Source organism: Actinomadura gamaensis, from assembly GCF_042652125.1.
Lineage (GTDB): Bacteria > Actinomycetota > Actinomycetes > Streptosporangiales > Streptosporangiaceae > Spirillospora > Spirillospora gamaensis.
The window spans coordinates 1-56047 of the sequence record NZ_JBHSIT010000019.1; the positions used below are offsets into that span (position 1 = coordinate 1).

Consider the following 56047-nt stretch of genomic DNA (forward strand, 5'->3'; position numbering starts at 1 on the left):
GGATGATCGAGGCGGTGATGTAGGGCATGATGCCCAGCGCGAACACCGACAGCTTCAGCAACGCCCCACCGGAGAACAGGTCCACCAGCCCGTACAGCTGGTTGGACTTCTTCGCCGCGTCGGCGGTCTGCTTGAGCACCTCCACGTTCACGTTCGGGGTCGGCAGGTTCTGGCCGATCCGGAACACCACGATCATCAGAAGCGTGAACAGCAGCTTCTTACGCAGATCGGGCGTACGGAAGGCCCGAGCGAACGCGGTCAGCACCATTCCTCCTGCGGAACTTGCGAAAAATCAGCCCTTGGGCAACGACGGCGGGGCCGGGCTGAGGCGCGAAACGCCGACCCGCCACGCCGGGAGACTCTAACAGCAGACGAGACCGGGGCCGGTCCCCACGCGGCGGACCCACCGGCCCGCACACGTGGTGGACTCCGACCCCGGTCTCACGGGTGTCGTTCTCAGAGCTGCTCGGCGCTGCCGCCGGCGGCCGTGATCTTCTCCTTCGCCGCGCCGGAGAAGGCGTGCGCCTTCACCTGGACGGCGACGGAGATCTCACCGGTGCCGAGGATCTTCACCGGACGGCCGGAGCGCACCGCGCCCTTGGCCGCCAGGTCCTCGGCGGTCACCTCGCCGCCCTCGGGGTAGAGGGTGGCGAGCTTGTCCAGGTTGACGACCTGGAACTCGACCCGGTTGGGGTTCTTGAAGCCCTTGAGCTTCGGCACCCGGCGGATCAGGGGCATCTGGCCGCCCTCGAACCCGACCGGAACGGTGTTGCGGGCCTTGGTGCCCTTGGTGCCGCGTCCCGCCGTCTTGCCCTTGGACGCCTCGCCGCGGCCCTTGCGGGTCTTCGCGCGGTTGGCGCCGGGGGCCGGACGCAGGTCGTGCACCTTGAGCGGAGTGCCCTCGGTGGCGTCGGCCATGTCAGTCGACCTCCTCGACGGCGACCAGGTGGGCCACCGTCCGGATCATGCCGCGAACCTGCTGGGAGTCCTCCCGGACGACCGACTGGCCGATCTTCTTGAGGCCCAGCGTCCGCAGCGTGTCACGCTGGTTCTGCTTCTCGCTGATCACAGACTTGGTCTGCGTGATCTTCAGCTGGCTCATGACGCGGCGGCCTCCGTCCGGGCCTCGGACCCGGCGGCCCGCGCGCGCAGCATGGCGGCCGGAGCGACGTCCTCGATCGGCAGGCCGCGCTTGGCCGCGATCTCCTCCGGACGCTTCAGCTGCTTCAGCCCGTCCACGGTGGCGTGGACGATGTTGATCGCGTTGTCGGTGCCGAGCGACTTGCTCAGCACGTCGTGGATGCCGGCGCACTCCAGCACCGCGCGCACCGGGCCACCCGCGATCACACCGGTACCCGGCGAGGCCGGGCGCAGCAGGACGACGCCGGCGGCGGCCTCACCCTGGACGGTGTGCGGGATGGTGCCCTGGATCCGCGGCACCTTGAAGAAGTGCTTCTTGGCCTCCTCGACGCCCTTGGCGATCGCCGCGGGCACCTCCTTGGCCTTGCCGTAGCCGACGCCGACGGTGCCGTTGCCGTCACCGACGATCACCAGGGCGGTGAAGCTGAAGCGACGGCCACCCTTGACGACCTTGGCGACGCGGTTGATCGCCACGACCTTCTCGATGTACGACTGGCCCTTGTCGGCGCCACCGCGGCGGTCGTCGCGGCGGCCGTCGCGACGGTCGCCACCCTGACCGCCACCACGCCTCTGCGCTGCCATCAGTGGTTCCTCTTCTCGTTGGTCGTGAGAGCCATCAGAGCTTCAGGCCCCCCTCACGAGCGCCGTCCGCGACGGCGGCGACGCGACCGTGGTACTTGTTGCCGCCACGGTCGAAGACCACAGCGGTCACGCCGGCGGCCTGCGCGCGCTCGGCGACGAGCTCGCCGACCTTGCGGGACTTCGCCGTCTTGTCGCCGTCGGAGGCGCGCAGCTCGGCCTCCATCGTCGACGCCCACGCCACGGTGTGGCCCTTGGCGTCGTCGATGACCTGGACGAACATGTGCTGGTTGGAGCGCGTCACGACAAGGCGGGGACGCTCGGCGGTGCCGACGACCTTCTTGCGGACCCGCAGGTGCCGCCGCTTGCGGGCCAGCGCACGCTTCGACGTGGCCTTGCCGGCCAGGTGCTTCGTGCCTGCCATGACTACTTACCAGCCTTTCCGACCTTGCGGCGGATCTGCTCGCCCTCGTAACGCACGCCCTTGCCCTTGTACGGGTCGGGCTTGCGCAGCTTCCGGATGTTGGCGGCGACCTCGCCGACCTTCTGCTTGTCGATGCCCTCGACGACCAGCTGGGTCGGCTTCTCCACCGTGAAGGTGATGCCCTCCGGCGGCTCGACCGTGATCGGGTGGCTGTAGCCGAGCGAGAACTCCAGGTTCTTGCCCTTGGCCACCACGCGGTAACCGACGCCCTGGATGACCAGGGTCTTCTTGTACCCCTCGGTGACGCCGACCACCATGTTGCTGATCAGCGACCGGGTCAGGCCGTGCAGCGCGCGGACCGTGTTCACGTCGTTCGGCCGGGACACGGTGACCTGACCGTCCTCCAGCTGAACCTCGATCGGCTCCGCGACGGTCATCGCCAGGGTGCCCTTCGGCCCCTTCACCGACACGTCACGGCCGTCGATCTTCACCTCGACGCCGCTGGGAACGGCGATGGGGAGACGTCCAATGCGAGACATTTTTCGAATCCTCCCCTCTACCAGACGTAGGCGAGGACTTCGCCGCCCACGCCGCGCTTGCCGGCCTGCCGGTCCGTCATCAGGCCGGAGGACGTCGAGATGATCGCGACGCCCAGTCCGCCGAGGACCTTGGGCAGGTTGTCCTTCTTCGCGTACACCCGGAGACCGGGCTTCGAGACGCGCTTGATGCCGGCGATCGAACGCTCCCGGGTGGGACCGAACTTGAGCTCGATCACGAGCTTCTTGCCCACCTCGGCGTCCTCGACGCTCCAGCCCGAGATGTAGCCCTCCTGCTGGAGGATCTCGGCGATGTGCGCCTTGATCTTGGAGTACGGCATCGACACCGAGTCGTGGTACGCCGAGTTAGCGTTCCGCAGACGCGTCAGCATGTCTGCGATCGGGTCGGTCATCGTCATGGCCTACAGGCCCTCCCTCGCCACGGTTTCCATCCGCCCGGCCCGGCCGGCGGGCGGGGCGGATGGACCTTTGGCGCGGTCATGGGCACCTTCACCAGGTGCCCGGTGGTTATTACAGGCTGGGCTGGTTACCAGCTCGACTTCGTGATGCCCGGCAGCTCGCCCCGGTGCGCCATCTCGCGGAAGCACACGCGGCACAGGCCGAACTTGCGGTACACGGAGCGCGGACGGCCGCAGCGCGAGCAACGAGTGTACGCGCGCACGCCGAACTTGGGCTTCCGGGCCGCCTTGGCGATCAGGCTCTTCTTCGCCATGTCAGTTCTCCTTGAACGGGAAGCCCAGGAGCTTCAGGAGCGCCCGGCCCTCGTCGTCGGTCTTGGCGGTGGTCACCACGGTGATGTCCATGCCCCGGACGCGGTCGATCTTGTCCGGGTCGACCTCGTGGAACATGACCTGCTCGGTCAGACCGAACGTGTAGTTCCCGTTGCCGTCGAACTGCTTCGGCGACAGGCCGCGGAAGTCACGGATGCGGGGCAGCGCGGTGGCGAGCAGCCGGTCGAGGAACTCCCACATGCGGTCGCCGCGCAGCGTCACGTGCGCGCCGATCGGCATGCCCTCGCGCAGCTTGAACTGCGCGATGGACTTCTTCGCCCGGTTGACGGCCGGCTTCTGACCGGTGATGGCGGTCAGGTCGCGGACGGCGCCCTCGATCAGCTTGGCGTCCTTGGCCGCGTCGCCGACGCCCATGTTCACGACGATCTTCGTGAGGCCCGGCACCAGCATGATGTTGCCGTAGCCGAACTGCTCCTGCATGGCCTTGACGATCTCGTCGCGGTAGCGGAGCTTCAGGCGCGGCTGCGGCACGGGGCGCTCGGTAACGGTCTCGGTCATCTCAGATCTCCTTGCCGGTACGGCGCGAGATCCGGACCTTGGAGCCGTCCTCGTTGACGCGGTAGCCCACCCGGACGGGCTTGCCGTCCTCGGCGAGGGCCACGTTGCTGACGTGGAGGGGCGCCTCGACGGTCACGCGGCCGCTCTCCTTGCCGGCTCGCTGCGCGTCGGCCTTGATGTTCTTCGTGATGAGGTTCACGCCCTCGACGACGACGCGCTCCTCGCGCGGGAGAACGCGCAGGACCTTGCCGGTCGCGCCCTTGTCCTTGCCCGCGATGACGACGACCTCGTCGCCCTTCTTGATCTTCATCACAGCACCTCCGGCGCGAGCGAGATGATGCGCATGAACTTCTTCTCGCGCAGTTCGCGGCCCACCGGGCCGAAGATACGGGTGCCGCGCGGGTCCCCGCCGTCCTTGATCAGGACGGCCGCGTTCTCGTCGAAGCGGATGTAGGAGCCGTCCGGGCGCCGGCGCTCCTTGCGGGTGCGCACGACGACCGCCTTGACGACGTCACCCTTCTTCACGCCCGCGCCGGGAAGGGCGTCCTTCACCGTCGCGACAATGACGTCGCCGACTCCCGCGTAGCGCCGACCCGAGCCGCCGAGAACGCGGATGCAAAGGATCTCCTTCGCACCCGTGTTGTCGGCAACCTTGAGTCGCGACTCCTGCTGGATCACGTCAACTCCATTTCGTCACACCGGTTCTCCGTGGCGCTCGCGCCGCGGAGCCTGGCGGAACCTTCACTGGTCTCCCCCCGAACGCGGGCCCTCTCGAAGGAGGGCCCGCCCACGGGAAGTCTGTCGGGAGGCGTCCCTGACGGGACGGAGCTCCCTGGTTACTTGGCCTTCTCGAGGATCTCCACCACGCGCCAGCGCTTGGTCGCCGACAGCGGGCGGGTCTCCATCAGCCGGACGCGGTCGCCGATGCCACACTCGTTGGCCTCGTCGTGCGCCTTGTAGTTCTTCGTGCGGCGGATGACCTTGTGGTACTTCGCGTGCTTGACGCGGTCCTCGACGGACACGACGACGGTCTTGTCCATCTTGTCGGAGACCACGAGGCCCTCCAGCACCTTGCGGGCGCTGCGCGCTTCGGTCTGCTCTGCCATTACTTCTCGCCCTCCGCGGCGTCCTCGGCGACTGAAACGATGCCGAGCTCACGCTCGCGCATGACGGTGTAGATGCGGGCGATCTCGCGCTTCACCGTGCGCAGGCGCCCGTGGCTCTCAAGCTGCCCGGTCGCGGCCTGGAAGCGGAGGTTGAACAGCTCCTCCTTGGCTTCCTTCAGCTTGGTGACCAGGACGTCCTCAGGCTCGGTCCGCAGGTCGTCGGCGGTAAGACCCTTGGCCATCAGGACTCACCCACCTCTCGCTTCACGATCTTGCACTTCATCGGCAGCTTGTGGATCGCGCGGGTGAGCGCCTCCCGAGCGATCTGCTCGTTCGGGTAGGAGATCTCGAACATCACGCGGCCCGGCTTCACGTTGGCCACCCACCACTCGACCGAGCCCTTACCGGAACCCATGCGGGTCTCGGCGGGCTTCTTGGTCAGCGGGCGGTCCGGGAAGATGTTGATCCAGACCTTGCCGCCACGCTTGATGTGGCGGGTCATGGCGATACGCGCGGCCTCGATCTGCCGGTTGGTCACGTACGCGGCCTCGACGGCCTGGATGCCGTACTCACCGAAGGTAACCTTCGTGCCGCCCTTGGCCATTCCCGAGCGCTTCGGGTGGTGCTGCTTGCGGTGCTTGACCTTACGAGGGATCAGCATCGGGTTCAGCTCCCCTCACCAGACGGAGCAGCCTCAGTGGCGGGCGCCTGCTGCTCGGTGTTCTGCTGCTGCTGACGGGGCGCGCGGTCGCCGCCGCCCTGACCGCCGCGGCCGCCACGGCCGCCGCGGCCACCGCCGCCGCCACCACGACGCTCACGACGGTCGCCACGGCCACCGCCGCCGCCCGCGGCGCGCTGCTGCGCGGCCTGGGCCTCGCGCTCGGCGCGGGTCTGGGCGGCCTCGCCCTTGTAGATCCACACCTTGACGCCGATGCGGCCGAAGGTCGTCCGGGCCTCGTAGAAGCCGTAGTCGATGTCGGCGCGCAGGGTGTGCAGCGGCACCTGGCCCTCGCGGTAGAACTCCGACCGCGACATCTCCGCGCCGCCGAGGCGGCCGGAGCACTGCACCTTGATGCCCTTGGCGCCGGACTTCATGGCCGACTGGATCGCCTTGCGCATCGCGCGGCGGAACGCCACGCGGGAGCTGAGCTGCTCCGCCACGCCCTGGGCGACGAGCTGGGCGTCGATCTCGGGGTTCTTGACCTCGAGGATGTTCAGCCGGACCTGCTTGCCCGTCAGCTTCTCCAGGTCGCCGCGCAGCCGCTCGGCCTCGGCGCCGCGCCGGCCGATCACGATGCCCGGACGCGCGGTGTGGATGTTCACCTCGACGCGGTCACGGGTGCGCTCGATCTCGACCTTGGAGATGCCCGCCCGGTCCATGCCCTTGGAGAGCATGCGCCGGATCTGGACGTCCTCCTTGACGTAGTCCTTGTAGAGCTTGTCGGCGAACCACACGGACTTGTGGTCGGTGGTGATGCCGAGCCGGAACCCGTGCGGGTTGATCTTCTGACCCACTACCGGGCCCTCCTCGTCTTCTTACCGCCGGCCGCAACGACCTCGTCGCGCGGGGCGACGACCACGGTGATGTGGCTCGTGCGCTTGTTGATGCGGTAAGCCCGACCCTGGGCGCGGGGGCGGAAACGCTTCAGCGTCGGCCCCTCGTCCACGTACGCGTGGCTCACGACCAGCGTCTCGGTGTCGAGCTTGAAGTTGTGCTCGGCGTTGGCGATGGCACTCGCGAGCACCTTGCCCACGGGCTCACTCGCCGCCTGAGGGGCGAACCGCAGCACCTGCTGCGCCTCCGCGGCAGGCAGGCCGCGGATGAGGTCCACCACGCGCCGAGCCTTCATGGGCGTGACGCGGACGAACCGCGCCTGGGCCCTGGCTTCCATCGCTGTTCCCTCTCTCCTACAGATTCCTGCCCGTGTCAGCCGCGACGGCTGCGACGGTCTTCCTTGACGTGGCTGCGGAACGTGCGCGTCGGCGCGAACTCGCCGAGCTTGTGCCCCACCATGGCGTCGGTGATGAACACCGGGACGTGCTTGCGGCCGTCGTGCACGGCGATCGTGTGACCGATCATGTCCGGCACGATCATGGAGCGCCGCGACCACGTCTTGATGACGTTCTTCGTCCCCTTCTCGTTCTGGGCGTCCACCTTCTTGATCAGGTGGTCGTCCACGAAGGGGCCCTTCTTAAGGCTACGTGGCATTGCGAGCGACTCCTACCGCTTCTTCTTGCTGCGACGACGGACGATGAGACGGTCGCTGGACTTGTTCGCCTTGCGAGTCCGGCCTTCCTTCTTACCGTTCGGGTTGACCGGGTGGCGGCCGCCGGAGGTCTTGCCCTCACCACCACCGTGCGGGTGGTCGATCGGGTTCATGGCCACACCGCGGACGGTCGGGCGCTTGCCCTTCCAGCGCATGCGGCCGGCCTTGCCCCAGTTGATGTTGGACTGCTCGGCGTTGCCGACCTCGCCCACCGTGGCGCGGCACCGGACGTCCACCATGCGCATCTCGCCGGACGGCATGCGCAGCGTGGCGTACTTGCCCTCCTTGGCGAGCAGCTGGACGCCGGCGCCCGCCGACCGGGCGATCTTCGCGCCGCCACCGGGCCGCAGCTCGATGGCGTGGATGACCGTACCGGTCGGGATGTTGCGCAGCGGCAGGCAGTTGCCCGGCTTGATGTCCGACCCGGGGCCGTTCTCGACCCGGTCGCCCTGCTTGAGCCCCTGCGGCGCGAGGATGTACCGCTTCTCACCGTCGGCGTAGTGCAGCAGCGCGATGCGGGCGGTGCGGTTCGGGTCGTACTCGATGTGAGCGACCTTCGCCGGAACGCCGTCCTTGTCGTGCCGGCGGAAGTCGATCAGCCGGTACGCGCGCTTGTGCCCGCCGCCCTGGTGGCGCGTGGTGATGCGGCCGTGGTTGTTGCGGCCGCCCTTCTTCGGGAGAGGACGCAGCAGCGACTTCTCCGGCTCGGTGCGCGTGATCTCGACGAAGTCGGCCACGCTGGAGCCGCGACGACCCGGGGTCGTCGGCTTGTATTTACGGATGCCCATCTTTTTCGTGCAATCCCTTAGTTCACGCTTCGGGGCTCGGACCTCGTCAGGAGGTCTGTCCGCCGAAGATGTCGATCGGCTGCTCGCCCTCGGCCAGGCTCACGATCGCGCGCTTGGTGCTCTTACGCTGACCGAAGCCGTAACGGGTCCGCTTGCGCTTGCCCGGACGGTTGATCGTGTTGACGCCGGCCACCTTGCGGTCGAAGATCGCCTCGACGGCCTGCTTGATCTGCGTCTTGTTGGCGTCCGGCCGGACGATGAAGGTGTACTTGCCCTCGTCCAGCAGCCCGTAGCTCTTCTCCGAGACGACCGGCGCGATGATGATGTCGCGGGGGTCAGAGATCTTGTTCACGTCTGCCCTCGTTACTTCTTCGCGCGCGCGACGAACGACTCGTAGGCCTTCTGGGTGAAGACCACGTCGTCGTTCACGAGCACGTCGTAGGTGTTGAGCTGGTCGTCGACGATGACGTGCACGCTCGGCTCGTTGCGCAGCGACTTCCAGGTGAGCTCGTCCTCGCGGTCGAGCACCAGGAGCACGCGCTTGGCCTCGGTGACGCCGCGCAGGGCGGCCAGCGCCGTCTTCGTCTTCGGGACGTCGCCCTCGATGAGGCTGTCGACCACGTGGACCCGGCCGTAGCGGGCGCGGTCGGACAGGGCGCCGCGCAGGGCGGCGGCCTTCATCTTCTTGGGCGTCTTCTGCGAGTAGTCGCGCGGCTGCGGGCCGTGGACGGTGCCACCACCGGCGAACTGCGGCGCGCGGGTCGAACCCTGGCGCGCGCGGCCGGTGCCCTTCTGCCGGTACGGCTTCTTGCCACCGCCGGAGACGTCGCCCCGGGTCTTGGTGGCGTGCGTGCCCTGCCGGGCCGCCGCGAGCTGGGCGACGACGACCTGGTGGATCAGCGGAACGCTGGTCTTGGCGTCGAAGAGCTCGGCGGGCAGGTCGATGTCGAGCTTGGAGGTCACTTGCCCGTCCCCTTCACTGCGTCGCGGACCAGGACCACGCCGCCGTTCGGGCCGGGGACCGCACCCTTGATGAGGAGCAGACCCTTCTCCGCGTCGATCGCGTGGACGGTCAGGTTCTGGACGGTGGTACGGGCGTTCCCGTGCCGTCCCGCCATGCGGAGGCCCTTGAAGACGCGACCCGGGGTCGCGCAGCCGCCGATCGAACCCGGCGAGCGGTGCTTGCGCTGGGTGCCGTGCGAGGCGCCGAGGCCGCGGAAGCCGTGGCGCTTCATGACACCCGCGGTGCCCTTGCCCTTGCTGGTGCCGGTCACGTCGATCTTCTGGCCGGCCTCGAAGACGCTGGCGGTGATCTCCTGGCCGAGTTCGTACTCGGCGGCGTCGTCCACCCGCAGCTCGACCAGGTAGCGGCGCGGCGTGACGCCGGCCTTCTCGAAGTGGCCCGTGCGCGGCTTGTTCACCTTGCGCGGGTCGATCTGGCCGAAGCCGATCTGAACGGCGGTGTAGCCGTCCTTCTCCTGGTTCTTGAGCTGCGTGACGACACAGGGCCCGGCCTGGACGACGGTCACCGGGACGATCCGGCCCTCATCGTCGAAGACCTGGGTCATGCCGAGCTTCTCGCCCAGGACGCCCTTCCTCTGCGTACTCATTGTCGGTGCGTCCCTCAGAGCTTGATCTCGATGTCAACGCCGGCCGGAAGGTCGAGCCGCATCAGCGAGTCGACCGTCTTGGGCGTCGGGTCGATGATGTCGATCAACCGCTTGTGCGTGCGCATCTCGAAGTGCTCGCGGCTGTCCTTGTACTTGTGCGGCGAGCGGATGACGCAGTACACGTTCTTCTCGGTCGGCAGCGGCACCGGGCCCGCGACCTTGGCGCCCGTCCGCGTCACCGTCTCAACGATCTTCTTCGCGGAGGTGTCGATGACCTCGTGGTCGTAGGCCTTGAGCCGGATGCGGATCTTCTGTCCCGCCATGGTGGCCTCGGTGTCCTTTGCTGGTAGTGCCGCTGTTGCTTCTTCGGTCGTGGAACGGCGGGCCGACATGGCGTTCCAGGCCAGTGGTCGGCCCGCCGAACTACGAGAGTGTTACTTGAGGACCTTGGTGACGCGACCCGCGCCGACCGTCCGGCCACCCTCGCGGATGGCGAACTTCAGGCCCTCCTCCATGGCGACGGGCTGGATCAGCTCGACGCGCATCTCGGTGTTGTCGCCCGGCATGACCATCTCGGTGCCCTCGGGGAGGTTCACCACACCGGTCACGTCCGTGGTCCGGAAGTAGAACTGCGGGCGGTAGTTGTTGAAGAACGGCGTGTGGCGGCCGCCCTCGTCCTTGGACAGGATGTAGACCTGCGCCTCGAACTCGGTGTGCGGGGTGTTGGTGCCCGGCTTGATGACACACTGGCCGCGCTCGACGTCCTCGCGCTTGATGCCGCGCAGCAGCAGGCCGACGTTGTCGCCCGCCTGGCCCTGGTCGAGCAGCTTGCGGAACATCTCGACACCGGTGACGGTCGTCTTGGACGACTCGTCCTTGATGCCGATGATCTCGACTTCCTCGTTGACGTTGACGACACCGCGCTCGATGCGGCCGGTGACGACGGTGCCGCGGCCGGTGATCGAGAAGACGTCCTCGATCGGCATCAGGAACGGCTTGTCGGTGTCACGCTGCGGCTCGGGGACGTTCTCGTCCACCGCGGTCATGAGCTCGATGATCGACTCGGCCCACTTCTCGTCGCCCTGCAGCGCCTGGAAGGCGGAGACGCGGACCACCGGGACGTCGTCGCCCGGGAACTCGTACTCCGACAGCAGCTCGCGGACCTCGAGCTCGACGAGCTCCAGGATCTCCTCGTCGTCCACCATGTCGCACTTGTTCAGCGCGACGACGATGTAGGGGACGCCGACCTGGCGGGCCAGGAGCACGTGCTCCTTGGTCTGCGGCATCGGGCCGTCGGTGGCGGCGACCACCAGGATGGCGCCGTCCATCTGCGCCGCACCGGTGATCATGTTCTTGATGTAGTCGGCGTGACCCGGGCAGTCGACGTGCGCGTAGTGCCGCGACTCGGTCTGGTACTCGACGTGCGCGATCGAGATCGTGATGCCGCGCTCGCGCTCCTCCGGCGCCTTGTCGATGTCCTCGAACGGCGTGAAGGGGTTGATGTCCGGGTACTTGTCGTGGAGCACCTTGGTGATCGCCGCGGTAAGCGTGGTCTTACCGTGGTCGATGTGCCCAATGGTGCCGATGTTCACGTGCGGCTTGGTCCGCTCGAACTTGGCCTTCGCCACTGGTTGCTCCTTGTTGCGATCCTCGGCCTGCAGGAGGCCGCTTCGTGTGCTGGCTGGGTGACTGTGCTGGCTCGACGACCCTCGCGTCGCCGCGGTGCTACTCGCCCCGGGACTTGGCGATGATCTCCTCCGCGACGTTCCGCGGAACCTCGGCGTAGGAGTCGAACAGCATGGTGAACACAGCCCGGCCCTGGGTCTTGCTGCGCAGATCACCCACGTAGCCGAACATCTCCGAGAGGGGCACGAGCGCCTTGACGACCCGCATCCCCGCGCGCTCGTCCATCGACTGGACCTGGCCGCGCCGGGAGTTGATGTCGCCGATGACGTCGCCCATGTTCTCCTCGGGCGTGGTGACCTCGACGGCCATCAGCGGCTCGAGGATGGTCGCCCCGGCCTTGCGGGCGGCCTCCTTGAACGCCATGGAACCGGCGATCTTGAACGCCATCTCCGAGGAGTCCACCTCGTGGTAGGCACCGTCGAGAAGGGTGACCTTCACGCCCACCATGGGGTAGCCGGCGAGAACGCCGAACTCGGCGGCCTCCTGGCAGCCCGCGTCGACCGACGGGATGTACTCCCGCGGGATGCGGCCACCGGTGACCTTGTTCTCGAACTCGTAGCCGTCGTTGCCCTCGCCCAGCGGCTCCAGGTTGATGATCACGCGACCGAACTGACCGGAACCACCGGTCTGCTTCTTGTGCGTGTACTCGACCTTCTCGACCTTCCGCGTGATGGTCTCGCGGTAGGCGACCAGGGGCTTGCCGACGTTGGCGTCGACCTTGAACTCCCGCCGCATGCGGTCGACCAGGATCTCCAGGTGGAGCTCGCCCATGCCGTAGATGACCGTCTGACCGGTCTCCTCGTCCGTGCGGACCTGGAAGGAGGGGTCCTCCTCCGCGAGCCGCTGGATGGCGGTGCCGAGCTTCTGCTGGTCGCCCTTGGTCTTGGGCTCGATCGCCACGTGGATGACCGGCGCCGGGAAGTTCATCGACTCGAGGACGATGGGGTCCTTCTCGTCGCAGAGGGTCTCGCCCGTGGTGGTCTGCTTCAGACCCATGACGGCGACGATGTCGCCGGCGCCCACCTGGCTGATCTCCTCGCGCTTGTTCGCGTGCATCCGGTAGATCTTGCCGATCCGCTCCTTGCGCTCCTTGACGGAGTTCAGGACCTGGGAACCGGCCTCCAGCACGCCCGAGTAGACGCGGATGAAGGTCAGCTTGCCCAGGTGCGGGTCGGACGCGATCTTGAACGCCAGGGCGGAGAAGGGCTCGTCCTCCGAGGCGTCCCGGTGGATCGTCTTCTCCTCGTCGCGCACCGCGTGGCCGTCCACGCCGCCGTCGTCCAGCGGCGAGGGCAGGTAGCGCACGATGGCGTCGAGCAGCGGCTGCACGCCCTTGTTCTTGAAGGCGGTACCGGTCAGGACCGGGAACAGGTTGCCCGCGATGGTGGCGCGGCGGACGCCGGCGTAGATCTGCTCCACGGTGGGCTCGACGCCCTCCAGGTAGAGCTCCATGATCTCGTCGTCGCCCTCGGCCAGCGTCTCGACCAGCTTGTCGTGCCACTCCTGGGCGGCCTCGACGTGCGTGTCGGGGATGTCGACGATGTCGTACATCTCGCCGAGCTTGGCGTCCTCGTTCCAGACCAGGGCCTTCATCGTGACCAGGTCGACGACGCCCTTGAAGTCCGCCTCGGCGCCGATCGGGAGCTGCATGACCAGCGGGGTCGCGTTGAGGCGGTCCCGGATCATGTCGACGCAGCGGTGGAACTCCGCGCCGACCCGGTCGAGCTTGTTGACGAAGCAGATGCGCGGGACGCCGTAGCGGTCCGCCTGGCGCCACACGGTCTCGGACTGGGGCTCGACACCGGCGACACCGTCGAACACCGCGACGGCACCGTCCAGGACGCGCAGCGACCGCTCCACCTCGATGGTGAAGTCGACGTGGCCCGGAGTGTCGATGATGTTGATGGTGTGCTTGACGTCCTCGACCGGCCAGGTGCAGGTGGTGGCCGCGGAGGTGATGGTGATGCCCCGCTCCTGCTCCTGCTCCATCCAGTCCATCGTGGCCGCGCCGTCGTGGACCTCACCGATCTTGTAGCTGATGCCCGTGTAGTACAGGATCCGCTCGGTGGTGGTGGTCTTGCCGGCGTCGATGTGGGCCATGATGCCGATGTTGCGGACCTTGGAGAGGTCTACACCGGTTTTGGTAGCCACTTTCGTCCTCGCTGCGTGTCGTCGTAAGTCAGGATCCGCCGGATTACCAGCGGTAGTGGGCGAAGGCCTTGTTGGACTCCGCCATCTTGTGCGTGTCCTCGCGCTTCTTGACGGACGCGCCGAGGCCGTTGGAGGCGTCGAGCAGCTCGTTCATCAGGCGCTCGGTCATGGTCTTCTCGCGACGCTGCCGCGCGTACAGCACCAGCCAGCGCAGCGCGAGGGTCGTGGAGCGGGCCGGCCGGACCTCGACCGGGACCTGGTAGGTCGCGCCGCCGACGCGGCGGGAGCGGACCTCCAGGGTCGGCTTCACGTTGTCCAGCGCGCGCTTCAGGGTGACGACCGGGTCGTTGCCGGTCTTCTCGCGCGCGCCCTCCAGGGCGTCGTAGACGATGCTCTGCGCAATGGAGCGCTTGCCGTCCAGCAGAACCTTGTTGATCAGCGCGGTGACCAGCGGCGAGTTGTACACCGGGTCGGCGATGAGCTGGCGCTTGCCAGCAGGGCCCTTGCGCGGCATTAGCTCTTCTCCTTCTTGGCGCCGTAGCGGCTGCGCGCCTGCTTGCGGTTGCGGACGCCCTGAGTGTCCAGCGAACCGCGAATGATCTTGTACCGAACGCCCGGGAGGTCCTTCACTCGGCCGCCGCGCACGAGCACGATCGAGTGCTCCTGCAGGTTGTGGCCGACGCCGGGGATGTAGGCCGTGACCTCAATCCCGCTGGTCAGCCGGACACGGGCGACCTTGCGAAGCGCGGAGTTCGGCTTCTTGGGCGTCGTCGTGTAGACGCGCGTGCAGACACCCCGGCGCTGGGGGCTGCCCTTCAGCGCCGGCGTCTTGTTCTTGGTCACCTTGTCCTGGCGGCCCTTTCGGACCAGCTGCTGGATCGTGGGCACCGCGTCTCCGTCTTCCTCGTACCGAGCCGGTAAGTCTTGTTCTGCCTGGGCCCCTCCGGTGTGGGGCCCGTCATCACCACCTCGTTTGAGGCTGTGACCTGCCGGTTTCCCGACCTCTCCGACCCACGCGGTCGGGCGTGTCGCATCCTGCACATCCAAGGATGGTCGTGATCCGACACGAGACCGCCCGGCCCACGTGATGGGCCGAAACAAGCCGGGGAGTTTGCTGCGGCGCTGGGCCGCCCTGTCAAATCGCAGGGACCTGCCGGCGCGCACGCAGATTGGCCCGCACACAGCGGGCACAAGCAGAGAGGTTACCGACCACTACGCGAAAGGTCAAAGCGAACGGTCCACTATCGCGAGGGGACCCTCCGGCGCAAGCTCGCGACGCCCCTGCGGGCCATCTTCCCGTAGTCACAACGGCCGAACGCCGACGGGTTGTTCCCGACGTGTGACACAAATCCCGTCGGTGCTCCGTCCACCGTCCCGGACGACCCGCCCCCGGGTCAAGGAACCCTGCCCGGCATTTTGCGTGTCGCCGCCCGGCGCGCTTCCCGTCGCAGCCTCGCGGCCTCGCGGGCCGGCCTGCCTGCCGTCCGGCCCGGGCGGACGATCCGATGGTCGCCGGTCCGGGCCGGAGGGCGGCGGGTCAGAGCTTGAGGGCGACGATCACCACGACGAGGACGACCACCACGACGGCGACGCCGCCGACGATGTACCAGAGCCGCTTGTTGCTCTGGCCGCCGTCCTGCTGCCCGGACGCCTGCTGGTAACCGGGGTACGGCTCGCCGCCCTGAGCGGGCTGGCCGTACTGCTGCTGCCCGTGCTGCTGCCCGGGCTGCCCGCCGAACTGGCCCTGCGCCTGGCCGTAGGGCGCGGCTTGCTGGCCGTACTGGCCCTGCCCCTGCTGGGCGTGCTGTCCGTACTGGCCTTGGTCCTGCTGCCCGTACTGGGCCTGCCCCTGTTCCTGCTGGCCGTACTGCCCCTGGCCTTGATCCTGCTGGCCGTAGTGTTGCTGGCCCTGCTGCTGAGCCGGCTGACCGTAATTCGGCTGGCCGGGCTGCTGCTGACCGTAACCCCCGGGCTGGCCGCCGAACGGCTGCTGCTGGCCGTAGCCGCCCTGGTCCTCCTGGGCGGGCGCGCCCCACTGGCGGCCGACGTCCATCCGGGTCGCGTCGCCCAGGCCCTCGGCCTGCTGACCGTGCTGGGCGTGCTGCCCGTGCTGGCCCGGCTGCTGGCCGCCGGGCTGCTGGCCGTGCGCGGACGGGTCGAACGCCTGGGTCGGCTTGCCGTCCTCGGCCTGCGCGCGGTCGCCGCCGAACCCGCCGGACGGGTCGTGGCCCGCGACGGGAGTGCCGAGGCTCGGCGCCGGCGGCGGGACCATCATGGTCCGCTCGTCGTCCCCACCCTGCTTGCCGTGCCGGCCCTGCTGCTGCCCCTGCTGCTGACCGCCGGGCTGCGGGCTCGCCCACGGCTCGGGGGTCTCCGGCGTGGCCGGGGCCTGCCAGGGCTCGGCCGGACGGCGCTCCGGACCGGACGCCACCGGGACGTCCGGGCCGGGCGACCACGCGACGGTGGCCTGGTCGTCCACCTTGGGGCCCTGCCGCTCCGGCTCGGCGGCCGGAGCCGGGGTCGCGGCGGGACCGGGGACGATGAGCGTCCGCTCCTCGCCGCCCTGCGCGGGCGTGCCCGGCTCGGCCGCGGGCGCCTTCGGCTCGGCGGGCGGCGCGAACGGCTCGACCGGCGGCGGGTAGGCGGAGCCCTGCGGCGGGCCGAACTGGTCCTGCGGGGCACCGAACGGCGGCTGGGCCTGCTGCTGCGGCTGCCCGTACTGGCCCTGGTCGAACTGGCCGGGCTCGGGCTGCTGGCCGAACGGCTGCTGCGGGTAGGCGGACTCGCCCGCCTGCTGCTGGCCGCCGAATCCCTGCGGCGCGCCGGGAGCCTGCCCGTACGGGTCGTGCGACTGCGCACCGAAACCCTGCTGCTCGTGCTGCGCCCCGCCGAAACCCTGCTGCTCGCGGGGCTGTCCGCCGAAGCCCTGCTGCTCGTGCGGCTGCTGCCCGTAAGGCTGCGGCGTGCTGGGCTGGTCGCCGTAGGGCTGCTGCCCGTACTGCTGCCGCTCCCCCGGCTGCGCGGGCGGCGCAGCCGGCGCCGGGGACGCCCCGAAACCGCCCTGGTCGGCGGGGGGCGTGCCGAAGCCGCCGGGTGCACCCTGCGGCTCGTGCGGCGGGACGGGCGGCTGCTGGCCGACCTGCGGAATCGCCTCGATCATCGTGGGCGGGGCGGGCGGCGGCGTGGGCCGCGCGGGCTCCACCGGAGCCTCGGATTCGGGCCGCTCGGCGGGCTGCGGCACGGCGGGACCGGCGCTCCCGGCACCGCCGAGCTGCGGCGCGCCGAAGACGACCGTGCGGTCGCCCATCGGCCGCGCGGGCGGCTCGGCGCCCCCGGACTCCTCACGGGAACCGGCCGCCCGGCCCTCCGCGCCCTCGGGCTTCTCCTCGTCCCGGGGCGACGGCCACTGCGGTCCCTGCGCGCCGTCGTTGTCGGTCATCGTCAGGCTCCTTCGGGCGGATATTCCCACGTGAGGGTGGTCCTCACGATGTGACTCATCGGCTCAAGCCTGCCCCGTGCTCCGGGGCGATCGCAAATCACCACCGTCCGTTCGACGCCCCGGCAGGTCGGTCCGTTCCAGGCCACGGCGTCCCTTCCCACCCGAAACCACCGCGCCGCACCCGCCCGAATATCGAACATCCGGACGGGACGCGCCCCGTCCCGAAATCCCCCGCAACAGGAAAAGGCCCCCGCCGAGGCGGGGGCCTTTCACCGACTTGCTACCGCTCAGCGGTTGTACTGACCGAAGTCGTACTCCTCCAGCGGGACGGCCTCGCCGGAGCCCTGGCCGAACGAGTAGTCCGCGCCGTCGTCGTAGGAACCGACGGAGTAGACCGCGGCCTTCGCCTCCTCGGTCGGCTCGACCCGGACGTTGCGGTACTGCGGCATGCCCGTACCGGCCGGGATGAGCTTACCGATGATGACGTTCTCCTTGAGGCCGAGCAGCGGGTCGCTCTTGGCGTGCATGGCCGCCTCGGTGAGCACCCGGGTCGTCTCCTGGAAGGACGCCGCCGACAGCCACGACTCGGTCGCGAGCGAGGCCTTGGTGATGCCCATGAGGACCGGACGGCCCGCCGCGGGCTTGCCGCCCTCGGCGACCACCGAACGGTTGGTCTCCTCGAACATCGGCCGCTCGACCAGGTCGCCCGGCAGCAGCTCGGTGTCGCCCGACTCGAGGATGTTCACCCGCTTCAGCATCTGGCGGACGATGATCTCGATGTGCTTGTCGTGGATCGACACACCCTGCGACCGGTACACCTCCTGGACCTCGTGGACCAGGTGGAGCTGGACCGCGCGCGGGCCGAGGATGCGCAGCACCTCGTGCGGGTTCTGCGCGCCGACGATGAGCTGCTGGCCGACCTCGACGTGGGCGCCCTCGAAGACGCCGTCGGCGAGGCGGGCCCGCATCGGGACCTGGTAGGCGATCTCGTCGGTGCCGTCGTCCGGCACCACGACGATCTTCCGGGTCTTCTCGGTCTCGTCGATCTTGATCCGGCCGGCGACCTCGGAGATCGGGGCCACACCCTTGGGGATGCGGGCCTCGAAGAGCTCCTGGACACGCGGCAGACCGTGGGTGATGTCGCCACCCGCGACGCCACCGGTGTGGAAGGTGCGCATGGTCAGCTGCGTACCGGGCTCACCGATGGACTGGGCGGCGATGATGCCGACGGCCTCGCCGACGTCCACCCGCTTGCCGGTGGCGAGCGAGCGGCCGTAGCACGCGGCGCAGACACCGATCTTGGCCTCGCAGACGAGCGCGGACCGGGTCCGCACCTCCTCCACGCCGGCCTCGACCAGGCGGTTGATCACCGTGTCGGACAGGTCGGTGTCGGCCGGGACGATGACCGTCCCGTCGACCACGACGTCCTCGGCGATCGTCCGGCCGACCAGGCTGGTCTCGGACTGGACCGGCTTGGTCAGGCTGCCGTCCGCGGCGCGGTCGGCGACCCGGAAGGCGATCGTGCGGTCGGTGCCGCAGTCGATCTCCCGGACGATGACGTCCTGCGCGACGTCCACCAGACGGCGGGTCAGGTAACCCGAGTCGGCGGTCCGCAGCGCGGTGTCGGCCAGGCCCTTGCGGGCGCCGTGCGTCGAGATGAAGTACTCGACGACCGACAGGCCCTCGCGGAAGGACGACTTGATCGGACGCGGGATCGTCTCGCCCTTCGGGTTCGACACCAGGCCGCGCATGCCGGCGATCTGCCGCAGCTGGAGCGGGTTGCCGCGGGCGCCCGACTGGATCATCATCCAGATCGGGTTCTCCTTCGGGAACGCCTTCTCCATGTCGGCGGCGACCTCGGCCGTGGCCTTGTTCCAGATCCCGATGAGCTCCTGCTTGCGCTCCTCGTCGGTGATCAGGCCGCGGTTGTACTCGCGCTGCACCTTGGCGTCGTCACGCTCGTGCTCGGCCAGGATGGCGCCCTTGTTCGGCGGCGTGACGACGTCCTCGATGGAGATGGTCACGCCGGACCGGGTGGCCCAGTGGAAACCGGTGCTCTTGAGGGCGTCCAGCGCGTCGGCGACCTCGACCTTCGGGTACGACTCGGCCAGCTCGTTCACGATCGCCGACAGCTGCTTCTTGCCGATCTCGGCGTCCACGAACGGGAAGTCCGCGGGCAGCGTCTCGTTGAACAGCGCGCGGCCGAGCGTGGTCTCCAGCCGGTACGGCTGGCCCGGCTCGTAGCCCTCCGGGGCGACCCAGTCGCGCGGCGGCGGGACGTCCTTGAAGCGGAGCTGCACCTTGGCCTGCAGGTCGAGCTCGCCCCGGTCGTAGGCCATGATCGCCTCGGCGATCGAGCCGAACGCCCGGCCCTCGCCGACCGCGCCGTCCTTCTGCGTCGTCAGCCAGTACAGGCCGATGACCATGTCCTGGGTGGGCATGGTGACGGGCTTGCCGTCCGACGGCTTCAGGATGTTGTTGGTGGACAGCATCAGGATCCGCGCCTCGGCCTGCGCCTCGGCGGACAGCGGCAGGTGCACCGCCATCTGGTCGCCGTCGAAGTCGGCGTTGAACGCCGTGCAGACCAGCGGGTGGATCTGGATGGCCTTGCCCTCGACCAACTGCGGCTCGAACGCCTGGATGCCGAGGCGGTGCAGGGTCGGCGCCCGGTTCAGCAGGACCGGGTGCTCGGTGATGACCTCTTCGAGGACGTCCCACACGACCGACTTGGCGCGCTCGACCATCCGCTTGGCGGACTTGATGTTCTGCGCGTGGTTCAGGTCGACCAGCCGCTTCATGACGAACGGCTTGAACAGCTCCAGCGCCATCTGCTTGGGCAGGCCGCACTGGTGCAGGCGCAGCTGCGGGCCGACGACGATGACCGAACGGCCGGAGTAGTCGACGCGCTTGCCCAGCAGGTTCTGGCGGAACCGGCCCTGCTTGCCCTTCAGCATGTCGCTGAGGGACTTCAGCGGACGGTTGCCCGGACCCGTGACCGGACGGCCGCGCCGGCCGTTGTCGAACAGCGCGTCCACGGCCTCCTGGAGCATCCGCTTCTCGTTGTTCACGATGATCTCGGGCGCGCCGAGGTCGAGCAGACGCTTGAGCCGGTTGTTCCGGTTGATCACGCGGCGGTACAGGTCGTTCAGGTCGGAGGTCGCGAAGCGGCCGCCGTCCAGCTGGACCATGGGACGCAGGTCCGGCGGGATGACCGGAATGCAGTCCAGCACCATGCCGAGCGGGCTGTTGCGGGTGTTCAGGAACGCCGAGACGACCTTCAGCCGCTTGAGGGCGCGGGCCTTCTTCTGGCCCTTGCCGGTGCGGATGATCTCGCGCAGCTTCTCCGCCTCGGCGTCGAGGTCGAAGTTCTGGAGCCGGGCCTGGATGGCCGCGGCGCCCATGCCGCCCTCGAAGTACTTGCCGAAGCGGTCGCGCATCTCGCGGTAGAGCAGCTCGTCGCCCTCCAGGTCCTGGACCTTGAGGTTCTTGAAGCGGTTCCACACCTCGTCGAGCCGGTCCAGCTCGCGCTGGGCGCGGTCGCGCAGCTGCTTCATCTCGCGCTCGGCGCTGTCGCGCACCTTGCGCTTCTGGTCGGCCTTGGCCCCGGCCTCCTCCAGCTCCGCCAGGTCGGACTCCAGCTTCTGCTGGCGGGCCTCGACCTGCGCGTCGCGGGCCTGCTCGATCTGCTGGCGCTCGACCGAGATGTGCGCCTCCAGCGTGGGCAGGTCGCGGTCGCGCCGCTCCGCGTCCACGCTGGTGATCATGTAGGCCGCGAAGTAGATGATCTTCTCGAGGTCCTTGGGCGCCAGGTCCAGCAGGTAGCCCAGCCGGGACGGCACGCCCTTGAAGTACCAGATGTGCGTGACCGGAGCGGCCAGCTCGATGTGGCCCATCCGCTCGCGGCGCACCTTGGCACGCGTCACCTCGACGCCGCAGCGCTCACAGATGATGCCCTTGAACCGGACGCGCTTGTACTTGCCGCAGTAGCACTCCCAGTCCCGGGTCGGACCGAAGATCTTCTCGCAGAAGAGCCCGTCCTTCTCCGGCTTGAGGGTCCGGTAGTTGATGGTCTCCGGCTTCTTCACCTCGCCGTGCGACCACTGGCGGATGTCGTCGGCGGTCGCGAGGCCGATGCGAAGCTCGTCGAAGAAGTTGACGTCAAGCAACTTTGTTCCCCTTGAGTTGATCAGACCTCGTCGACGCTCATCGCGCCCTCATTGGGGCGACGGGAGAGGTCGATGCCGAGCTCCTCCGCGGCGCGGAAGACGTCCTCGTCCGTGTCCCGCATCTCGATGGACATGCCGTCGCTGGACAGCACCTCGACGTTGAGGCACAGCGACTGCATCTCCTTGATGAGGACCTTGAAGGACTCGGGGATGCCGGGCTCGGGGATGTTCTCGCCCTTGACGATGGCCTCGTACACCTTCACGCGGCCGAGGACGTCGTCGGACTTGATGGTGAGCAGCTCCTGCAGGGCGTAGGCGGCGCCGTACGCCTCCAGCGCCCACACCTCCATCTCGCCGAAGCGCTGGCCGCCGAACTGCGCCTTACCGCCCAGCGGCTGCTGGGTGATCATCGAGTACGGGCCGGTGGACCGCGCGTGGATCTTGTCGTCCACCAGGTGCAGCAGCTTCAGGATGTAGGTGTAGCCGACCGCGATCGGGTCGCGGTACGGCTCGCCGGTGCGGCCGTCGAACAGCTTCGCCTTGCCGCCCGGGCCGACCATGCGCTTGCCGTCCCGGTTGGGCAGGGTGGAGGAGATCAGGCCGGTGACGTCGTCCTCGCGGGCGCCGTCGAACACCGGGGTGGCGGCACGGGTCCACGGCTCGGCCTGGTCGGCGCCGATCGCCTTGAGCTCGCGCTTCCACTCCGCGTCGTCGCCCTCGACCTTCCAGCCCTGGCTGGCGACCCAGCCGAGGTGGGACTCCAGGACCTGGCCGACGTTCATGCGGCCGGGGACGCCGAGCGGGTTCAGCACGATGTCGACGGGCGTGCCGTCCTCCAGGAACGGCATGTCCTCGACGGGCAGCACCTTGGAGATGACGCCCTTGTTGCCGTGCCGGCCGGCCAGCTTGTCGCCGTCGGTGATCTTGCGCTTCTGCGCCACGTAGACGCGGACCAGCTCGTTCACACCGGGCGGGAGCTCGTCGCCCTCGTCGCGGGAGAACACCCGGACGCCGATGACCTTGCCCTGCTCGCCGTGCGGCACCTTCAGCGAGGTGTCGCGGACCTCGCGCGCCTTCTCACCGAAGATCGCGCGCAGCAGCCGCTCCTCCGGGGTCAGCTCGGTCTCGCCCTTCGGGGTGACCTTGCCGACCAGGATGTCGCCGGGCACGACGTCCGCGCCGATGCGGATGATGCCGCGCTCGTCCAGGTCCGCCAGGACCTCCTCGGAGACGTTCGGGATGTCCCGGGTGATCTCCTCGGGGCCGAGCTTGGTGTCGCGGGCGTCGACCTCGTGCTCCTCGATGTGGATCGAGGACAGGACGTCGTCCTGCACGAGGCGCTGCGACAGGATGATCGCGTCCTCGTAGTTGTGGCCCTCCCACGGCATGTACGCCACGAGCAGGTTCTTGCCGAGCGCCATCTCGCCGGTGTCGGTGCACGGGCCGTCGGCGACGACCTGCCCCTCCTCGACCCGCTGGCCCTCGAACACGATCGGCTTCTGGTTGAAGCAGGTGCCCTGGTTGGACCGCTTGAACTTGGCGATCCGGTAGGTGGTGCGGGTGCCGTCGTCGTTCATGACGGTCACGTAGTCGGCGGAGACCTCCTCGACCACGCCGGCCTTCTCGGCGACGATGACGTCACCGGCGTCGACCGCGGCCCGGTACTCCATGCCCGTGCCGACCAGCGGGGCCTCGCTGCGCAGCAGCGGCACCGACTGGCGCTGCATGTTGGAGCCCATCAGCGCGCGGTTGGCGTCGTCGTGCTCCAGGAACGGGATCATCGCGGTCGCGACCGAGGTCATCTGGCGCGCCGAGACGTCCATGTACTGGACCTCGTGCGGCGGGATCAGCTCGATCTCGCCGCCCTTCTTGCGGACCAGCACCTGCGACTCGGTGAGGTTGCCCTCGTCGTCCAGCGCGGAGTTCGCCTGGGCGACGACGAAGCGGTCCTCCTCGTCGGCGGTGAGGTAGTCGACCTGGTCGGTGACCCGGCCGTCGACGACCTTGCGGTACGGCGTCTCGACGAACCCGAACGGGTTCACCCGGCCGAACGCGGCGAGCGAGCCGATCAGGCCGATGTTCGGGCCTTCCGGCGTCTCGATCGGGCAGGCGCGGCCGTAGTGCGACGGGTGGACGTCGCGGACCTCCATGCCGGCCCGCTCACGGGACAGACCGCCCGGACCCAGCGCGTTCAGGCGGCGCTTGTGGGTCAGGCCCGCGAGCGGGTTGGTCTGGTCCATGAACTGGGACAGCTGGCTGGTGCCGAAGAACTCCTTGATGGAGGCGACGACCGGCCGGATGTTGATCAGCGTCTGCGGCGTGATCGCCTCGACGTCCTGGGTGGTCATGCGCTCCCGGACGACCCGCTCCATGCGCGCCAGGCCCAGCCGGACCTGGTTCTGGATCAGCTCGCCGACGGTGCGCAGGCGGCGGTTGCCGAAGTGGTCGATGTCGTCGACCTCGATCGGCACGGCGGCGCCGCCGACCGACGCCTCCTCCTCACCCGCGTGCAGGCGGACGAGGTACTCGATCGTCGCGACGATGTCGTCCTCGGTCAGCGTGCCCTGGTTGGTCTCCAGCTCCAGCCCGAGCTTCTTGTTGACCTTGTAGCGGCCGACCTTGGCCAGGTCGTAGCGCTTGGGGTTGAAGTAGAGGTTCTCCAGCAGGGTCTGCGCCGACTCCTTCGTCGGCGGCTCGCCCGGACGCAGCTTGCGGTAGATGTCCAGCAGCGCGTCGTCCTGGCCGGAGGTGTGGTCCTTCTCCAGGGTGATGTTGATCGACTCGTAGGAGCCGAAGCGCTCGCGGATGCGCGCCTCGTCCCAGCCCAGCGCCTTCAGCAGGACCGTGACGGGCTGCTTGCGCTTGCGGTCGATGCGCACACCGACGTTGTCGCGCTTGTCGATCTCGAACTCCAGCCAGGCACCGCGGCTGGGGATCACCCGGCAGCCGTAGATGTCCTTGTCGCTGGCCTTGTCGAGCGCGCGGTCGAAGTAGACGCCGGGCGAACGCACGAGCTGGGACACCACGACCCGCTCGGTGCCGTTGATGATGAAGGTGCCCTTGGAGGTCATGAGCGGGAAGTCGCCCATGAACACCGTCTGGCTCTTGATCTCACCGGTGGTGTTGTTGATGAACTCCGCCGTGACGAACATGGGGGCGGAGAAGGTCATGTCCTTGTCCTTGCACTCCTCGGCGGAGTACTTGGGCGGCTCGAACCGGTGGTCCCGGAACGAGAGGGACATGGTCCCGGAGAAGTCCTCGATGGGACTGATCTCTTCGAAGATCTCTTCGAGGCCCGACTGGGTCGGGACGCTCTTGCTTCCGGCCTTCTGGGCCGCCTCGACCCGGGCCTTCCACCTCTCGTTGCCCAGCAGCCAGTCAAAGGAGTTGGTCTGAAGGGCAAGGAGGTCCGGGACTTCGAGCGGCTCCTTGATGCGCGCGAAGGAGACGCGGTTCGGACCGGTTGCGGTATTCGAGGCGTTGCGCGAGGCTGCCAAGAGTGGTCCTTCCGAGGGCTCGCGGCGTAACTGACGACACGCACGCCAGACGATCCAGATGCGAGACCGGCACGATAAGGTCCAAAACGGACCAGGGCAGGAGTGCTCTCGCACGTGGATAGTCAGAGGGCAGCGCAAAGGGGCAGTGTAGTCGACAACCACACCGCTCGCAACTCCAGCGCCGCAGTATGCATCACAGTCGCCTGCGAGCATCGCTCCTCACGCCCGACTAGTCAAGAGCGCACTTGGACTTTTCGGGCTCTGACCTGCAGTGAGGAAGGCCATAGTTTAGAGCCCCTCCGGGCCGGTCCTCGAAGCGCGCCGCGACGGCGTGCCGAAACGCGACGAGCGACCACCCCGCGGGGGGTGGTCGCTCGACTTGTGAGCGGCTCCGGAGAGCCCGATTACGGGCCGTCCGGCACCTCGGTTACGGCCCGGTCGCAGACGCCGCTCAGCGCTGCTCCCAGCGTCGCTTCAGCGCCGTCCTCGGGGCCTTCTCGGGGGCCGTCCTCAAGGGTCGCGCTAGAGCATCTGGAGGTCCGAGACCATCCACTGGCCCTTGACCTTCTTCATGACCATGCGGAGCGTGTACTGGTTCGGCGTGCGCGAGGCGGTGGCCTGCTTGGCGGTGGTCTGGTCGAGGTAGACGAGGGCGATCGCCTTGTCGCCGTCCACGCTCTCCACCGCCGTCTTCACGGCCTGCCCCTCGACCACCGCCTGCTGCTGCTGGGCGCTGCTCCGGACCTGCGCGATCTGCTGGTCGAACTGGGTCCTGAAGTTGCCGGTGGTGTGCGCGGCGGCGCGCTTCAGGTCCGCGTCGATCGTCCGGTAGTCGTAGGACGAGATGTCCTCGGCCGCCCGGGTCGCCGCGAACTGGACCTGCTTGGTGTCCTTGTCGCCGCCCGGGATGTTCGACTTGCCGATCAGGAAGCCGACCAGGGCCGCCGTGAGCAGCACGCACGCCGCCGCGAGGCCCCAGACGGTCGGCGTGACCGACCTCAGGAACCCGCGCTTGCGGCCGGACTTCCCAGCCGCCGGGAGCTCGTCCTCGGTGGCGTCCACGCTCTCGGCCACCAGCGCGGCCTGACGCTTCCGCTTCCGCCTCTTCCGCTTCCCCGCGGGCTCGGCGTCGTCGTCGGTGTCGTCGGTGTCGCCGGTGTCGTCCTCGGCGGACGTCGGGTCGTCGGCGACCGTCTCGGAAGCGGTCTCGGCTTTGGTCTCGGCTTTGGTCTCGGCTTTGGTCTCGGCTTTGGTCTCGGCTTTGGTCTCGGCGACGAGCTTCGCCGTCTTCACGCTCTTCGCGTCGGCCTCGGCGCCGGCGTCGATGTCGGCCGCACCTGGGTCGCCGTCCGCATCCGCGTCCGACTTCGCATCCGCGTCGGTGGCGGAGTCCGTCTCGGTGACCGCATCGGTCTCGACATCGGAGTCCGTCGGGGCGTCCTCGGCGCGCTCGGCGTCCGTGTCCGGGGTCGCGCCGGCGTCCGCTTCTTCCGCGGCGGGTTCGGAAAGTGCGTCCGTACGGCCCTCAGCGGGCTTCTCCGGCGTTTCCGACCCTTCACCGGCGTTGGCGGCTTGCTCCGCCGCGCGCTCGGCCTCCTCGGCCTCTCGGGCGGCCTCCTCGGCCATCCGCCGCGCGATCTCGGCCTTGAGCTTCGCCTCCTGGGCCCGGCGGGCCCGCTCCTCGGCGTTGATGTCGGTCGTCACGGGACCATCCCCATCTTCGACACGAGCCACTTGCCCTTGACCTTGGACATGTCCATCGCGAACCGGTAGTAGCGCGGCTGGCCGTTCGGCACCTTCGGGCTGGTCGTCGTCGCGGTGATCGAGACGATCACCTCGGCCGAGTTCCCCTCCATGGACACGATGCCCGCGCGGACCTGCTGGACCGACGAGGTGGACTGGGACTTGGTGGCGATGTCGGCGATCTGCTTGGCCTGGGTGGCCCACTGGTTCTTGATGTCGCCGGTCATCCCGCTGGTGACCCGCTCGATGCCCTGCTGGACGTTCTTGTAGTCGATGCTGGCGAGGTTCACGCCGGTCTGCCGGGCCGACTGGAGGACGGTCCTGCGGTCCTCCGAGTGGTCCCTGGCCGTCCAGTACTGGACGCCGACGATCACCGTCGCCACCGCGAGGGCGGCCGCCAGCACGCCCAGGACGATGGCGGCGATCGTCGCGCCGCCCCCGCCCCGCGACGCCGCGGCGTCGACCGCGTCGGTCGCGCCGTACTTCATAGCGTCGTCTCCTTTGTCGCGTTGAGGGGGTTTGCTCCCGGCCCGCGCCGGGCGGTCACTTCCCGCCCATCAGGGGGCCGAGCAGGAGCATCTTCCAGGAGGCGTCCCCGAGGAGGCGCTGCTGTCCGCCGGTGTTGCCGATGCCGTAACGGCGGCCGTCGGGCCCGTAGACCACACCGGTCGATGGATCGTACCCGGCCAGTTCGACCGTCCCGGACGTCGGAACGTTGATGCCCGTGAGCCGGCCCATCGGGCTCGGCGCGGAGCCGCCGGCGGCGGTCGCCTTGCCGCCGTCCTTGCCCGACTCGCCCGCCGCGTCGGACGACTTTCCTGCGGCGGGGAAGCCCGCGCCGTCGGTCGCGCCAGGCGGAACCTGCGGGACGGGCTCCAGCGCCGACTTCGGGAAGTTCCGGGCGCCGCGCACGTCCGAGGGCGAGTTGTGCGGCGCCTTGCAGCCGGTGTTCAGGTCGGGCATCCGGTCGCGGGTGTCCTGGGGCCAGCGGTGCGGGGTCTTCTCGTAGCCCGTGGTGCAGGGGGGCGGCGAGTCGATGTTGAGGGCGAGGCCGAGGTGCTGGGTGCCGTCGCCCGGCATGACGGTGAACACGCCGGCCAGCGTCACCGGGTAGAGGATCATCAGGGACCGCAGCCCGGCCCGGCGGGCGGCGATGATCTGCCCGGTGGTGGTCAGGTTGGCCAGCAGCACCGGCAGGGTGGGCGCGAGGTCCTTGATGGTGCCGTCCGCCTGGGTGATCGCGCCGGGGGCGGCGGCGATGTCGTCGCGGATCGCGGCGTCGTTGTCCCGGAGGGTGGCGGTCAGGTCCTTCAGGTTGGCGGCGAAGCCGCGGATGTTCGCGCCCTCGGCGGCCTGCGTGTCGAGGACGACGCGGCTGTTGTCGAGCAGGGCCTTGGTGTCCGGGTAGGCCTTGTTCGCCGTCTTCAGGATCCGGTCGGTGTCGTCCAGGATCTTCTGCAGGTCGGTGGAGGTGCCGGAGAACGCCTTGTCCAGCTCGTCCACGATCGTGCCGAGGTTCTTCGGGTCGACGGACCCGACGAGCTGGTCGACGTTGCGCAGCAGCTCCGCGGTGGACACCGGGATCTTCGTCAGCTGGCGCGGGATCGTGTACGGCTTGCCCTGGTCGAGGTAGGGACCGCTGTCGCGGCTCGGCTCCAGGTCGATGTACTGCTCGCCGACCGCCGACCGGTTCGCGACGATGGCGGACGTGCCCTCGCGCGGGATGCGGTGCTTCTTGTCGAGCAGCAGCTTGACCTTGATGCCGTCCTGGGTGAGCTGGATCGGCCCGACGCGTCCGACCGGAACGCCCCGGTAGGTGACCTCGGCGTTGGTGAACACGCCGCCGGAGTCGCTCAGGTCCACGTAGGCCACGTACTGCTGGCCCAGCGCCTTCTTGCCGAAGCCGATGTAGTTCACCGACACGATCGTGATGCCGATGATCGTGATCAGGGCGAACGCGATGAGCTGGATCTTGACGCCGCGCTTCAGGATCACGAGAGCCCCCCGGTCATCAGCGTGTGCAGGTCGTTCGGGCCTTCGAGGGCCTTGGGCTTGGGCTTGCCGCCCTGCCCGCCCTGGCCCCCGCCGCCAGTTCCACCGGTGCCGGTGCCGCCGGTGCCGCCGAGCCCGGGCAGGCCGCCGCTGGACGGCATCTGCGGCAGGATGCCGAGCGGCGTGCGCGGCAGCGTCACGTTCGGGACCTTCAGCATCGAGCGCATCTGCTGGCCGCCCGCCAGTCCCTCCAAGTCGGTGCCGCCCAGCAGGTTGTGGGCGATGTTCTGGAAGTCCAGGTCGAGCGTCAGCCGGACGTTGCCGTAGTCGCCGCGGATGACGTTGCCGAACGTCGGCGCGAACGGGTAGCTCAGCAGCGTCTCCAGGTTGCGCGGCAGGTTGTCGCCCGCCTTGTTCAGGTTGCGCAGCAGCGGGTCGAGCGCCTTCAGGTTGGCGAGCAGGTCGTCGCGCGACTGGGTCACCACGCTGGTGGTCGTGCGGCTGAGCTTGTCCAGCGCGACCAGCATCTCGGTGAGGTCGGCCCGGTTCTCCTTCAGCACGGTGATCGCCGGGCCGGTGGTGTCGATGGTCGCCTTGATCGTCTTGCGCTCGGCGGCCAGCTTGGTGGTGAGCCGGTCCAGCGAGTCCAGCGCCTTGGTGATCGCCGGACGGTTCCGGTCCAGCGTCCCGACGAAGGTGTTGATCCGCTGCAGCACCGAGCGGATCGTGGACTCGCGGCCGCTCATCGCCGCGTTCAGCTCCCGGGTGATCGTGGTGACCTGCTCCAGCCCGCCGCCGTTGAGCAGCAGCGACATGGCCGAGAGCACCTCCTCGATCTCCGTCGAGCGGGTGGTGCGCGACAGCGGGATCACCGCGCCGCTGGTCAGCTCCCCGCGGGCGGGCTCGCCGACGGGCGGCTCGTCCAGCTCGACGAACTTCTCGCCGAGCAGGGAGGTCTGGCCGATCCGGGCGTAGGCGTTCTCGGGCAGCTTCACGTCCGAGCGGACCTTGAGCGTGACCAGCGCGTGCCAGCCCTCCTGCCCGCCGCCGAGCTGGATCTTGTCGACCTTGCCCACCGAGACGTCGTTGACCTTGACCACCGACTGCGGGACGAGGTCGAGCACGTTGCCGAACTCGACCTTGACCGTCCGCGGGTGGGAGCCGAGGTCCGGTCCGCCGGGCAGCGGGATCGAGTCGACGCCGCGGAAGGAGCAGCCCGACAGCGCCGCCGCGGCCGCGAGCGCGATCGCGCCCAGCCGGACCGGCGTCCGGAACGACCGGCGGGTCATCGGGTACCTCCCGGCAGCAGGGCGGTGAAGTCGCGCTTCTTCGTGGACGGCTGCCCGGTCTTGCCCTTGGCCGAGGCGTTCTTCGCCTTGGTCTTGGGGTCGGGGCGCTCCTCGCCGGGGCCGTAGGCGTCCGGCGGGATCGGGACCGGGTCGTAGTGCGTGGTCAGCGCCGTGATCCAGGACAGGTCGAGGCTGAGGCCGGTGAGGGCCTTGCCGATGCCGTTGTAGGGGCGGACGAAGTCCAGGCACTGCTTGGGCGGCGTGCCGACCGAGTAGGCCAGCGAGCACACCCAGTCGGCCAGGTCGTGGAACTGGCGCAGGTCGGCCCGGTTGTGGATGGTGCCGCTGATCGGGTCGTAGGCGCGGGCCAGGTTGTTGATGGCCAGCGGCGCGACCGCGAGCAGCTCGGCGAAGGAGTCCTTCTCCTTGACCAGGGTGCCGGTGACCTGCGCGAGCTGCCGGACGTTGGTGGACAGCCCGTCCCGGTTCTGCTTCACGAACTGCTGGACGTTGCGCAGCGTCGGGCCGAGCGTGCGCAGCGCGGCGGTGAGGTCGTCCTTCTCCCCCGCGAGCTGCCCGGACACCGAGTTCAGGTGCCCGGCCAGGGACTGCACCTGGCCGTCGTTCTCGCGCAGCGTGTCGGTGATCACCCTGAGGTTGGCGATCGTCTTGGCCACGTCCTCGCGGTCCTGGCTGAGCGTGCTCAGCGCCTTGGACGAGTCGTGGATGGTGGAGTTGATGTCGTCGCCGGTGCCCTGGAGGGTGTCGGCGCCGGTCTGGAGCAGCCGGGACAGCGCGCCGTCCTTGTTGGCGCCCTGCGGCCCGAGCGCCTTGCTGAGGTCGCTCAGGCTGGAGCCGACCTCGTCCACCTCGACCGGCACCTGGGTGCGGGCGGTGGTCAGGGTCGTCCGGTCGGGCAGCGTCGCGCCGCCCTTGTAGACGGGGGTGAGCTGGACGTACCGGTCGGCGACCAGCGTCTGGTTGACGATGACCGCGAAGGCGTCGCTCGGCACCTTGTACTTGGCGTCGTAGGTCATCTCGACCTTCACCGACGGCCCGACCGGCTGGACCTTGGTCACCTTGCCGACCGGGATGCCGAGGATCCGCACGTCGGCACCCTTGTAGAGGCCGACGCTGCGGGTGAAGTACGCCGTCACGTGCTTCTGCTTCGGCTCGCGCAGCAGCAGCACGACCGCGGCCGCCACGACGGCGAGGGCGAGTACCGCCCCGCCGATGCGGAGGATCAGTCCTGAGTTACGCACGGTGTACCTGCCTGGTCGCGATCACGGGAGGAACGGCAGCGGGTTGTTCTTGCCGCCGCCCGGCTGGCCGTTGCCCGGCTGGCCGTTGCCGGTCTGGCCGGTGCCCTGCCGACCGGTTCCGGACGGCGGGTTCTTGATGGACGCCGGAATCGGGAGCAGGTTCTGGATGTAGCTGTCGAACCAGCGCCCGGTGCCCGTGACGTCGGAGAACTGCCGCGCGTACGGGGTGAACAACTTGATGATCTTGTCCAGGTTGTCCTGGTTGCGGACGAGCAGCGCGGTCACCCGGCCGAGGTTGTCGAGCATCGGCTTGACCTGCGCCTGGTTCTCCCGGATCAGGGCGTTCACCTGCTCCGACAGCGCCACGGTGTTCACCAGCAGCTGGTGGATCACCGTCCGCCGCGCCTGCACCGCCGCCAGCACCTTGTCGCCGTCCTGGATGAGCTTGGCGAAGTCCTGGTTGCGGTCGGCGAGGATCTGCGACACGTCCTTGGCCTTGCCGGCCAGCTCGTGCAGCTGGTCGTCGCGCGAGGCGACGGTGTTGGACAGCCGCTTGAGCCCGTCGAGCGAGGCCCGGACCTCGGGCCCGGAGTTCTTGAACGTGTCGGACAGGACGTTGAACGACTTGGCGACCTGCGCGTAGTCGATCTGGCTGATCTGCTGGCTGAGCTGGCTGATCGCCGGGACGACCTCGAACGGCGTGGCCGTCCGCTCGATCGGGATGTTCCTGCCGAGCCGGCCCGAGCCGCGCGGGTCGAGCGCCAGGAAGTGCGAGCCGAGCAGCGTCTTGATCTTGATCTCGGCGCGGGTCTGGTCGCCCAGCCGGACCCCGTCGTTCACCCGGAAGGTGACCTTGACGTGGTCGCCCTGGAGCGACAGCGCCTCGACCTTGCCGACCTTGACGCCCGCGATCCGCACCTCCTCGTCCGGCTTCAGCCCGGCGGCCTCGGCGAACGAGGCGGTGTGGGTCGTGCCGCCCGCGACGAACGGGATGCTCTCCAGGTTCATCGCGACGACCAGCGCGACGATGATCACGGCGAACGCGGTGAGCCCGATGGGGACCGGGTTGCGCTCCCGGAACGGGATCCTCATCTACTTGCACCTCGCGTTCTCGTTCACGATCGCCGGGGTCTGGTAGACCGGACCGCCCGGCAGCCGCACCCGCGCGTCGAGGCCGCAGATGTACATGTTGAACCACGAGCCGTAGGACGAGATGTTCACCATCCGCTGCAGCCGCAGCGGACTGCGCTGGAACAGCGTGTTCAGCGCGTCCTGGTTCTGGTCGAACGTGGTGGCCAGCCGGCGCAGCCCCGCGATGTCGTCCTTCAGGTCGGGCCGCGCGTCCTTCAGCAGGTCGGCGGTGGTGCCGGTGAGGCCGTTGATCGCGTCCACCGACTGGAAGATCGCCTCCCGGTCGTTCGCGAGCCCGCTGACCAGCGAGCGCAGGTCGCCCACGATGCGCTCCACCTGCTGGTGCCGCTCGTCGATCGTGCCGAGCACGCTGTTCAGGTTCGTGATCACGTCGCCGATGACCTTGTCCCGGTCGGCGAGCGTGTTCGTCAGCGACGCGACATGGGTGAGCAGGCTGTTCACCGTGCCGCCCTCGCCCTGGAGGGTCTGCACGATCTCGAACGCCAGCTTGTTGACCTCCTGCGGCTCCAGCGCCTTGAACAGCGGCCGGAACCCGTTGAACAGGACGGTCAGGTCGAGCGCCGGGTGCGTCTGCGCCGCCGGGATCGTTCCGCCCGGACGGAGCATCTGCCCGACGTTCCCCGGCCCCTCGGTCAGCGAGAGGTAGCGCTGCCCCATGAGGTTGCGGTACCGGACGTTCACCTGCGTGGACGAGGGCAGCCCGGCCGCGAACACGCCGCCCTTCTCCACCGAGAAGGTGACCTCGGCCTGGTTGTCCTTCGTCAGCCTGATCTTCTCGACCTGGCCGACCCGGACGCCCGCGACGCGCACGTCGTCCTTGTCGAGCAGCCCGGTGACGTCGGTGAACAGCGCCTTGTAGCTGCGCGTGTCGGCGAACCGCAGGTTGCTGATCGTCATCGCCAGCACGCCGGTGGCCAGCGAGGTGAGCACCACGAAGATCACCAGCTTGATGCCGGCGGAGAGCGTCCTGCCTCTCATCGGACGGTCACCACCGATCCCTGCATGAGCGGGCCCCACCACAGCTGGACGGCGTCGGTGACCTGGTCCGCGGGGGTGTGGGTGGCCGGCCCGACGATGCTCTTGATCTTGTCCTTCTCAGTCATCGAACCCGGGTCCACGAAGACGTCCGACACGGCCCGGCCGCGCCCGCCGGCTCCGCCGGTGGTGGAGCCGTTGGCGGGGTCGGGGTTCTTCCACCACAGGTCGTCCTCTGTTCCGTCCCGCGCGAGGTAGTCGGGGAAGGGGACCTTCGGGTTCGGCAGGTTGTAGCAGCGGGGGCCGCGCCGGTCCTTGGCCTCGGGGAGGTCGAGCGGGTACTTGTACGCCGGGCGCGGCTTCACGATCTCGATCGTGAGGTTGAAGGTGGTCGAGCCGTTGCCGCCGCCGACCCGCTCCAGCTCGGGCTTGATCTTCTCCAGCGTGTCGAACACGCACGACAGCGACGGCGAGTAGTAGGACAGCAGCTCGAGACCGGGGCGGCTGGCCGCGTTCACGCCGATGATCTTCGGCCCGTTGTCCTGCATGAACCGGGTGCCGTCCTTGGCGAACCCGGTGACCATCGGGATCAGGTCCTCGATCTGCTGCTGCTTGTCGGTGATCGTCTTGCTGGTGACGTTGAGGTTGCGCAGCGCCTGCATGAGGTCGGGCGTCGCGTCCGCGTAGACGTCGGACGTCGCCGCCAGCCCGTTCAGGTCGTGCACGAGCGTGCCGAGCTGCGGGTTGACCTTGCCGAGCAGGGAGTCGGCCTCCTCCAGGTCGCGGCCGATCTGGTCGCCGCGGCCCTGGAGCGCCGTGGCCAGCGCGTTCAGCGTCGTGTTCAGCTTCTCCGGCCGGACGGCCTGGAGTAGCGGCAGCAGCTTGTCGAGCACCTGGTCGATCTCGACCGCGGCCTGCGACCTGTCCTGCTGGATCACCTGGCCGCGCTTCAGCCCGAACGGGCCGGGCTGCGCGGGGATCTCCAGGTCGACGTACTTCTCGCCGAACAGCGTCTTCGGCAGCAGCCGCGCCTGGACGTTGTCCGGGATGAGCTTGGCCTTGTCCGGGTCGAGCGCCAGGTCGAGGGTCGCGCCGTTCGCCGTGGCGTGCGATCCGCGCACCTCGCCGACGATCAGGCCGCGGACCTTCACGTCCGAGTGCGGGAGCAGCTGCAGACCGGCGCGCGCGCCCTCCACCCGCACCTTCAGGACGGGCGTGAAGGCCTTCTCGTAGAAGCCGACGGTGAGCACGCACAGCAGGATGATCACGACGATCATCGACAGGCCGAGCAGCCGGTAGCGCATGCGCTGGCTGAGGCCGGTGCGCCGGGGGGCGCCCGGCGCGGGGGCGGGGGTGGCGGGGGTGGTCATCGCCCGGTCACCCCGCGATCCGGACGTTCATGTTGGAACCCCAGATGGCCATGCCGAGCAGCAGGTCGGCCACGTTGATCACCACGATGCTGGTGCGCACCGCACGGCCGACCGCGACGCCGACGCCCGCGGGGCCACCGCTGGCGTTGTAGCCGTAGTAGCAGTGGATGAGCATCACCAGCACCGAGAAGATGATGACCTTGCCGAACGACCACAGGATGTCGTTCGGTGGCAGGAACAGATGGAAGTAGTGGTCGTAGGTGCCGGTCGACTGCCCGTAGAACAGCGTGACCACGATCCGGGTCGCGCCGTAGGACGCCAGCAGGCCCACCACGTACAGCGGGATCACCGCGACCATCCCCGCGATCATGCGGGTGGTCACCAGGAACGGCATCGACGGGACCGCCATGACCTCCAGCGCGTCGATCTCGTCGGAGATCCGCATCGCGCCGAGCTGGGCGGTGAACCCGCAGCCGACCGTAGCCGACAGCGCCAGCGCCGACACGAGCGGCGCGATCTCGCGGGTGTTGAAGTAGGAGGCGACGAATCCGGTGAAGGCCGAGACGCCGATCGTGTTCAGCGAGTTGAAGCCCTGCAGGCCGACCTGCGATCCGGTGAAGAACGTCATGAACCCGACGATCACCACCGAGCCGCCGATCACGGCGAGGCCCCCGGTGCCGAGCGACACCTCGGCGAGCAGCCGCAGCACCTCGGTGCGGTAGCGGCGCAGCACCCGGAACGTCCAGGCGAACGCCCGGACGTAGAACGACATCTGGTGGCCGAAGTCGTCCAGCCGCGACAGCGGCGCGTTGACGGCGGTCCTGACGGCCCTTCCCGTCCTTCCTTGGGCGGCCATGCTCACATGCCCTTCGACGGGACGAACTGGAAGTACAGCGTGGAGATGATGAAGTTCTCCACGAACAGCAGCATGAAGGTGATGACGACGGTCTGGTTGACCGCGTCGCCGACGCCCTTCGGGCCGCCCTTGGCGTTCAGGCCCTTGTAGGCCGCGACGAGCCCGGCGGTGATGCCGAACACGAACGCCTTGAACTCGGCCTGGAGCAGGTCGGGCAGCTGCGCGATGGCGTTGAACGACGCCAAGTACGCGCCCGGCGTGCCGTTCTGCAGCATCACGTTGAACACGTAGCCGCCGACCAGGCCGACGACCGACACCAGGCCGTTGAGGAACAGCGCGATGAACGCGCAGGCGAACATGCGCGGGACGACCAGGCGGTGCAGCGGGTTGATGCCCAGCACCTCCATCGCGTCGATTTCCTCACGGATCTTCCGCGAGCCGATGTCGGCGCACATCGCCGACCCGGCCGCGCCCGCGACCAGCAGCGAGGTCACCAGCGGGCTGGCCTCGCGGACGATCGCGACCACCGCCGTCGCGCCGGTGTAGGACTGCGCGCCGAGCTGCCGGATCAGCCCGCCGACCTGCAACGACAGGATGCCGCCGAACGGGATCGCGACCAGCATCGTCGGCACGACCGTCACGCTGACGATGAACCAGGACTGCTCGATGAACTCGCGCCACTGGAACGGCCACTTGAAGATCGCGCGGAGGGTGTCCAGGCAGAGGGCGAAGAACCGGCCCGGTTCCTTGACGGCGACGTTCACCGCGCCGTCGGAGATCTTGCGGAGCGCGGCACCGCCGCCGCCTCCCCCGGCGCGCCGCGTGCGCCGGGGGGTTGAACTACCCGAGGGGGACGATCCCCCGATGCCCCCCGGGGTGAAGCCGTCGGTCGTCATCAGTACGCGGCACCGCCCGGTCCGGGTGCGGGGGGCGGGAACGCCGGGCCGCCGGGCGCGCCCGCGCCCTGACCGGCCTGCATCGACGCGACATAGCGCGGCCACTCGTCCACCCAGTTGCGGCCGAGCTCGTCGATGAACGAGCCGGGCGGCGGGGTGACGCCGTGCGCCGCGCACCAGGCGCCGGGCGCGTGCTGGCCGCGCCGGACCAGCCCGTTGCTGGGCATCTGCTGCGGCGGGATCGGCGGCAGCTTGCCGGAGTCGAGGCCCATCTTGGCCTCGGCCTCCAGCTCGGAGGCGTCCTTCTCCTCCGACATGCCGATCGGGCCGACCTTGCTGGCGTTGAGGAACTGCCGGACGACCGGCTCCTCGCTCGACAGCAGCATCTCGCGGGGACCGAACATGGCCAGGTGCCGCTGGTACAGCAGGCCGATGTTGTCCGGCACCGTGCGCGCGGTGTTGATGTCGTGGGTGACGATCAGGAACGTGCAGTCGAGCTGCGCGTTCAGGTCGATGAACACCTGGTTCAGGAAGGCGGTGCGGACCGGGTCGAGGCCGGAGTCCGGCTCGTCCACCAGCAGAATCTCCGGGTCGAGCACGAGCGCGCGGGCGAGCCCGGCGCGCTTCTTCATGCCACCGGAGATCTCGCCGGGCAGCTTGCCCTCGGCGCCCATCAGGCCGACCAGGTCCATCTTCTCGAGCACGATCCGCTTGATCTCGGACTCGCTCTTGCGGGTGTGCTCGCGCAGCGGGAAGGCGATGTTGTCGAAGAGGTTCATCGACCCGAAGAGCGCGCCGTCCTGGAAGAGCACGCCGAACAGCTTGCGGGTCTCGTAGAGCTGGTGCTCCGGGAGGTAGGGCAGGTCGCGGTCGCCGATGTAGATGTGGCCGCGGTCGGGCTTCAGCAGGCCCACCAGCGACTTCAGGAAGACCGACTTGCCCGTGCCGGAGGGGCCCAGCAGGACGGAGATCTCTCCTGCGGGGATGCTCAGCGACACGTCCTGCCAGATGACCTGGCGGCCGAAGGACTTGGTCAGCCCCTCGACTCTGATCTCGACGCCCACTCGTCACCTTTCGTCCAGGCCGGGGGAATCCGGAACCAATGAGCGAGTAGCACTCAGGCGGGGTGCGGTCCCGCGCCGCCGCGCCGCGGACGGGATCGCCTTGCTGTTGTCTGGTTGTGTGTCTGTCCGCCGGCGCTGCCTGTCGTCTCGGCCGGGCCGCCGGGCGCCGCCGCCGTGACATCCGCCGTGACGTCAGGTGCCGGAGCGGTTATTACCCTCCGGTAGCTGTGGCGGGTGCCACTACCGTAGCGGTCCGCGCCCGAAATGGAAGAGGCGCGGGCCCGTTGGGGCGACAAAAAGCGACGTCGTAAGACAATCGTTACTTACGTCGCCGGTGAGACTACTGGTCCGAGAACCAGCACTTCAAGGCGGGTGTCGGCGGGACGACCGGGACCGGCCGAGGCTCCTGCGATTCCCTTGACGATCGAAACGCTACGCGCCGTGCGAGAAGCCGCACAACCGGTGCGCTCACTTGTGGATAACTTCCGGCGCGCGAAACGCGCACCTCCTGCGCACGCCGACGGGACGCCGGTTACAGCGCGTCAACACCGTCCGGGCGCCTGTCCGGGGCGCCGTCCGGACGTCGTCCGCAGCCTGTGGAAAAGCGGCGAGGCGGCCGCCCCACCGGAGTGGGACGACCGCCTCGCGCGAGAAGACTCTGGGAAGAGTCCTGGAGGGTCCTACTTGACCGAGACCGTGGCGCCGGCCTTCTCCAGGGCCTCCTTGGCCTTGTCGGCGGTCTCCTTGTTGACCTTCTCCAGCAGCGGCTTCGGCGCGCTGTCGACCAGGTCCTTGGCCTCCTTGAGGCCGAGCGAGGTCAGGCCGCGGACCTCCTTGATGACCTGGATCTTCTTGTCACCGGCGGCCTCGAGGATGACGTCGAACTCGTCCTTCTCCTCGGCCTCGGCGGCCGGGGCGCCGGGGGCACCCGGGGCGGCGGCGACGGCGGCGACCGGCGCGGCGGCCTTGACCTCGAAGGTCTCCTCGAACTCCTTGACGAACCCGGAGAGCTCGAGAAGGGTCATCTCCTTGAAAGCGTCGAGCAGCTCTTCGGTGCTGAGCTTCGCCATGTTTCTTCCTCCGCTATGGCTTGGTACGTGTGGTCAGTGATGACCGCGGGTCTCAGTCCGGACGGACCGTTACTCGGCGGGCGCCTCGTCGGCGGCTGCCTCGGCCGGAGCCTCGGCGGCGGCGTCGGCGGCCGGAGCCTCGGCCGTCTCGCCGGCCTCCTCGCGCTTGGCGCGCAGCGCCTCGGCGAGCTGGGCCGCCTTGGTCGGCAGCGCGTTGAACAGGGCCGCGGCGTTGGCCATGGACGCCTGCATCGCGCCGGCGAGCTTGGCGAGGAGAACCTCGCGGGACTCGAGGTCCGCGAGCTGGTTGATCTCGGAGGCGTCCATCGACTTGCCGTCGATGAAGCCGCCCTTGATCACCAGGAGCGGGTTGGCCTTGGCGAAGTCACGCAGGCCCTTGGCGGCCTCGACCACGTCGCCCTGGACGAACGCGATGGCGGACGGGCCCTCAAGAAGGTTCTTGAATTCCTCGTCCAGACCGGCGTCGTTCGCGGCGATCTTGGTCAGCGTGTTCTTCACCACGGCGAACTTCGCGTTCTCGCCGAGGTTGGTGCGCAGCTCCTTGAGCTGGGCGACCGTGAGCCCGCGGTACTCGGTCAGCACGGCGCCGTTCGAGCTCTCGAAGTCGTTCTTGAGCTCGGCGATCGCCGTGGCCTTGTCGGCCTTAGCCATGGGCCTCCTTCCGATTACCTTGGGTGGGAAGCCGCCGGGGCGAAGAAAGCAGAAACGCCCCGGCGTAGGCGCACGGGGCGTCGGGCACGACCACGGAGGGACATGCGGGAAGCTCTCGTCTCACCTACGCGGGCCGCTCGTCCCCCGACGGATCGGGTTCCGAGTCCTTCGGCCGTCCACTGCGCGAGCAGAGGACGACGACCGGCGGTCTTCGGCAGTGCACAGACTACGTGCCGGAGACCGCCGATGCCAAATCGCGCGGGCGAAGCGGCCCCGTCCCGTCCCGGAGGGACGGAGTGCCCTGGAGGGACGGAGGATCAGTCGCCGGGGGCGCCCTGGGTGAGCAGCTTGGGCATCTTGCCGACCTGGGAGGCGGGCGGCGCGGTGACCGCGACCGGGGTGTTCCAGCCGGTGTAGGTGACCGTGGTGTTCATCTTGGTGGACGCGTCGTCCGGCGTCCGCATCACGATCTTCGCCGGGAGCTTCTGGCCGTCCACCCACAGGTCGAACGCCATCGACTGGACGCCGAGCTTCTGGAAGGACTCCTGCCGCGACTGCCGCTGCGCCTCGGGCAGCTTGGCCAGCATCTCCTGCACCGAGACCGTGCCCTGGTAGTGCGTCGTCTGGACGCCGTTCACCGTCTCCTTGCCGACCTCGTGCACGTCCTTCGACGCGGTCAGCTGGTCGACCTGCTGGGTCGGGTCCGACTGCTTCTGCTGCTGGAGCAGCTTGTCGAAGTTCTGCCCGACCGCGCTCCCCAGGTCGGCCGTCGACAGGCGCACCCACGGCTTGCCGTGCGTGAGCTGCGCGAACATCGGCGACTTCATGAAGATGTCGTGGCCGACCAGCACCATCTCCATGCCGGACGCCTGCCCCGGCATCGACTTGCCGCCCATGTTCATCGAGTCGATGTCGATCCGGAACGCGGGCTCGGGACGCAGCTTGGCCGCCATCCGCATGTGCATGGTGACCGCGTCCGACGTCCCGGGCGCGGTGACCTCGGTCTGGATCTCGCCCTTCACCGACTGGACCTGCGCCGTCTTCGCGGACGTGTCGCGCACGGCGGCGGCCGCGAGCACGACGGCCTTGCCGCCGCCCGCCTTGTCGTCGCCTCCTCCGGAGCCGAGACATCCGGTCAGGGACAGGACCAGCCCGGCCGAGACGGCGGTTCCGGCGGCGAGACGACGTTTCATGAACTTGCTCCCTTTCGGTGATCTCCACTGGGGGCCGTGGGATCCGGCACTATACGGGAGATCACCGAGGGGAGCGTCATCGGTTCGCGGCCCCTCCGCCGGAGGACGCGGGCGGGCGCAGCGGCGAGGGGTGCGGAGGGGATGTGCGGTCAGGTCAGTTCTTGTGCCCGAACAGGCCCTGGAGCGAGAGCTCGCCGACCTGGTCCGACGGCGGGGCGCTGACCTTGAAGGACTTGCCGTAGTCGCGGTACAGCACGGTCACCGTGCCGGTGTCGCCGTTGCCCCCGGTGCCCTTGGTGACCATCTTGCGGGGCAGGTTGGACGAGTCGACCCACAGGTCGAAGTTCATCTTCTTGTCGGAGTTGGCGGCCTTGTCGAGCCACTTCTGGGCGTCCGCGCGCTGCTGGGCGTTGAGCTGCTGCAGCGCCTCCTTCACCGTCACGGTGCCCTGGTAGTGCGTGGTCTGGACGCCGTCCACCGACTCGCCGCCGACCTTGCGGACGTCCTTGGACGCGGTGAACATCTTGGTCTGCTCGGCCGGGTCGACCTGCTGGATCTGGTTGATGATCCCCCTGATGTCCACCCCGGACTGCTGCTGGGCCTGCGCGACGCTGATCTTCACCCACGGCTTGCCGCCGCCGACGAACTGGCTGAACTGCTGCGGCACCTTGGCGTACAGGGTGTCCCCCGTGAAGATCGCCTGGCCGCTCAGCCCGGACAGGGACTGCCCGCCCTTGGACGCGTTGTCGAGCGTCGCGTTGAACTGCAGCGTCGGACGCAGCCGGAACTGCCCGGTCGCGTGCACGGATCCGCCCTTGGCGGAGTCGGTCGCGGTCAGGTCGGCCTTGAACGTGTCGGCCTGACCCGTCTTCTCTGACGCCTTGGCCACGGCTTCGGCCGCGGTGAGCTTGATGTCACCGGTGGTGCCGCCTTTCGTGCCCGTCCCGCCACATCCGGACAGGAGAAGGACGGCACCGGCGGAGGTCACGCCCGCGGCCACGGCGATTCGGCGCTTCATGGAAAGGTGCCTCCTAGGTCTCACTGCTTGACGACCTTCAGTCTGCGCGGGACCGCCCGCCGCCACATCCCCCGGTGGTACGAAGAGCCGCGCCTCCGGTACGACCACGGGCGTACCCCACTTGGCCATCATGTGCCGATTTCGTGGAGATATGCGAAAGGACGCCCCCGGTTGTCCGGGGACGTCCTCTCAATGCCTCTCAGCGCCTCACCTCACCACTCAGCGGCCTCGGCCACCTCAGGCGGCGGAGTCCTCCAGCTCGGCGGCGAGGTTGCGGACCGCGTTCGGGTCGACCTGGATGGACGGGCCCATCGAGGTGGTGAACGCGGCCTTCTTCACGTACCGGCCCTTGGCCGCGGACGGCTTGAGCCGCATGATCTCCTCGATCGCGGCGGCGTAGTTCTCCACCAGCTGCAGCTCGGAGAAGGACGCCTTGCCGATGATGAAGTGCAGGTTCGCGTGCCGGTCGACACGGAACTCGATCTTGCCGCCCTTGATGTCGGTGACGGCCTTGGCCACGTCCATGGTGACGGTGCCGGTCTTCGGGTTCGGCATCAGGCCGCGCGGACCGAGCACCCGGCCGAGGCGGCCGACCTTGCCCATCTGGTCCGGGGTCGCCACGACCGCGTCGAAGTCCAGGAAGCCGCCCTGGATCCGCTCGATCAGGTCGTCCGAGCCGACGATGTCGGCGCCGGCCTCGCGGGCCTCGTCCGCCTTCGCGCCACCGGCGAAGACCAGCACGCGGGCGGTCTTACCGGTGCCGTGCGGCAGGTTGACGGTGCCGCGGACCATCTGGTCGGCCTTGCGCGGGTCGACGCCCAGGCGCAGGGCGACCTCGACGGTCGCGTCGAACTTGGTGACCGCGGTCTCCTTGGCCAGCCGCACGGCGGCGGCCGGGCTGTAGAGGCGGTCCTTCTCGATCTTCTCTTGGGCGTTGCGGTACGCCTTGCTGCGCTTCATGTTCCCTCCCTGGGGACTCGTGGTCCGGGCCGCGCAGCGACCCTGCCACTGACTTCGGTGACGTCCGTGCCCGCGCGGGCGGTCTCCCACCCGCGCGGACGCGGACGCTTCGTGCGATCCGGCGCGCCACCCGCGACGGGCCCGCACCGGACGACGAGTGCTACTCGACCTCGATGCCCATGGACCGGGCGGTGCCGGCGACGATCTTCTCGGCGGCGTCCAGGTCCTTGGCGTTCAGGTCGGGCATCTTGGTGGTGGCGATCTCGCGGATCTGGTCGCGGGTCACCTTGCCGACCTTGGTCTTGTGCGGCTCGCCCGAGCCCTTCTCGATGCCCGCGGCCTTCAGGATGAGCTGCGCGGCCGGCGGGGTCTTGGTGACGAAGGTGAACGAGCGGTCCTCGTAGATCGTGATCTCGACCGGGATCACGTTGCCGCGCTGGGCCTCCGTGGCAGCGTTGTACTGCTTGCAGAAGTCCATGATGTTGACGCCGTGCGGACCGAGCGCGGTACCGACGGGCGGCGCCGGGGTCGCCTGGCCGGCCTGCAGCTGGACCTTGACGATGGCGGCGATCTTCTTCTTCGGAGGCATGCGCCCTCCTCTGTCCCGTGTCGCGGTGGCCTCGACTCCCGTGGGCACGGGCAACACGGCGACCGGGACTAGCCCGCCGTGTAGAAGCCAGGAAAGGCGGCTCCGTCATTCCGACCAGGGCCGCGCCTCGGGGCCGTCCGCCTTGGGGCGGTGCGAACCGAGGAGTGTGGGACCCGTTCGTGTCGTCCGGAGCCTTCCCCGCCGTGGCGGGGCCGACCAGCAAGTCTAAGCGATCCGCCGAGTCGCCTCGTCCACGCCCGCGAAATCCCCGGTCCGGGCGCCGAGAGCAACAGCCCGTCCTCGCTGGAGCGCGAAGAGAGCGGACTTGCGGATGGAAAAGCGGACTTGCAGGTGGAAAGCGGAACGCTCCCGGCCGGAGGACGGCTCGGGAGCGTTCGCGTGAGGCTTCGTCAGATCTTGGAGACCTGGTTGAAGGAGAGCTCGACCGGGGTCTCGCGGCCGAAGATCGAGACCAGCACCTTGAGCTTCTGCTGCTCGATGTTGATCTCGTTGACGGTGGCCGGGAGGGTGGCGAACGGGCCGTCCATGACGGTGACCGACTCGCCGACCGAGAAGTCCACCGTGCTGGCGATCTTCGCGGTCTCCTTGGCCTTGGTCTCCGGGGTCTCCTCCGGCTCGGGGGCCAGCAGCTTGGCGACCTCGTCCAGGCTCAGCGGGGACGGCTTGTTCGACAGGCCGACGAACCCCGTGACGCCCGGCGTGTTGCGGACCGCGGCCCACGACTCGTCGGTCAGCTCCATCCGGACCAGGATGTAGCCCGGCAGGACCTTCTCGTTGACCTTCTGCCGCTTGCCGCTCTTGATCTCGGTGACCTCGTGCTGAGGGACCTCGATCTGGAAGATGTAGTCCTCCATGTTGAGCGTCTGGGTGCGGGTCTCGATGTTGGTCTTGACCCGGTTCTCGTACCCCGCGTAGGAGTGCACGACGTACCAGTCGCCCGGCTGGAGCCGGAGCTGCATCTTGAAGTCGGCGTAGGGGTCGGCGGGCGGCCCGGCCGGAGCCTCGTCCTCGCCGTCCTCGTCGGAAGCGGCCTCGTCGGAAGCGGCCTCGTCGGAAGCGGCCTCGTCGGAAGCGGCCTCGGCGTCCGCGGACGGGGTGTCCCCGGACTCGGCCCCGGATTCGGCCTCGGACTCGACGTCGGTCCCGGCAGCGGCGTCCGCGGCGTCGTCGGAGGCTTCCGCGACGTCGTCGCCCTCCGCGGCGGCGTCCTCGACGGCCGGGACGTCCGCGACGCCGGCGGGCGCGTCAGGCGTCTCGTCCGTCGGCTCGGCCGCGGCAGCCGCAGCGGACTGGGCCTCTTCGATGGCCTCGTCGTGGGGCTGTGAGGACTCGGACACGGTGCTGATCCTTCTTCTCTCGGACTGGCTTGGCTGGAGTTTTCCGGCGGTGGACCGGACGCGGGGGGCTGGTCGGCTCTGTTCGCTGCTGACGCGGACCGCACGGGCGGTGCCGGAGCGTCACGGCTCCGGCGGCGCGAGCACGCGCGGGGCGTGCGCCGCGCGGTCGGCGCGGATCAGCCGAAGAGCCAGAACACGCCCTTCTGCAGACCCCAGTCGATGCCCGCGACCAGCGCGACCATGACCAGCACGAAGACCAGGGAGACCGTGGTGTAGGTGATCAGCTCACGGCGCGTCGGCCAGATGACCTTGCGCAGCTCGGCGATCACCTGGCGCACGAAGAGGGCAGGAGTCGTCCGCTTCGGGGCGGAACCCGACTTGCCCTCGTCCTTGGCCGCGGCCTCGCCGCGCGTCTCAGTCGCCATTGTGCCGCCGTTCACCTCATAGGTCGTGTTCAACCACGTCGTGGTTGTTCGCGCGGACCCCGGCAGCCCGTGGCCGCGCGGGGAAGCGCGCACCGCACCTCGCAGGGCAGGAGGGACTCGAACCCCCAACCGCCGGTTTTGGAGACCGGAGCTCTACCAATTGAGCCACTGCCCTTCAACGCCTCCCGGAGGAGACACCCGGCCCTCGCGGACCGGTTCGTGCCGGCACCAGCTTACGGCTTGTGCGGACATGGCCGTATCCCGGTGACGCGTCACTAGGCAGTGGAGTCTACGGCCCCGGACGCCCTCCCGTCGAACCGGAAACCGAAAACCGTCCCGGCATGTCTCCGGGAGCAGCGGGAACGGCTGCGGATATCCCGCTGAAGTCGTGGCCCGGCCTCGGTAACGTTACGGACATGAGCACTGAGCGTCCCCGCATCTCACGCCGCATCGCCGCGATCTCCGAGTCCGCCACCCTGGCCGTCGACGCCAAGGCCAAGGCGCTGAAGGCCGCGGGCCGCCCGGTCATCGGGTTCGGCGCGGGCGAGCCCGACTTCCCGACGCCCGACTACATCGTCGAGGCGGCCGTGACCGCGTGCCGGGTGCCGCGGTTCCACAAGTACACCCCCGCCGGCGGACTGCCGGAGCTGCGCGAGGCGATCGCCGAGAAGACGCTGCGCGACTCCGGTTACCGGGTGGACGCCGCTCAGGTGCTGGTGACCAACGGCGGCAAGCAGGCGGTCTACGAGGCGTTCGCGACGCTGCTCGACCCGGGCGACGAGGTCATCGTCCCCACCCCGTACTGGACCACCTACCCCGAGTCGATCAAGCTCGCGGGCGGCGTCCCGGTGGACGTGGTGGCGGACGAGACCACCGGCTACCGGGTCACCGTCGAGCAGCTGGAGGCCGCCCGCACCGACCGCACCAAGGTGCTGCTGTTCGTCTCGCCGTCCAACCCGACCGGCGCGGTCTACTCGCGCGCCGACATCGAGGCGATCGGCCGCTGGGCCGCCGAGCACGACCTCTGGGTGATCACCGACGAGATCTACGAGCACCTCGTCTACGGGAACGCCGAGTTCCACTCGATGCCGGTGGTCGTGCCCGAGCTCGCCGACCGGACGCTCGTGCTCAACGGCGTCGCCAAGACCTACGCGATGACCGGCTGGCGGGTCGGCTGGCTGATCGGCCCGAAGGACGTGGTGAAGGCCGCCGCGAACATGCAGTCGCACGCCACGTCCAACGTGGCGAACGTCTCCCAGGCCGCCGCCCTCGCCGCCGTGACCGGCGACCTGTCCGCCGTCGCCGAGATGCGCAAGGCCTTCGACCGCCGCCGCCAGACGATGGTCCGGATGCTCAACGACATCCCCGGCGTCCTGTGCCCCGAGCCGGAGGGCGCGTTCTACGCCTACCCCTCGGTCAAGGAGCTGATCGGCAAGGAGATCCGCGGTAAGCGCCCGCAGTCCTCCGTCGAGCTCGCCGCCCTCATCCTGGACGAGGTCGAAGTGGCGCTCGTCCCCGGCGAGGCCTTCGGCACCCCCGGCTACTTCCGCCTTTCCTACGCCCTCGGCGACGACGACCTCGTCGAAGGCGTCTCCCGAGTCGCCAAGCTCCTCAACGAAGCCCACTGACCCGGGGCCCCGGCCCGGCGCGACCGGACACGCCACCCGAAAGCGCCACCACCGAAACCGGGCTCCTCCCCCGCAGAAGCCTCGCCGCAAGGGGCGTCCCCCACCCCGGACGCCCCCAACGGCTCCCGTCCCAGCAGTAACGCCACCGCGAACCCACAAGCCCGGCTCCGCCACCGCACACGCCCTGCGATCCGCACGTCCTCAACGGCACCCCGCTGCGCGGCTCCCGCACGACGCTCGGCTTCCGCACGTCTCTAACGCCTCCCCCCATGCACTGAGGCCCGAAGTGCTGAGGTACGAGGCCATCCCCCAGCCCCTCCTGCCCAGCCCGCTGCCGCGCCGGCCATCACCCCACCGCACCGCGTCCCCACCGCACCGCGTCCGCACCGCACCGCGTCCCCACCGCGTCCGCACCGCACCGCGTCCCCACCGCGTCCGCGTCCCCACCGCGACCGAAAATGTCGGGGTGATTCGGGGTGATGTTGCGCACACGGCTCCGGCCATCTCCCGCTTCATCGGAACGAGTCGCATTTGGGCGCTTACCGCCCTCCCGTCCGTCGAAATGAGGATTCAGACGGGCGCGGGTGTCCCACCTGGCCGGGAAAGGATCATGGGACGCATGGTCGCAACGGGTCATGACAGGTAGTCCGGACTGATGGTCCTGGTGAGCCGGTGGTTTCGGACGGGCCGGGATCCGGCAACATTGGCACATGGAGGCCCCTACCACGTCCGTCGCGTCCCCGCTGGTCGAGTCCCGCCGTCCCCGTCCGGTGGCGGCACTGCCCAAGGCTCACCTGCACCTGCATTTCACCGGCTCCATGCGCCACTCCACCCTGGTGGACCTCGCCGGCAAGTACGGCGTGCACCTGCCGGACGCGCTCGTGGAGGACTGGCCGCCCCGGCTGCGCGCCACCGACGAACGCGGCTGGTTCCGCTTCCAGCGCCTCTACGACATCGCCCGGTCCGTCCTGCAATCCCCGGACGACCTGCGCCGCCTGCTCCACGAGACCGCCGAGGACGAGGCCGCCGAGGGGTCGGGCTGGCTGGAGATCCAGGTGGACCCGAGCGGTTACGCGTCCCGTTTCGGCGGCCTGACACCGACCGTCGAGCTGGTCCTGTCGGCCGCCCGCGAGGCGGAGGAGGCGACCGGCGTGGGCATCGGCGTCATCATCGCCGCGAACCGCACCAAGCATCCCCTGGACGCCAAGACCCTCGCCCGCCTCGCGACCCGCTACGTCGGCCGAGGTGTCGTCGGTTTCGGTCTCTCCAACGACGAACGCCGGGGGCGTGCCTACGACTTCGAGGGCGCGTTCCGCATCGCCAAGCGCGCGGGTTTGCTGTCCGTCCCGCACGGCGGCGAACTCCTGGGCCCCGCCAGCATCCGCGAATGCCTGGAAACCCTCGAAGCCGACCGCATCGGTCACGGCGTCCGCGCGGTCGAGGACCCCCTGCTCCTCTCCCGCATCGTCGACCGGGGCGTGACCCTGGAGGTCTGCCCGGCCTCCAACGTCAGCCTCGGCGTGGCGTCCACCCCGTCCGACGTCCCCCTGCGCCCTCTCTACGAAGCCGGCGCCCACCTGGCCCTCGGCGCCGACGACCCCCTCCTCTTCGGCTCCCGCCTCGCCCGCCAGTACGAGCTGGCCCGTGAAGTCCACGGCTTCACCGACCCCGAACTGGCCGACCTGGCCCGCCACTCCATCCAGGCCTCCGCCGCCCCCGAGCCCCTCCGCACCCGCCTTCTGTCCCAGGTAGACGACTGGCTAGCCAAAACCCCCGAATAACCCGCCTACCCTCCTCCCCTGAAATCCTCCGTTCTCCATTCTTCTCGTCGTAGTCCCTCACTCCCCCATCCCCACTCTCCTGCCAGCCCGATCCCCGAGGGCCCGCCCTCACCGCCCGCCCCCAGCAAGGACGCGCCAAGACCACGGCCCTGGCAAGGCAGTGATGCTGGCACGTCCTTGCCCTAGCAATGCGGCGATGCACGCGTCCCCGCCCCCGCCCTTGCCGGCCCGCCCCTCGCGCGACCGTCCTCGCGCGACCGTCCTCGCGCTTGGGTTCGGGACGTCCCGCTTACGGGTGGTGGGTGCCTTGGTTTCAGGTAGTGGTGACTGATTCGGGGCTCGGGAGTTGGGGGCTGGGAGTCGTGGAGGCGGGGGCGGGTTGGGATGGGGATTGGGCGGCGGGGGCGGGGTTGCGGGGGATGGCCAGTGCGGTGATGGCTGCGGCGGTCAGAATTGCCACGGCCGTCCAGAGGACGGTGGTGACACCGGTGGCGAAGTGGTGCGGGGTGGTCATGTCGCCGGTGGCGGAGAAGATCGCACCCAGGACGGCCACGCCCAGGACCGTGCCCAGCTGGCGGCTGATGTTGCTGATGCCGGACGCCACGCCCGTCTGCGCGGCCGGAGCCGAGGACAGGACGAGCCGGGTGACGGGGGCGAAGAACAGGCCCATGCCGGTGCCCGCCAGGACGAAGCCGGGCACGAGGTCGGCGTAGTCGAAGGTGGGGGCGATGTAGGCCGCCAGCCAGGCCAGGCCTCCGGCCTGGAAGAGCAGGGCCAGGGTGATCACCGTCCGGGTGCCCAGGCGGGACGCCAGCGGAGCGGTGAGCGGGGCCACCAGAAGCGGCATGGCGGTCCAGGGCAGGGTGCGGACGCCCGCCTCCAGCGGGGACATGTGGCCGATCATCTGGAGGAACTGGATGAGCACGAACGTCACGCCGAACATGCCGAACGACATGGCGAGGCTGATGAGGTTCAGCACGCTGAAGCCGCGGGAGCGGAACAGGCTGAGGGGCAGCATCGGGTGCGGAGTGCGCGCCTCGTGGACGACGAAGGCGACCAGCAGGGCAAGGCCCGCGACGGCGGGGAGGAGCACCTGAGCGCTCGTCCAACCGTGCTCGTTGCCGCGGACGAGGCCGAGGACGACGCCGAGCAGGCCGAGCGTGACCAGGACGGTGCCGATCGGGTCGAGACGCTGCGCGGGGCCGCGGCTCTCAGTGAGGAAGCGCGGGGCGAGGGCGAGGACGAGCAGCCCGGCGGGGACGTTGATCCAGAAGATCCACTCCCAGGTGGCGTACTCGGTCACGGCTCCGCCGACGACCGGGCCCAGGGCCACGCCGAGGCCGCTCATCACGCTCCACGCGGCGAGGGCGGCGGCCCGCCGGGCGGGCGGGACGGCGTGGGCGAGCAGGGTGAGGGTGAGCGGGGCGAGGATCGCGCCGCCGACGCCCTGGACGGCCCGGGCCGCGATGAGCACGCCGATGCCCGGAGCGAGCGCCGCCGCCGCGGACGCCAGCGTGAACAGGGCCAGGCCGATCATGAACAGGCGCCGGCGGCCGTGCCGGTCGGCGACGGCCGCCGCGGGCAGCAGCAGGACGGCGAAGGTGAGGGTGTAGGCGTTCACCGTCCACTCCAGGCCTTCGAGGCCGGTGCCCAGGTCGGCGCGGATGGCCGGCAGCGCGTTGGTGACGATGAGGTTGTCGAGGGTGACCATGAACAGCGCGATGCCCGTCACCACGAAGGTGCGTAGTGCATGAGATCTCATGACGCTTCCTAGATTAGTTATCAGTCACTAACTTGAAAGGGCGTAAAAACGCGCGTCGCCAGGCGCGCTGATTCGATCGACGGTGGCGCCTACCCCTGCTCGGCGACGGCGGCGGGTTCGGACTCCCCAGAAGAGGAAGAGCGGTCGGCGGCGAGGCTTCCCGCCCTGACCTCGTGCGGATGGTGGGACCATTCGACCAGGACGTTCGGGAGCCGCTCCCCCGTGTCGCACGGGATGTCGAAAGCGGTCAGCACGTTCAGCAGCATGCCGACGGAGACGAAGCGCATGACCTCTTCGGGCGTCTCGCCCGAGAGCTCGCCGATCGCCCGCCAGAGTTTGGCCCACTTGGCGTTGCCGAGGGCGCGGAGCTGGGGGTCGTCCACCGCGGCGGCGTAGATCTGCAACTGGAAGCGGAGCAGGGTCGGATCATCGGCCAGGATGCGGCGGTAGCGCTGCCCCATGGCGGTGAGCGCCTCGGCCCCGTACAGCCCGCCGGCCGCCTCGCGCATCGCCAGCTCCATGTCGTCGAAGCAACGTTCGGCGGCGGCGAGGAAGAGCGCGCGCTTGGAGGGGAACAGCCGGAACAGGTAGGGCTGGGAGACCCCCACCCGCTCGGCGATCGCCGCGGTGGAGGTGCCCTCGAAGCCGCTGCGGGCGAACTCGGCCATGGCGGCCCTGATCGTCTGCTCGCGGCGCTCTTCGGCACTCATCCGTGGACTCATGGAACCGAAGTTAGTGGTCGATCACTAAGTTCGTCAAACCGATCCCGGCCACACTCTCCTACCGTTTCGGTTAGGTGATCATCTGCGACCCGACGAGAGCCCAACCCCTGAGTCGGCCGAGAGCGTCGCCGACCAGGTCAGAGCCCGGCGACGCCCGAAATGCTCAGAGAGTCACGCCGACGAACACCGGCTCGTTGACCAGTTCCACGCCGAAGGCCGCGCGCACGCCGTCCCGCACCTCGCGGGCGAGGGCGAGGAGGTCCGCGGTGCTGCCGCCGTCCGGATTGGTGAGAGCGAGGGTGTGCTTGGTAGAAATGCGCGCGCGCCCGCGTGCGTGCCCCTTGGCGAAGCCCGCGCGATCGATGAGCCAGGCAGCGGACGTCTTCGTGCGCCCGTCGCTCTCCGGGTAGCGTGGGAACGTCGCATCGGGGCCGAGGCGTTCCGCGACGTGCCGTTCCAAAGAAGCGAGAGACGGCGCGTCCAGGATGGGGTTGGTGAAGAACGATCCAGCGCTACGCGTGTCGGGGTCGGACGGGTCGAGGACCATGCCCTTGCCACGGCGCAGTTCGAGGACGGCGTCCCGCGCTTCCTTCAGCGGAACGCGCGCGCCCGGTTCCACGCCCAAGCGGCGCGCGAGTTCCGCATAGGCGATCGGCTGGGAGTCGTCGGACTCGCGCAGCGCGTAGGTCACGCCGAGAACGACGTAGCGATCCGGCGTCTGCTTGAAGAGGCTGTTGCGGTAGGTGAAGCGACACTCGTCCCGGGAGAGGGTCACGGTCGTCCCCGTCCGCCGGTCGTACGCGCGAACCTCGACGATCGTCTCCGAAACGTCCTGCCCGTAGGCGCCGACGTTCTGGATCGGCGTCGCGCCCACGCGTCCGGGAATGCCGGAGAGGCACTCGACGCCGGCGAGGCCGTCGGCGACGCAGCGCGCCACGAACGGCTCCCACTCCTCACCCGCCTGCACGCGCATGAGGACGCGGCCGTGGCTGTCGGTGACCTGCTCCGCGCCACGCGTCCCGACGTGGACGACCGTCCCGGAGAAGCCCTCGTCCGACACCACCAGGTTGCTGCCGCCGCCGAGCACCAGGACCGGCTCGCCGTCCGCGTCCGCCTCCCGGACGGCGTCGACGACCTCGGCCTCGGTCGTGGCCTCGACGAACCGCCGGGCCGGACCGCCGAGCCGCAGCGTCGTGTATCCGGCCAGGTTCACCTCTTCAGCGAACACCGCCACGTGGTGTCTCCCCTCCCCTGCGCGCGCATGAGCCGGGGGCGGCCACCCGCCCCCGGCTCATGTGTACCGTACTCGTGCCCCTCGTCCCGCCTCAGGCGGCTCAGCGCCGTCCGCGTCCGGCGAGCGGCAGCGTTAAGCGGCCCCGTCCAGCACCGCCGACCAGCGGTGACGGCGTAAACCAGGCGAGGCGTGGATCAGGCGAGCTTGACGACGGCCTTGGCCCGGGTGAGGACCTTCTGGCCCGCCGAGCGCGCCGTCAGGGCGATGACGACCGTGTTGTCGTCCCGCTTCTCCTCGATCTTCCCGGTCAGCTCCAGGTCGGCGCCGCCCTCGTCGGGGACCACGACGGGCGCGGAGAAGCGCACGCCGTAGTCCACGACCGCGCCGGGGTCGCCCGCCCAGTCGGTCACGTAACGGCCGCCCTGGGCCATCGTGTACATGCCGTGGGCGATGACGTCCGGCAGGCCGACCTTCTTGGCGAAGCTCTCACGCCAGTGAATCGGGTTGAAGTCGCCGGACGCGCCCGCGTACATGACGAGGTTCGCGCGGTCGACGTGGTAGGTCTGCGCGGGCAGTTCGTCGCCGACGTTGACCTCGTCGAACTTCACCTTGGCGGTCATCAGGCACCCCGCTCCACGATCGTGTTGTACGACTTGCAGACCAGCTCGCCCTCGGTCGTCGTGACGTCGGTGACGATGTCCACCTTCTCGTTGTTGCCGATCGCCCTGATCTCGGTGATCGTCGAGGTGCAGGTGACCACGTCGCCCGCGCGCACGGGACGCACGTACTCGAAGCGCTGCTCGCCGTGGACGACCATCGCGAAGTTGATGCCGAGGCCGGGGTCGGCGAGCGCGCTGCCGCCGAGGGAGACCACGATCGGGAAGGTGGGCGGCGCGATGACGTCGGGGTGCCCGGCGGCGCGGGCGGCCTCCGGGTCGCGGTAGACGGGGTTGGGGTCGCCGATGGCGTCCGCGAACTCCCGGATCTTCACCCGGCTGACCTCGTAGGGCTCGCTGGGCGGGAACGTCCGCCCGATGAAATCACGGTTGATCGCCATGCACTCCGTCCTTCTCGCTCGCGTGCGGACCCCCTCGCGGACGGACTCCCCGGTGGAGTCCGAGGGCTCGCGCGCGGGAAGCCCTTGCCGGGGCTCGTGCGCGCGGGGTCCGCAGGCGCCCGCGCCCAAGCGCCCGCTTACCGGTCTCGCTCCGGGACGGTAACAGAACGACGTTCAGCCCGCCCTCGCGGGTATGGCGAGGACGGGCTGAGGCGCGTCTGGGGCAAGCGCGAAGCTGCCCGCGCGGACCGCTGTGCTCGGGTGGCGACTAGCGGGTCTCGCGGTGCGGCCGGTGGGTCCGGCAGTTGGGGCAGTACTTCTTGATCTCCAGGCGGTCCGGGTCGTTCCGCCGGTTCTTCCGCGTGATGTAGTTGCGGTGCTTGCACTCCTGGCAGGCCAGCGTGATCTTTGGCCGGACATCGGTGGCAGCCACGTTGGAGTGCCTTTCTGGGCTAGGGACATGGACGTTCTCGGTCGGCCGTCCGGGAGTGGAAGGCCGGCTGTTTCAACCCAGCCCTCTCGCCCCCGTGGGGGGCCGAGAGGTTCGGGTAGTAGCGAGGGCCGGACTTGAACCGGCGACACAGCGATTATGAGCCGCTTGCTCTGCCTGACTGAGCTACCCCGCCGTGATGGTCGGTGACGACCGGATTGCAAGGATACCGGAACTTCACCGCACCGGGGAAACACGAGCTCCCGGGGCTTGCAGGGGGACTCGGTTCCACGTGTGGTCCGCAGCGGACCGGACCCCAGGCTACCCGCTGATGCGGATGACCTGCGAATCATCCCGTTGGGACCGGATGGACGCTACCACAACGCCCGCACACGAGCGAATCTCGCACGCGGCTGGGCAGGGCCCCCGGACACGTTCCGCATCATCGTCATCATGGGTCACACTCGCGCTCCCGAGGACGCGAGAGGACACGAAAGAACGCCCGCCAGATCGCGTCCGCCGAACCCCGCGCACGACCGCGCGCGCAGGACGCGGCCGACGCATAGCGTCGGCGTATAACGAAGAGAGCCGCATCCCTCATCCGGGATGCGGCTCTTCTGGCTGAGCCCCTTTACGGAATCGAACCGTAGACCTTCTCCTTACCATGGAGACGCTCTGCCGACTGAGCTAAAGGGGCCTGTCCTCCGCGTTCTTCCGTTCGCGGCGACAGGAAGAACAGTACACGGTCCCGGGGCGGAGTGCGAAATCAATCCGCCAAGGCCCGAGGCCCCTTCTCGGGGCCTCAGCGCAGGAGGTGGCGGGCGATGACGAGCTGCTGGATCTGGCTCGTCCCCTCGTAGATGCGGAACAGCCGGGCGTCCCGGTAGAACCGCTCCACGGGGACGCCGCGCATGTAGCCCATCCCACCGAACACCTGCACGGCGCGGTCGGCGACGCGTCCGACCATCTCCGAGCAGAAGTACTTGGTGCAGGACGGCCCGAGCTTGGTGTCCTCCCCCGCGTCGAACGCGCGCGCGGCTTCGAGGACCATCGAGCGTCCGGCGTACAGATCGGTCTGGGAGTCGGCGATGAGCCCCTGGATCAGCTGGTACTCGCCGATGGTGCGCCCGCCTTGGCTGCGCTCGCGCGCGTACGCGACGGTCTCGTCGACGATCCGCTGGGCCAGGCCTACGCAGACGGCGGAGATGCTGACGCGTCCGTGGGCGAGCGAGGCCATGGCCGTCCGGAAGCCCGTCCCCTCCGGCCCGACCATCGCGGACGCCGGAACCCGCACTCCGTCGAAGAAGACCTCGGCGGTGTGCGCGCCGCGCTGCCCCATCTTGGCGTCCGGTCGACCGACCTTCAGGCCGGGCGCGTTTCCGGGGACGAGGAAGGTGGAGATGCCGCGCGAGCCCGGTCCTCCTGTGCGCGCGAAGACCATGAAGACGTCCGCCTCTGGGGCGTTGGTGATGAAGCGCTTGGCACCGTCGATGACGTAGTCGTCGCCGTCCCGTCGGGCGGTGGTGGTGAGGGTGCTGGGATCTGACCCGGCCTCCGCCTCGGTGAGCGCGAACGCGCCCACGATCTCGCCGGACGCCAGGCGCGGAAGCCAGGTCTCCCGCTGCCCGGGCGATCCCGACTTCACGAGGACCTGGCCGGCGATGCCGTTGCTCGTGCCGAACATCGACCGGAAGGCCGGGCTGGCGTAGCCGAGCTCGAAGACGAGCCTGACCTCCTCGCTCACCGACAGCCCGAGCCCGCCGTACTCCTCGGGCAGCGCGTAGCCGAACAGGCCCATCTCGCGCGCGCCCAGGCGGATCGCCTCCGGGATGGAGTCGGATTCTTCGATCTCGTCCTCGCGGGGAATGACTTGCTCGCGCACGAAGGCGCGTACGGCCGAGATGACGTCGGCGAAGTCCTGTGCGTCCATGGCACCGATTCTAGAATCCGGCTCTAGAATCCGGTATGTCAGGGTGATCCGCATGTCCGAGGACTTCCTTCGAACCTGTGACGCGCTCGTCCAGGCGGCGATCACCGAGAACCCCGCGTTCAGCGACCTGCTGCCGCGGCTCATGGGAATGGCCCAGCAGGTCCCTCCCGCCGTCCTGTCGGCGGCGCTGCCGCGCCTGGCGGACGGCCTGGCCAAGGCGCAGCCGTCCATGGCCGGCTGGCTCGCGGTCATGTCCGGCGCGTGGGTGGAGAACGGCGCCTCGCCGGAGCCCGTGGGGCTGCCGCTGGTCGAACGTGCGACGCAGGTGACGACCGAGGCGCTCGCCTTCGCGCGCGCATGGAGCGAGGCCACCGGCGACACACCGCCGGACATGGAGCAGGACGCGCCGTCCCAGGCGATCGTCGACACCATCGGCCCGAAGCTGGGGGACGCCGCCGTGAGCGCGATGCTGGCGTGGTTCTCGCTCCCCCAGTTCGCCATGGGGACGACCACGATCCTGCAGAACTCCGCGATGGTGCGCGGTGCCGTCCCCGATCGGGAACGCAAGGCCGACATCGCCGGCGAGGCCGCCGAGTACCACCCGCACATGTCCTACGTGCGCGACCTCCTGCGCGTGCTCGAAGGCGAGAGGCTTCTCGTCCTGGACCGTGCCAGCAGGCAGGGCTGGACGGTCACGATCGCGGGCGTCGGCGACAATTTCCAGCTGCACATGCTTCTGGGCGGGGCGCTCCTAGGCCGTCCCGGATGCATGCCCGGAGAACCGCTCCCGCCCGACTGGATCGCGTGGTTCACCAATCAGGACCCGCCGGGGAAGGTCATCGTCACCAGTCCGTGGAACCTCGTGGACGGCCACGGCGCATGGATCTACAACGAGGGCGTCCCCGCGGACATCCCCGCCA

At 69.2% G+C, this 56047-nt stretch carries 57 protein-coding genes, 3 tRNA genes and 1 pseudogene (1 of these 61 cut by a window edge); 3 read left to right on the forward strand and 58 right to left on the reverse strand.

The features are described 5' to 3' along the window. From ACFPCY_RS40545 to ACFPCY_RS40785, 49 genes and pseudogenes are all read right to left on the reverse strand, one after another. A pseudogene (locus tag ACFPCY_RS40545) lies at window positions 1-265 on the reverse strand (preprotein translocase subunit SecY); the annotation flags it as partial. 191 nt (window positions 266-456) lie between these two features. Next, window positions 457-918, reverse strand: coding sequence for a 50S ribosomal protein L15 (rplO, locus tag ACFPCY_RS40550; RefSeq protein ID WP_378264781.1), 462 nt, complete (start codon window positions 916-918; stop codon window positions 457-459). A gap of 1 nt (window position 919) precedes the next feature. Beyond that, window positions 920-1102: a 50S ribosomal protein L30 gene (gene rpmD / locus ACFPCY_RS40555; protein ID WP_378264783.1), complete on the reverse strand. Its 183-nt coding sequence runs from the start codon at window positions 1100-1102 to the stop codon at window positions 920-922. Continuing rightward, on the reverse strand, window positions 1099-1722 hold the full coding sequence (gene rpsE, locus ACFPCY_RS40560; RefSeq protein ID WP_443612903.1) for a 30S ribosomal protein S5: 624 nt from the start codon (window positions 1720-1722) through the stop codon (window positions 1099-1101). The genes rpmD and rpsE overlap by 4 nt, the downstream gene beginning before the upstream one ends. Before the next feature lie 34 nt (window positions 1723-1756). Next, complete coding sequence (gene rplR, locus ACFPCY_RS40565) at window positions 1757-2143, reverse strand: 50S ribosomal protein L18 (RefSeq protein WP_378264785.1); 387 nt, start codon at window positions 2141-2143, stop codon at window positions 1757-1759. Window positions 2144-2145: 2 nt separating this feature from the next. Beyond that, window positions 2146-2682: a 50S ribosomal protein L6 gene (gene rplF / locus ACFPCY_RS40570; RefSeq protein WP_378264787.1), complete on the reverse strand. Its 537-nt coding sequence runs from the start codon at window positions 2680-2682 to the stop codon at window positions 2146-2148. 17 nt (window positions 2683-2699) lie between these two features. Beyond that, a complete protein-coding gene (gene rpsH, locus ACFPCY_RS40575) occupies window positions 2700-3098 on the reverse strand; it encodes a 30S ribosomal protein S8 (RefSeq protein WP_117360379.1) in 399 nt (132 codons plus the stop codon). Window positions 3099-3226: 128 nt separating this feature from the next. After that, the gene (locus ACFPCY_RS40580; RefSeq protein WP_018657585.1) at window positions 3227-3412 is read right to left on the reverse strand and encodes a type Z 30S ribosomal protein S14; all 186 of its coding nucleotides are present in this window, start codon (window positions 3410-3412) and stop codon (window positions 3227-3229) included. A gap of 1 nt (window position 3413) precedes the next feature. Next, window positions 3414-3989 carry a 50S ribosomal protein L5 gene (rplE, locus tag ACFPCY_RS40585; RefSeq protein ID WP_378264789.1) on the reverse strand — a complete coding sequence of 192 codons (576 nt, stop codon included), beginning with the start codon at window positions 3987-3989 and terminating at the stop codon, window positions 3414-3416. Between the two features lies 1 nt (window position 3990). Next, on the reverse strand, window positions 3991-4299 hold the full coding sequence (gene rplX / locus ACFPCY_RS40590) for a 50S ribosomal protein L24 (RefSeq protein WP_378264791.1): 309 nt from the start codon (window positions 4297-4299) through the stop codon (window positions 3991-3993). Beyond that, window positions 4299-4667: a 50S ribosomal protein L14 gene (gene rplN / locus ACFPCY_RS40595; RefSeq protein WP_026414311.1), complete on the reverse strand. Its 369-nt coding sequence runs from the start codon at window positions 4665-4667 to the stop codon at window positions 4299-4301. The genes rplX and rplN overlap by 1 nt, the downstream gene beginning before the upstream one ends. Before the next feature lie 158 nt (window positions 4668-4825). After that, window positions 4826-5095: a 30S ribosomal protein S17 gene (gene rpsQ / locus ACFPCY_RS40600; protein WP_378264794.1), complete on the reverse strand. Its 270-nt coding sequence runs from the start codon at window positions 5093-5095 to the stop codon at window positions 4826-4828. Further along, entirely contained in the window at window positions 5095-5337 is a 243-nt protein-coding gene (rpmC, locus tag ACFPCY_RS40605; RefSeq protein WP_378264796.1) for a 50S ribosomal protein L29, read from the reverse strand. Before rpmC ends, rpsQ begins: the two co-directional genes overlap by 1 nt. Next, a complete protein-coding gene (gene rplP, locus ACFPCY_RS40610) occupies window positions 5337-5756 on the reverse strand; it encodes a 50S ribosomal protein L16 (RefSeq protein ID WP_378264798.1) in 420 nt (139 codons plus the stop codon). Before rplP ends, rpmC begins: the two co-directional genes overlap by 1 nt. Window positions 5757-5761: 5 nt before the next feature. Then, window positions 5762-6610 (reverse strand): 30S ribosomal protein S3, encoded by an 849-nt coding sequence (rpsC, locus tag ACFPCY_RS40615; protein WP_378264800.1) that lies wholly within the window; start codon window positions 6608-6610, stop codon window positions 5762-5764. Continuing rightward, window positions 6610-6987 (reverse strand): 50S ribosomal protein L22, encoded by a 378-nt coding sequence (gene rplV / locus ACFPCY_RS40620; RefSeq protein WP_378264802.1) that lies wholly within the window; start codon window positions 6985-6987, stop codon window positions 6610-6612. The genes rpsC and rplV overlap by 1 nt, the downstream gene beginning before the upstream one ends. A gap of 35 nt (window positions 6988-7022) precedes the next feature. Next, window positions 7023-7304, reverse strand: a complete 282-nt coding sequence (gene rpsS / locus ACFPCY_RS40625) for a 30S ribosomal protein S19 (protein ID WP_030176138.1) — start codon at window positions 7302-7304, stop codon at window positions 7023-7025. A 12-nt stretch (window positions 7305-7316) separates the two neighbouring features. Continuing rightward, window positions 7317-8150 (reverse strand): 50S ribosomal protein L2, encoded by an 834-nt coding sequence (gene rplB, locus ACFPCY_RS40630; RefSeq protein WP_117361128.1) that lies wholly within the window; start codon window positions 8148-8150, stop codon window positions 7317-7319. Window positions 8151-8196: 46 nt separating this feature from the next. Next, window positions 8197-8502 (reverse strand): 50S ribosomal protein L23, encoded by a 306-nt coding sequence (gene rplW / locus ACFPCY_RS40635; RefSeq protein ID WP_378264805.1) that lies wholly within the window; start codon window positions 8500-8502, stop codon window positions 8197-8199. Between the two features lie 11 nt (window positions 8503-8513). Then, window positions 8514-9113, reverse strand: coding sequence for a 50S ribosomal protein L4 (gene rplD / locus ACFPCY_RS40640; RefSeq protein WP_378264806.1), 600 nt, complete (start codon window positions 9111-9113; stop codon window positions 8514-8516). Next, window positions 9110-9760 (reverse strand): 50S ribosomal protein L3, encoded by a 651-nt coding sequence (gene rplC, locus ACFPCY_RS40645; RefSeq protein WP_378264807.1) that lies wholly within the window; start codon window positions 9758-9760, stop codon window positions 9110-9112. Before rplC ends, rplD begins: the two co-directional genes overlap by 4 nt. A 14-nt stretch (window positions 9761-9774) precedes the next feature. After that, the gene (gene rpsJ / locus ACFPCY_RS40650) at window positions 9775-10083 is read right to left on the reverse strand and encodes a 30S ribosomal protein S10 (RefSeq protein WP_018657599.1); all 309 of its coding nucleotides are present in this window, start codon (window positions 10081-10083) and stop codon (window positions 9775-9777) included. A gap of 111 nt (window positions 10084-10194) precedes the next feature. After that, on the reverse strand, window positions 10195-11388 hold the full coding sequence (tuf, locus tag ACFPCY_RS40655; RefSeq protein WP_378264808.1) for an elongation factor Tu: 1194 nt from the start codon (window positions 11386-11388) through the stop codon (window positions 10195-10197). 97 nt (window positions 11389-11485) lie between these two features. Next, a complete protein-coding gene (gene fusA / locus ACFPCY_RS40660; RefSeq protein WP_378264809.1) occupies window positions 11486-13597 on the reverse strand; it encodes an elongation factor G in 2112 nt (703 codons plus the stop codon). 43 nt (window positions 13598-13640) lie between these two features. After that, on the reverse strand, window positions 13641-14111 hold the full coding sequence (gene rpsG, locus ACFPCY_RS40665; RefSeq protein ID WP_067806994.1) for a 30S ribosomal protein S7: 471 nt from the start codon (window positions 14109-14111) through the stop codon (window positions 13641-13643). Continuing rightward, window positions 14111-14485 carry a 30S ribosomal protein S12 gene (gene rpsL / locus ACFPCY_RS40670; protein WP_019632621.1) on the reverse strand — a complete coding sequence of 125 codons (375 nt, stop codon included), beginning with the start codon at window positions 14483-14485 and terminating at the stop codon, window positions 14111-14113. Before rpsL ends, rpsG begins: the two co-directional genes overlap by 1 nt. A gap of 649 nt (window positions 14486-15134) precedes the next feature. Beyond that, window positions 15135-17036, reverse strand: coding sequence for a hypothetical protein (locus ACFPCY_RS40675; protein WP_378264810.1), 1902 nt, complete (start codon window positions 17034-17036; stop codon window positions 15135-15137). A 287-nt stretch (window positions 17037-17323) separates the two neighbouring features. Further along, a complete protein-coding gene (locus ACFPCY_RS40680) occupies window positions 17324-21202 on the reverse strand; it encodes a DNA-directed RNA polymerase subunit beta' (protein ID WP_378264812.1) in 3879 nt (1292 codons plus the stop codon). A gap of 20 nt (window positions 21203-21222) precedes the next feature. After that, a complete protein-coding gene (rpoB, locus tag ACFPCY_RS40685; protein WP_378264814.1) occupies window positions 21223-24699 on the reverse strand; it encodes a DNA-directed RNA polymerase subunit beta in 3477 nt (1158 codons plus the stop codon). A gap of 522 nt (window positions 24700-25221) precedes the next feature. Continuing rightward, complete coding sequence (locus ACFPCY_RS40690) at window positions 25222-26403, reverse strand: hypothetical protein (RefSeq protein ID WP_378264816.1); 1182 nt, start codon at window positions 26401-26403, stop codon at window positions 25222-25224. Next, window positions 26400-26930: a hypothetical protein gene (locus tag ACFPCY_RS40695; protein WP_378264818.1), complete on the reverse strand. Its 531-nt coding sequence runs from the start codon at window positions 26928-26930 to the stop codon at window positions 26400-26402. The genes ACFPCY_RS40690 and ACFPCY_RS40695 overlap by 4 nt, the downstream gene beginning before the upstream one ends. 55 nt (window positions 26931-26985) lie before the next feature. Beyond that, a complete protein-coding gene (locus tag ACFPCY_RS40700; RefSeq protein ID WP_378264820.1) occupies window positions 26986-28437 on the reverse strand; it encodes an MCE family protein in 1452 nt (483 codons plus the stop codon). Then, on the reverse strand, window positions 28434-29723 hold the full coding sequence (locus ACFPCY_RS40705) for an MCE family protein (protein ID WP_378264822.1): 1290 nt from the start codon (window positions 29721-29723) through the stop codon (window positions 28434-28436). The genes ACFPCY_RS40700 and ACFPCY_RS40705 overlap by 4 nt, the downstream gene beginning before the upstream one ends. Next, complete coding sequence (locus ACFPCY_RS40710) at window positions 29720-30985, reverse strand: MCE family protein (RefSeq protein WP_378264824.1); 1266 nt, start codon at window positions 30983-30985, stop codon at window positions 29720-29722. The genes ACFPCY_RS40705 and ACFPCY_RS40710 overlap by 4 nt, the downstream gene beginning before the upstream one ends. Before the next feature lie 21 nt (window positions 30986-31006). Further along, window positions 31007-32077 (reverse strand): MCE family protein, encoded by a 1071-nt coding sequence (locus ACFPCY_RS40715; protein WP_378264826.1) that lies wholly within the window; start codon window positions 32075-32077, stop codon window positions 31007-31009. Next, a complete protein-coding gene (locus ACFPCY_RS40720; protein WP_378264828.1) occupies window positions 32078-33115 on the reverse strand; it encodes an MCE family protein in 1038 nt (345 codons plus the stop codon). Next, window positions 33112-34482 carry an MCE family protein gene (locus ACFPCY_RS40725; RefSeq protein ID WP_378264830.1) on the reverse strand — a complete coding sequence of 457 codons (1371 nt, stop codon included), beginning with the start codon at window positions 34480-34482 and terminating at the stop codon, window positions 33112-33114. The genes ACFPCY_RS40720 and ACFPCY_RS40725 overlap by 4 nt, the downstream gene beginning before the upstream one ends. A gap of 7 nt (window positions 34483-34489) precedes the next feature. After that, window positions 34490-35338 (reverse strand): MlaE family ABC transporter permease, encoded by an 849-nt coding sequence (locus ACFPCY_RS40730; RefSeq protein WP_378264832.1) that lies wholly within the window; start codon window positions 35336-35338, stop codon window positions 34490-34492. Between the two features lie 2 nt (window positions 35339-35340). Beyond that, window positions 35341-36234, reverse strand: coding sequence for an MlaE family ABC transporter permease (locus ACFPCY_RS40735; RefSeq protein ID WP_378264834.1), 894 nt, complete (start codon window positions 36232-36234; stop codon window positions 35341-35343). Beyond that, window positions 36234-37298, reverse strand: coding sequence for an ABC transporter ATP-binding protein (locus ACFPCY_RS40740; protein ID WP_378264836.1), 1065 nt, complete (start codon window positions 37296-37298; stop codon window positions 36234-36236). The genes ACFPCY_RS40735 and ACFPCY_RS40740 overlap by 1 nt, the downstream gene beginning before the upstream one ends. A gap of 680 nt (window positions 37299-37978) precedes the next feature. Further along, window positions 37979-38368, reverse strand: coding sequence for a 50S ribosomal protein L7/L12 (gene rplL / locus ACFPCY_RS40745; RefSeq protein WP_378264838.1), 390 nt, complete (start codon window positions 38366-38368; stop codon window positions 37979-37981). Window positions 38369-38437: 69 nt separating this feature from the next. Then, window positions 38438-39040, reverse strand: coding sequence for a 50S ribosomal protein L10 (gene rplJ, locus ACFPCY_RS40750; RefSeq protein ID WP_378264840.1), 603 nt, complete (start codon window positions 39038-39040; stop codon window positions 38438-38440). A 317-nt stretch (window positions 39041-39357) separates the two neighbouring features. Beyond that, window positions 39358-40233, reverse strand: coding sequence for an SCO4651 family lipoprotein (locus ACFPCY_RS40755; protein WP_378264842.1), 876 nt, complete (start codon window positions 40231-40233; stop codon window positions 39358-39360). 154 nt (window positions 40234-40387) lie between these two features. Then, window positions 40388-41251, reverse strand: a complete 864-nt coding sequence (locus tag ACFPCY_RS40760) for an SCO4651 family lipoprotein (protein ID WP_378264844.1) — start codon at window positions 41249-41251, stop codon at window positions 40388-40390. Window positions 41252-41488: 237 nt separating this feature from the next. Next, on the reverse strand, window positions 41489-42211 hold the full coding sequence (gene rplA, locus ACFPCY_RS40765) for a 50S ribosomal protein L1 (protein ID WP_378264846.1): 723 nt from the start codon (window positions 42209-42211) through the stop codon (window positions 41489-41491). 160 nt (window positions 42212-42371) lie between these two features. Continuing rightward, entirely contained in the window at window positions 42372-42800 is a 429-nt protein-coding gene (rplK, locus tag ACFPCY_RS40770; protein WP_378264848.1) for a 50S ribosomal protein L11, read from the reverse strand. A gap of 410 nt (window positions 42801-43210) precedes the next feature. Beyond that, complete coding sequence (gene nusG, locus ACFPCY_RS40775) at window positions 43211-44158, reverse strand: transcription termination/antitermination protein NusG (RefSeq protein WP_378264851.1); 948 nt, start codon at window positions 44156-44158, stop codon at window positions 43211-43213. Between the two features lie 176 nt (window positions 44159-44334). Further along, a complete protein-coding gene (gene secE, locus ACFPCY_RS40780) occupies window positions 44335-44583 on the reverse strand; it encodes a preprotein translocase subunit SecE (protein WP_378264853.1) in 249 nt (82 codons plus the stop codon). A 102-nt stretch (window positions 44584-44685) separates the two neighbouring features. Then, window positions 44686-44758, reverse strand: a tRNA-Trp gene (locus ACFPCY_RS40785). A gap of 241 nt (window positions 44759-44999) precedes the next feature. On the opposite strand from ACFPCY_RS40785, the gene ACFPCY_RS40790 reads away from it, so the two are divergent. Both ACFPCY_RS40790 and ACFPCY_RS40795 read left to right on the forward strand, forming a co-directional pair. Next, the gene (locus tag ACFPCY_RS40790) at window positions 45000-46211 is read left to right on the forward strand and encodes a pyridoxal phosphate-dependent aminotransferase (protein WP_378264855.1); all 1212 of its coding nucleotides are present in this window, start codon (window positions 45000-45002) and stop codon (window positions 46209-46211) included. 710 nt (window positions 46212-46921) lie between these two features. Further along, a complete protein-coding gene (locus tag ACFPCY_RS40795; protein ID WP_378264857.1) occupies window positions 46922-47992 on the forward strand; it encodes an adenosine deaminase in 1071 nt (356 codons plus the stop codon). 313 nt (window positions 47993-48305) lie between these two features. On the opposite strand, the gene ACFPCY_RS40800 is transcribed toward ACFPCY_RS40795, so the two are convergent. From ACFPCY_RS40800 to ACFPCY_RS40840, 9 genes are all read right to left on the reverse strand, one after another. Further along, entirely contained in the window at window positions 48306-49754 is a 1449-nt protein-coding gene (locus ACFPCY_RS40800) for a DHA2 family efflux MFS transporter permease subunit (protein ID WP_378264859.1), read from the reverse strand. A gap of 89 nt (window positions 49755-49843) precedes the next feature. Then, on the reverse strand, window positions 49844-50464 hold the full coding sequence (locus ACFPCY_RS40805; protein WP_378264861.1) for a TetR/AcrR family transcriptional regulator: 621 nt from the start codon (window positions 50462-50464) through the stop codon (window positions 49844-49846). Window positions 50465-50639: 175 nt separating this feature from the next. Continuing rightward, a complete protein-coding gene (locus ACFPCY_RS40810; protein WP_378264863.1) occupies window positions 50640-51710 on the reverse strand; it encodes a UDP-N-acetylmuramate dehydrogenase in 1071 nt (356 codons plus the stop codon). 194 nt (window positions 51711-51904) lie between these two features. After that, complete coding sequence (locus ACFPCY_RS40815; RefSeq protein ID WP_378264865.1) at window positions 51905-52330, reverse strand: MaoC/PaaZ C-terminal domain-containing protein; 426 nt, start codon at window positions 52328-52330, stop codon at window positions 51905-51907. Next, the gene (locus tag ACFPCY_RS40820) at window positions 52330-52767 is read right to left on the reverse strand and encodes a MaoC family dehydratase N-terminal domain-containing protein (RefSeq protein WP_378264867.1); all 438 of its coding nucleotides are present in this window, start codon (window positions 52765-52767) and stop codon (window positions 52330-52332) included. Before ACFPCY_RS40820 ends, ACFPCY_RS40815 begins: the two co-directional genes overlap by 1 nt. A 268-nt stretch (window positions 52768-53035) precedes the next feature. Further along, entirely contained in the window at window positions 53036-53200 is a 165-nt protein-coding gene (gene rpmG / locus ACFPCY_RS40825; RefSeq protein WP_026404241.1) for a 50S ribosomal protein L33, read from the reverse strand. A gap of 119 nt (window positions 53201-53319) precedes the next feature. Continuing rightward, window positions 53320-53393 (reverse strand) — tRNA-Met (locus tag ACFPCY_RS40830). Window positions 53394-53821: 428 nt separating this feature from the next. Further along, window positions 53822-53894: transfer RNA gene (locus tag ACFPCY_RS40835), tRNA-Thr, on the reverse strand. Between the two features lie 105 nt (window positions 53895-53999). Next, the gene (locus ACFPCY_RS40840) at window positions 54000-55127 is read right to left on the reverse strand and encodes an acyl-CoA dehydrogenase family protein (protein WP_378264869.1); all 1128 of its coding nucleotides are present in this window, start codon (window positions 55125-55127) and stop codon (window positions 54000-54002) included. A 52-nt stretch (window positions 55128-55179) separates the two neighbouring features. On the opposite strand from ACFPCY_RS40840, the gene ACFPCY_RS40845 reads away from it, so the two are divergent. Beyond that, window positions 55180-56047: the 5' portion of a hypothetical protein gene (locus tag ACFPCY_RS40845; protein ID WP_378264871.1), read on the forward strand. It continues 167 nt past the right edge of the window; the window shows 868 of its 1035 coding nt (coding positions 1-868); the start codon lies at window positions 55180-55182; its stop codon lies off the right edge, out of view.

What these genes read in the sequence shown, in the direction of transcription:
- rplO (WP_378264781.1), bottom strand. Translation starts at nt 918, where the DNA reads ATGGCCGACGCCACCGAGGGCACTCCGCTCAAGGTGCACGACCTGCGT.
- rpmD (WP_378264783.1), bottom strand. Translation starts at nt 1,102, where the DNA reads ATGAGCCAGCTGAAGATCACGCAGACCAAGTCTGTGATCAGCGAGAAG.
- rpsE (WP_443612903.1), bottom strand. Translation starts at nt 1,722, where the DNA reads ATGGCAGCGCAGAGGCGTGGTGGCGGTCAGGGTGGCGACCGTCGCGAC.
- rplR (WP_378264785.1), bottom strand. Translation starts at nt 2,143, where the DNA reads ATGGCAGGCACGAAGCACCTGGCCGGCAAGGCCACGTCGAAGCGTGCG.
- rplF (WP_378264787.1), bottom strand. Translation starts at nt 2,682, where the DNA reads ATGTCTCGCATTGGACGTCTCCCCATCGCCGTTCCCAGCGGCGTCGAG.
- rpsH (WP_117360379.1), bottom strand. Translation starts at nt 3,098, where the DNA reads ATGACGATGACCGACCCGATCGCAGACATGCTGACGCGTCTGCGGAAC.
- ACFPCY_RS40580 (WP_018657585.1), bottom strand. Translation starts at nt 3,412, where the DNA reads ATGGCGAAGAAGAGCCTGATCGCCAAGGCGGCCCGGAAGCCCAAGTTC.
- rplE (WP_378264789.1), bottom strand. Translation starts at nt 3,989, where the DNA reads ATGACCGAGACCGTTACCGAGCGCCCCGTGCCGCAGCCGCGCCTGAAG.
- rplX (WP_378264791.1), bottom strand. Translation starts at nt 4,299, where the DNA reads ATGAAGATCAAGAAGGGCGACGAGGTCGTCGTCATCGCGGGCAAGGAC.
- rpsQ (WP_378264794.1), bottom strand. Translation starts at nt 5,095, where the DNA reads ATGGCAGAGCAGACCGAAGCGCGCAGCGCCCGCAAGGTGCTGGAGGGC.
- rpmC (WP_378264796.1), bottom strand. Translation starts at nt 5,337, where the DNA reads ATGGCCAAGGGTCTTACCGCCGACGACCTGCGGACCGAGCCTGAGGAC.
- rplP (WP_378264798.1), bottom strand. Translation starts at nt 5,756, where the DNA reads ATGCTGATCCCTCGTAAGGTCAAGCACCGCAAGCAGCACCACCCGAAG.
- rplV (WP_378264802.1), bottom strand. Translation starts at nt 6,987, where the DNA reads ATGGAAGCCAGGGCCCAGGCGCGGTTCGTCCGCGTCACGCCCATGAAG.
- rpsS (WP_030176138.1), bottom strand. Translation starts at nt 7,304, where the DNA reads ATGCCACGTAGCCTTAAGAAGGGCCCCTTCGTGGACGACCACCTGATC.
- rplB (WP_117361128.1), bottom strand. Translation starts at nt 8,150, where the DNA reads ATGGGCATCCGTAAATACAAGCCGACGACCCCGGGTCGTCGCGGCTCC.
- rplC (WP_378264807.1), bottom strand. Translation starts at nt 9,760, where the DNA reads ATGAGTACGCAGAGGAAGGGCGTCCTGGGCGAGAAGCTCGGCATGACC.
- rpsJ (WP_018657599.1), bottom strand. Translation starts at nt 10,083, where the DNA reads ATGGCGGGACAGAAGATCCGCATCCGGCTCAAGGCCTACGACCACGAG.
- rpsG (WP_067806994.1), bottom strand. Translation starts at nt 14,111, where the DNA reads ATGCCGCGCAAGGGCCCTGCTGGCAAGCGCCAGCTCATCGCCGACCCG.
- ACFPCY_RS40675 (WP_378264810.1), bottom strand. Translation starts at nt 17,036, where the DNA reads ATGACCGACAACGACGGCGCGCAGGGACCGCAGTGGCCGTCGCCCCGG.
- ACFPCY_RS40695 (WP_378264818.1), bottom strand. Translation starts at nt 26,930, where the DNA reads ATGAAGTACGGCGCGACCGACGCGGTCGACGCCGCGGCGTCGCGGGGC.
- ACFPCY_RS40705 (WP_378264822.1), bottom strand. Translation starts at nt 29,723, where the DNA reads ATGACCCGCCGGTCGTTCCGGACGCCGGTCCGGCTGGGCGCGATCGCG.
- ACFPCY_RS40715 (WP_378264826.1), bottom strand. Translation starts at nt 32,077, where the DNA reads ATGAGGATCCCGTTCCGGGAGCGCAACCCGGTCCCCATCGGGCTCACC.
- ACFPCY_RS40720 (WP_378264828.1), bottom strand. Translation starts at nt 33,115, where the DNA reads ATGAGAGGCAGGACGCTCTCCGCCGGCATCAAGCTGGTGATCTTCGTG.
- ACFPCY_RS40725 (WP_378264830.1), bottom strand. Translation starts at nt 34,482, where the DNA reads ATGACCACCCCCGCCACCCCCGCCCCCGCGCCGGGCGCCCCCCGGCGC.
- ACFPCY_RS40730 (WP_378264832.1), bottom strand. Translation starts at nt 35,338, where the DNA reads ATGGCCGCCCAAGGAAGGACGGGAAGGGCCGTCAGGACCGCCGTCAAC.
- ACFPCY_RS40735 (WP_378264834.1), bottom strand. Translation starts at nt 36,234, where the DNA reads ATGACGACCGACGGCTTCACCCCGGGGGGCATCGGGGGATCGTCCCCC.
- rplL (WP_378264838.1), bottom strand. Translation starts at nt 38,368, where the DNA reads ATGGCGAAGCTCAGCACCGAAGAGCTGCTCGACGCTTTCAAGGAGATG.
- rplJ (WP_378264840.1), bottom strand. Translation starts at nt 39,040, where the DNA reads ATGGCTAAGGCCGACAAGGCCACGGCGATCGCCGAGCTCAAGAACGAC.
- ACFPCY_RS40755 (WP_378264842.1), bottom strand. Translation starts at nt 40,233, where the DNA reads ATGAAACGTCGTCTCGCCGCCGGAACCGCCGTCTCGGCCGGGCTGGTC.
- ACFPCY_RS40760 (WP_378264844.1), bottom strand. Translation starts at nt 41,251, where the DNA reads ATGAAGCGCCGAATCGCCGTGGCCGCGGGCGTGACCTCCGCCGGTGCC.
- rplA (WP_378264846.1), bottom strand. Translation starts at nt 42,211, where the DNA reads ATGAAGCGCAGCAAGGCGTACCGCAACGCCCAAGAGAAGATCGAGAAG.
- rplK (WP_378264848.1), bottom strand. Translation starts at nt 42,800, where the DNA reads ATGCCTCCGAAGAAGAAGATCGCCGCCATCGTCAAGGTCCAGCTGCAG.
- secE (WP_378264853.1), bottom strand. Translation starts at nt 44,583, where the DNA reads ATGGCGACTGAGACGCGCGGCGAGGCCGCGGCCAAGGACGAGGGCAAG.
- ACFPCY_RS40790 (WP_378264855.1), top strand. Translation starts at nt 45,000, where the DNA reads ATGAGCACTGAGCGTCCCCGCATCTCACGCCGCATCGCCGCGATCTCC.
- ACFPCY_RS40795 (WP_378264857.1), top strand. Translation starts at nt 46,922, where the DNA reads ATGGAGGCCCCTACCACGTCCGTCGCGTCCCCGCTGGTCGAGTCCCGC.
- ACFPCY_RS40800 (WP_378264859.1), bottom strand. Translation starts at nt 49,754, where the DNA reads ATGAGATCTCATGCACTACGCACCTTCGTGGTGACGGGCATCGCGCTG.
- ACFPCY_RS40805 (WP_378264861.1), bottom strand. Translation starts at nt 50,464, where the DNA reads ATGAGTGCCGAAGAGCGCCGCGAGCAGACGATCAGGGCCGCCATGGCC.
- ACFPCY_RS40815 (WP_378264865.1), bottom strand. Translation starts at nt 52,330, where the DNA reads ATGACCGCCAAGGTGAAGTTCGACGAGGTCAACGTCGGCGACGAACTG.
- ACFPCY_RS40820 (WP_378264867.1), bottom strand. Translation starts at nt 52,767, where the DNA reads ATGGCGATCAACCGTGATTTCATCGGGCGGACGTTCCCGCCCAGCGAG.
- ACFPCY_RS40840 (WP_378264869.1), bottom strand. Translation starts at nt 55,127, where the DNA reads ATGGACGCACAGGACTTCGCCGACGTCATCTCGGCCGTACGCGCCTTC.